Source organism: Micromonospora sp. A3M-1-15, assembly GCF_024213425.1.
Classification (GTDB): domain Bacteria; phylum Actinomycetota; class Actinomycetes; order Mycobacteriales; family Micromonosporaceae; genus Micromonospora; species Micromonospora chersina.
Genome location: NZ_JANAVK010000009.1, coordinates 1 through 57,671 on the forward strand (window position 1 = coordinate 1; position 57,671 = coordinate 57,671).

41 protein-coding genes are annotated in these 57,671 nt (G+C 75.4%); 19 read left to right on the forward strand and 22 right to left on the reverse strand.

Annotated elements, in window-relative coordinates:
• Positions 1-501 precede the first annotated feature (501 nt).
• Complete coding sequence (locus NLX85_RS31685) at positions 502-1,260, reverse strand: DedA family protein (RefSeq protein ID WP_254341425.1); 759 nt, start codon at positions 1,258-1,260, stop codon at positions 502-504.
• 63 nt (positions 1,261-1,323) lie between these two features.
• On the opposite strand from NLX85_RS31685, the gene NLX85_RS31690 reads away from it, so the two are divergent.
• From NLX85_RS31690 to NLX85_RS31695, 3 genes are all read left to right on the forward strand, one after another.
• On the forward strand, positions 1,324-2,016 hold the full coding sequence (locus tag NLX85_RS31690) for a nitrilase-related carbon-nitrogen hydrolase (RefSeq protein WP_254341426.1): 693 nt from the start codon (positions 1,324-1,326) through the stop codon (positions 2,014-2,016).
• 130 nt (positions 2,017-2,146) lie between these two features.
• Positions 2,147-2,275, forward strand: a complete 129-nt coding sequence (locus NLX85_RS33225) for a hypothetical protein (protein WP_256567854.1) — start codon at positions 2,147-2,149, stop codon at positions 2,273-2,275.
• Complete coding sequence (locus NLX85_RS31695) at positions 2,272-3,099, forward strand: MOSC domain-containing protein (RefSeq protein ID WP_254341427.1); 828 nt, start codon at positions 2,272-2,274, stop codon at positions 3,097-3,099. Before NLX85_RS33225 ends, NLX85_RS31695 begins: the two co-directional genes overlap by 4 nt.
• A 10-nt stretch (positions 3,100-3,109) precedes the next feature.
• On the opposite strand, the gene NLX85_RS31700 is transcribed toward NLX85_RS31695, so the two are convergent.
• From NLX85_RS31700 to NLX85_RS31720, 5 genes are all read right to left on the reverse strand, one after another.
• Positions 3,110-4,552 (reverse strand): serine/threonine-protein kinase, encoded by a 1,443-nt coding sequence (locus NLX85_RS31700; RefSeq protein WP_254341428.1) that lies wholly within the window; start codon positions 4,550-4,552, stop codon positions 3,110-3,112.
• A gap of 133 nt (positions 4,553-4,685) precedes the next feature.
• The gene (locus tag NLX85_RS31705) at positions 4,686-4,889 is read right to left on the reverse strand and encodes a hypothetical protein (protein WP_254341429.1); all 204 of its coding nucleotides are present in this window, start codon (positions 4,887-4,889) and stop codon (positions 4,686-4,688) included.
• Positions 4,890-4,891: 2 nt separating this feature from the next.
• On the reverse strand, positions 4,892-5,941 hold the full coding sequence (locus NLX85_RS31710) for a LacI family DNA-binding transcriptional regulator (protein WP_254341431.1): 1,050 nt from the start codon (positions 5,939-5,941) through the stop codon (positions 4,892-4,894).
• An 81-nt stretch (positions 5,942-6,022) separates the two neighbouring features.
• The gene (locus NLX85_RS31715) at positions 6,023-6,910 is read right to left on the reverse strand and encodes a helix-turn-helix transcriptional regulator (protein ID WP_254341433.1); all 888 of its coding nucleotides are present in this window, start codon (positions 6,908-6,910) and stop codon (positions 6,023-6,025) included.
• A 115-nt stretch (positions 6,911-7,025) separates the two neighbouring features.
• A complete protein-coding gene (locus NLX85_RS31720; RefSeq protein WP_254341435.1) occupies positions 7,026-7,280 on the reverse strand; it encodes a DUF397 domain-containing protein in 255 nt (84 codons plus the stop codon).
• A gap of 254 nt (positions 7,281-7,534) precedes the next feature.
• Here NLX85_RS31720 and NLX85_RS31725 point away from each other — a divergent pair, with 254 nt between their 5' ends.
• Positions 7,535-8,170: a GGDEF domain-containing protein gene (locus NLX85_RS31725; protein ID WP_254341437.1), complete on the forward strand. Its 636-nt coding sequence runs from the start codon at positions 7,535-7,537 to the stop codon at positions 8,168-8,170.
• Between the two features lie 76 nt (positions 8,171-8,246).
• On the opposite strand, the gene NLX85_RS31730 is transcribed toward NLX85_RS31725, so the two are convergent.
• Entirely contained in the window at positions 8,247-8,741 is a 495-nt protein-coding gene (locus NLX85_RS31730) for a type II toxin-antitoxin system PemK/MazF family toxin (RefSeq protein ID WP_254341439.1), read from the reverse strand.
• A 128-nt stretch (positions 8,742-8,869) separates the two neighbouring features.
• Between NLX85_RS31730 and NLX85_RS31735 the strand changes: the two genes are divergently transcribed.
• From NLX85_RS31735 to NLX85_RS31750, 4 genes are all read left to right on the forward strand, one after another.
• Positions 8,870-9,886, forward strand: coding sequence for a hypothetical protein (locus tag NLX85_RS31735; RefSeq protein WP_254341441.1), 1,017 nt, complete (start codon positions 8,870-8,872; stop codon positions 9,884-9,886).
• Between the two features lie 108 nt (positions 9,887-9,994).
• Positions 9,995-10,612, forward strand: a complete 618-nt coding sequence (locus tag NLX85_RS31740) for a carboxymuconolactone decarboxylase family protein (RefSeq protein ID WP_254341442.1) — start codon at positions 9,995-9,997, stop codon at positions 10,610-10,612.
• Between the two features lie 194 nt (positions 10,613-10,806).
• Positions 10,807-11,325, forward strand: coding sequence for an NUDIX hydrolase (locus NLX85_RS31745; RefSeq protein WP_254341445.1), 519 nt, complete (start codon positions 10,807-10,809; stop codon positions 11,323-11,325).
• A 40-nt stretch (positions 11,326-11,365) separates the two neighbouring features.
• Positions 11,366-12,601: a hypothetical protein gene (locus NLX85_RS31750; protein ID WP_254341447.1), complete on the forward strand. Its 1,236-nt coding sequence runs from the start codon at positions 11,366-11,368 to the stop codon at positions 12,599-12,601.
• A 40-nt stretch (positions 12,602-12,641) separates the two neighbouring features.
• Here NLX85_RS31750 and NLX85_RS31755 read toward each other — a convergent pair whose 3' ends face one another.
• The 11 genes from NLX85_RS31755 to NLX85_RS31805 form a co-directional block, all read right to left on the reverse strand.
• Positions 12,642-18,191, reverse strand: a complete 5,550-nt coding sequence (locus NLX85_RS31755) for a non-ribosomal peptide synthetase/MFS transporter (protein WP_254341449.1) — start codon at positions 18,189-18,191, stop codon at positions 12,642-12,644.
• Positions 18,191-21,310, reverse strand: a complete 3,120-nt coding sequence (locus NLX85_RS31760; protein WP_254341450.1) for an amino acid adenylation domain-containing protein — start codon at positions 21,308-21,310, stop codon at positions 18,191-18,193. The genes NLX85_RS31755 and NLX85_RS31760 overlap by 1 nt, the downstream gene beginning before the upstream one ends.
• A complete protein-coding gene (locus tag NLX85_RS31765; protein ID WP_254341452.1) occupies positions 21,307-21,495 on the reverse strand; it encodes an MbtH family NRPS accessory protein in 189 nt (62 codons plus the stop codon). The genes NLX85_RS31760 and NLX85_RS31765 overlap by 4 nt, the downstream gene beginning before the upstream one ends.
• Position 21,496: 1 nt before the next feature.
• Positions 21,497-22,450, reverse strand: coding sequence for a TauD/TfdA family dioxygenase (locus tag NLX85_RS31770; protein WP_254341454.1), 954 nt, complete (start codon positions 22,448-22,450; stop codon positions 21,497-21,499).
• Positions 22,451-22,476: 26 nt separating this feature from the next.
• Positions 22,477-27,936 carry a type I polyketide synthase gene (locus tag NLX85_RS31775; RefSeq protein ID WP_254341457.1) on the reverse strand — a complete coding sequence of 1,820 codons (5,460 nt, stop codon included), beginning with the start codon at positions 27,934-27,936 and terminating at the stop codon, positions 22,477-22,479.
• Positions 27,937-27,983: 47 nt separating this feature from the next.
• Positions 27,984-31,484, reverse strand: coding sequence for an amino acid adenylation domain-containing protein (locus NLX85_RS31780; RefSeq protein ID WP_254341458.1), 3,501 nt, complete (start codon positions 31,482-31,484; stop codon positions 27,984-27,986).
• Complete coding sequence (locus NLX85_RS31785) at positions 31,481-33,784, reverse strand: lantibiotic dehydratase (protein WP_254341459.1); 2,304 nt, start codon at positions 33,782-33,784, stop codon at positions 31,481-31,483. Before NLX85_RS31785 ends, NLX85_RS31780 begins: the two co-directional genes overlap by 4 nt.
• On the reverse strand, positions 33,781-36,915 hold the full coding sequence (locus NLX85_RS31790; protein WP_254341460.1) for a thioesterase domain-containing protein: 3,135 nt from the start codon (positions 36,913-36,915) through the stop codon (positions 33,781-33,783). Before NLX85_RS31790 ends, NLX85_RS31785 begins: the two co-directional genes overlap by 4 nt.
• The gene (locus NLX85_RS31795) at positions 36,912-40,367 is read right to left on the reverse strand and encodes an AMP-binding protein (RefSeq protein ID WP_254341461.1); all 3,456 of its coding nucleotides are present in this window, start codon (positions 40,365-40,367) and stop codon (positions 36,912-36,914) included. The genes NLX85_RS31790 and NLX85_RS31795 overlap by 4 nt, the downstream gene beginning before the upstream one ends.
• Before the next feature lie 337 nt (positions 40,368-40,704).
• Positions 40,705-41,100, reverse strand: a complete 396-nt coding sequence (locus tag NLX85_RS31800; RefSeq protein WP_254341462.1) for a DUF2267 domain-containing protein — start codon at positions 41,098-41,100, stop codon at positions 40,705-40,707.
• A 124-nt stretch (positions 41,101-41,224) separates the two neighbouring features.
• Positions 41,225-41,623, reverse strand: a complete 399-nt coding sequence (locus tag NLX85_RS31805; protein ID WP_254341463.1) for an NUDIX domain-containing protein — start codon at positions 41,621-41,623, stop codon at positions 41,225-41,227.
• Positions 41,624-41,773: 150 nt separating this feature from the next.
• Between NLX85_RS31805 and NLX85_RS31810 the strand changes: the two genes are divergently transcribed.
• From NLX85_RS31810 to NLX85_RS31820, 3 genes are all read left to right on the forward strand, one after another.
• Positions 41,774-42,166 (forward strand): hypothetical protein, encoded by a 393-nt coding sequence (locus tag NLX85_RS31810; protein ID WP_254341465.1) that lies wholly within the window; start codon positions 41,774-41,776, stop codon positions 42,164-42,166.
• 58 nt (positions 42,167-42,224) lie between these two features.
• The gene (locus tag NLX85_RS31815) at positions 42,225-44,366 is read left to right on the forward strand and encodes a molybdopterin-dependent oxidoreductase (RefSeq protein WP_254341467.1); all 2,142 of its coding nucleotides are present in this window, start codon (positions 42,225-42,227) and stop codon (positions 44,364-44,366) included.
• Positions 44,367-44,464: 98 nt separating this feature from the next.
• On the forward strand, positions 44,465-45,169 hold the full coding sequence (locus NLX85_RS31820) for a CBS domain-containing protein (protein ID WP_254341469.1): 705 nt from the start codon (positions 44,465-44,467) through the stop codon (positions 45,167-45,169).
• Between the two features lie 99 nt (positions 45,170-45,268).
• Here the strand turns inward: NLX85_RS31820 and NLX85_RS31825 are convergent, their stop codons facing one another.
• The 3 genes from NLX85_RS31825 to NLX85_RS31835 are packed head-to-tail and all read right to left on the reverse strand — an operon-like array spanning position 45,269 to position 48,480.
• Positions 45,269-46,627 carry a hypothetical protein gene (locus tag NLX85_RS31825; protein WP_254341471.1) on the reverse strand — a complete coding sequence of 453 codons (1,359 nt, stop codon included), beginning with the start codon at positions 46,625-46,627 and terminating at the stop codon, positions 45,269-45,271.
• On the reverse strand, positions 46,624-47,442 hold the full coding sequence (locus NLX85_RS31830; protein WP_254341472.1) for a sugar phosphate isomerase/epimerase family protein: 819 nt from the start codon (positions 47,440-47,442) through the stop codon (positions 46,624-46,626). The genes NLX85_RS31825 and NLX85_RS31830 overlap by 4 nt, the downstream gene beginning before the upstream one ends.
• Positions 47,443-48,480, reverse strand: coding sequence for a zinc-binding alcohol dehydrogenase (locus tag NLX85_RS31835; RefSeq protein WP_254341473.1), 1,038 nt, complete (start codon positions 48,478-48,480; stop codon positions 47,443-47,445).
• 119 nt (positions 48,481-48,599) lie between these two features.
• Here NLX85_RS31835 and NLX85_RS31840 point away from each other — a divergent pair, with 119 nt between their 5' ends.
• The 6 genes from NLX85_RS31840 to NLX85_RS31865 all read left to right on the forward strand — a co-directional run bounded on the left by NLX85_RS31840 (position 48,600) and on the right by NLX85_RS31865 (position 54,069).
• Complete coding sequence (locus NLX85_RS31840; RefSeq protein ID WP_254341474.1) at positions 48,600-49,991, forward strand: ABC transporter substrate-binding protein; 1,392 nt, start codon at positions 48,600-48,602, stop codon at positions 49,989-49,991.
• Positions 49,988-50,950 carry a carbohydrate ABC transporter permease gene (locus tag NLX85_RS31845; RefSeq protein ID WP_254341475.1) on the forward strand — a complete coding sequence of 321 codons (963 nt, stop codon included), beginning with the start codon at positions 49,988-49,990 and terminating at the stop codon, positions 50,948-50,950. The genes NLX85_RS31840 and NLX85_RS31845 overlap by 4 nt, the downstream gene beginning before the upstream one ends.
• Positions 50,950-51,816 carry a carbohydrate ABC transporter permease gene (locus tag NLX85_RS31850; protein WP_254341476.1) on the forward strand — a complete coding sequence of 289 codons (867 nt, stop codon included), beginning with the start codon at positions 50,950-50,952 and terminating at the stop codon, positions 51,814-51,816. Before NLX85_RS31845 ends, NLX85_RS31850 begins: the two co-directional genes overlap by 1 nt.
• 115 nt (positions 51,817-51,931) lie before the next feature.
• Positions 51,932-52,774: an alpha/beta fold hydrolase gene (locus tag NLX85_RS31855; protein WP_254341477.1), complete on the forward strand. Its 843-nt coding sequence runs from the start codon at positions 51,932-51,934 to the stop codon at positions 52,772-52,774.
• Positions 52,775-52,816: 42 nt separating this feature from the next.
• Positions 52,817-53,419, forward strand: a complete 603-nt coding sequence (locus tag NLX85_RS31860; protein WP_254341479.1) for a phosphoesterase PA-phosphatase — start codon at positions 52,817-52,819, stop codon at positions 53,417-53,419.
• Positions 53,420-53,463: 44 nt separating this feature from the next.
• Positions 53,464-54,069 carry a bifunctional 2-polyprenyl-6-hydroxyphenol methylase/3-demethylubiquinol 3-O-methyltransferase UbiG gene (locus tag NLX85_RS31865; protein WP_254341481.1) on the forward strand — a complete coding sequence of 202 codons (606 nt, stop codon included), beginning with the start codon at positions 53,464-53,466 and terminating at the stop codon, positions 54,067-54,069.
• A gap of 96 nt (positions 54,070-54,165) precedes the next feature.
• On the opposite strand, the gene eccB is transcribed toward NLX85_RS31865, so the two are convergent.
• Positions 54,166-55,548, reverse strand: coding sequence for a type VII secretion protein EccB (gene eccB / locus NLX85_RS31870; protein WP_254341483.1), 1,383 nt, complete (start codon positions 55,546-55,548; stop codon positions 54,166-54,168).
• Between the two features lie 141 nt (positions 55,549-55,689).
• Between eccB and NLX85_RS31875 the strand changes: the two genes are divergently transcribed.
• Together NLX85_RS31875 and NLX85_RS31880 are read left to right on the forward strand one after the other, a co-directional pair.
• Positions 55,690-55,959, forward strand: coding sequence for a metal-sensitive transcriptional regulator (locus tag NLX85_RS31875; RefSeq protein ID WP_254341485.1), 270 nt, complete (start codon positions 55,690-55,692; stop codon positions 55,957-55,959).
• Positions 55,960-56,046: 87 nt separating this feature from the next.
• The gene (locus tag NLX85_RS31880) at positions 56,047-57,447 is read left to right on the forward strand and encodes a rhodanese-like domain-containing protein (protein WP_254341487.1); all 1,401 of its coding nucleotides are present in this window, start codon (positions 56,047-56,049) and stop codon (positions 57,445-57,447) included.
• The last annotated feature ends 224 nt before the right edge of the window (positions 57,448-57,671 follow it).

Below are 57,671 nucleotides of genomic sequence, written 5' to 3' on the forward strand. Positions count from 1 at the left end.
CGGACCGGCGAAGATGCCACCGGTGAAGGCCAGACCAGCAATACCGAGAACGCTCTTACGCAGCATCGTGTTCATGACGAAAGCTCCTTGGGGGTTGGCGCACCACGCCGATAGGGGGTCGGCCGTGCGCAAGCACCGTCAGGGCGCTCAAAAGGGGGAAGTCTTGGGGGGATCATCCGGCGTGCGGGGCGGGGCCTCTTCGTCGCGCCGGGACCATGTACAACGACCGGCGGCCCACCAACATTCCGGGCCCGGCCACCCCGCCTGGCGGGGCGCCTTCCTCGGTGGTTCACGGGGATACAACGACGCCCGCCGGCCCGCCATTCCGCCGCCTGAGTGCTGGCTGGCCCCCCGGAAACGGACATCCGGCGCAGCTCACCTCGGTCGGTGGAACGGCATGGGTGTGTCCGGGCGTCGGAGACACCCATGACGTTCCACTCAGGCCTGAGGTGAGGGCGGAAACGGGACATTCACCCCAGGGCTCGGGTCGGGTGGGGCGGGTCAGTGGTCGTGGTCGTCGGACTCCTCGGGGACCCACCAGCCGCCGCGGTACAGGGTGCCGCGGGGCGGCTCGGCCGGGGCGGGACGTGAGCGGCGCGCGCGGCGTACGCGGCTCACCACGAACCAGCCGACCGCGCCCACGCAGACCACGATGACCACGTTCTGCAGCGCCCCGACGTACGCCTCGACGACGTGCCAGTTCTCGCCCAGCAGGTAGCCGGCGAGCACGAAGGCGCTGTTCCAGATGAGGCTGCCCAGCGAGGTGTAGAGCAGGAAGACCGGTACGGGCATCCGTTCCACGCCGGCCGGGATGGAGATGAGACTGCGGAAGATCGGAATCATCCGGCCGAAGAACACGGCCTTGACGCCGTGCCGGAGGAACCACGCCTCGGTGCGGTCGACGTCCGCCAGCTTCACCAGCGGCAGCCGGCCCGCGAGGGCGCGCATCCGGTCCCGGCCGAGCGCCGCGCCGACGTAGTAGAGGGCCAGCGCGCCGAGCACGGACCCGAGGGTGGTCCACGCGATGGCCCCGGCCAGGCTCATCCGCCCCTGGCTGGCGGTGAACCCGGCCAGCGGCAGGATCACCTCGCTGGGGATGGGCGGGAAGAGGTTCTCCAGGGCCACCGCGAGACCGGCGCCCGGGCCGCCGAGCCGTTCGACCAGGCCGGTGACCCAGCCGACGGGTCCTTCGCCGGCTGGTTCCGCGGCTCGTGGAGCCGCGACGCGGGGACCGACGAGGAGCTGTGCGTTTCCGATCATCCGACAACGTTACGAGGCGACCCGGCCGGCGACCACGGAAACCGGGCCCACTACCCTGCGGGCATGCGTACGCCCCTGCGTCTCGCGGTCGCCCAGCCGCTCTGCCGCGCGCACGACGTCGCCGGCAACGCCGAGCGGCACGCCGCCGCGGTCCGGGCCGCCGGGGCACGGGTGGTGGTCTTTCCCGAGCTGTCGCTCACCGGGTACGAACTGGACGCCGCGCCGCTGGACCCCGCCGACGCCCGGCTCGCCCCGCTGGTTGCGGCCTGCGCCGACACCGGTGCGCTGGCGCTGGCGGGCGCGCCGGTGGCCGGGCGGCACATCGCGGTCCTCGCGGTGGACGGGGACGGCGCGCGGGTCGCGTACCGGAAGATGTGGCTGGGTGGCGCGGAGCCGCGACACTTCCGGCCGGGGCCGGAGCCGGCGGTGCTCGAGGTGGACGGTTGGCGGCTGGGCCTCGCGGTGTGCAAGGACACCGGCGTCCCGGCGCACGTCGAGGCGACGGTGGCCCGGGCCGCCGACGCCTACCTGGCCGGCGTGCTGGAGTCGGACGACGACGCGGCGGTCCCCGAGGAACGCGCGCGCCGGATCGCCACGGCCCACGGGGTGTGGGTGGCGGTGGCCAGCTTCGCGGGGGCCACCGGCGGTGGCTACGCGCGGGCGGCCGGCGGTTCCGGCGTCTGGTCGCCGGCCGGGCTCGCGGTCGTCCGAGCCGGGACGGCCGTCGGGGAGGTCGTCACGGCAACCCTCCACTGAGGAGGGGCAGCCGGTGTCGGGCCGGTCGCCTACGGTGGGGCGACGGGCCACCGGCCCCGAGTCCGCCGCCGACCGCGGCGGTCACCGTGACCGGCACGGTGGTCGTACCCGGGCGGGAGGTGAGAGGTCGATGACGGGCGCCGACTCGGACCGCGGACCGCACCAGGTGGACCGCGAGGCCGTCGACGACGCCGCCCGGCTACCCGAGGCGGCCGCCCTGGTGGAGGTGGCGGCCGCGGCGGCGGGCGGCGGCTCGTGAGCGGGCGGGTGGTGGGCATCCGGCGCTATCCGGTGAAGTCGCTGCTGGGCGAGGAGCTGGAGGCGGTGGCGGTGGACGCGGCCGGGCTGGCCGGGGACCGGCGGCTCGCCCTGCTGCACCGGGAGACCGGGCGGGTGGCGAGCGCGAAGAACCCGTACCGGTGGCGGGCGCTGACCATGCTGCGGGCCACCGGCGGCGACGGCGCGGTGCGGATCGCGCTGCCCGACGGGCGCACCGTCGCGGCCGGCGACGAGGGCGTGGACGCCGTGCTCTCCGAGGTGCTCGGCGCGCCGGTGACGCTTGTCGACACGCCGCCGCCGGACGCGGTGCTCGAACGGTCCCGCCCCGAGGAGGTGCTCGCCGCGGGGGTGGCGGTGCCGGTGCCGTTCGACGAGGGGCGGCTCGGGGCGGCCGCGCCGCCCGGCGGCTTCGTCGACTTCGCCCCGGTGCACCTGGTGACCACGGCGACGCTGCGGCGGATCGGGGCGGAGCTGCCGTCGGGCGTGGTGGACCCGGTGCGGTACCGGCCGAACCTGGTGCTGGACACCGCCGGCCCGGGCTTCGAGGAGAACGACTGGCCGGGTCGCGAGCTGCGGATCGGCGCGGACGTGGTGCTGCGGGTGGTGGCCCGCACGCCCCGCTGCGCGGTGCCGACCCTGGCGCACGGTCGGCTCCCCCGCGACCCGGAGGCGCTGCGCGTGCCGGCCCGGCTGAACCGGGTGGTGCCGCTGGACGGCCTGGCGCCGCAGCCCTGCGTCGGCGCGTACGCGCAGGTGGTCCGGGCGGGCCGGGTGCGGGCGGGCGACCCGGTGCGGCTGGCCTGAGCCGGCGGGCTCAGCCCTCGTCGCGCCCGCCCCCGCGCAGCCCCGCGTACGCGTCGAGCAGGTCCCGGAGGGCGCCGGCCGTGGCCTCGTCGAGCTTGCCGTCGTCGGCCAGGTCGCCGATCCGCTCGCGCAGGTCCTCGACCCGCTTGGCACGGTCCTTCGGCTTGCCGCGGTCCAGCTCGGCGGCCTTCTCGCGCAGGTCGTTCGCGGTCTTGCGGTCGATGCGGCCGTCCGCCACGGCCTGGTCGACCACGTCGGCGAACTGCGCGGCGAGCTGGCGCAGGGTGACCGGCGCCGGCGGGGTGCTGGCCGGGCCGGAGGTGGCCGGCTCGGACGGCGTCGAGGGGACCGGTTCCTCGGCCGGCGCCGTGCCGGTGGACGGGCCGGCGACCGGCCCGGTGCCCGCCGGGGTGTCGGGGTTGTCGCCGAGCAGCAGCGTGCCGGCCAGGGCGAGCAGCAGCACCACCCCGGCGGCGACGAGCGCCCCGATGAGCCGGTTCGACCGGGTGGCCGGCCCCACGGGCGGCGGTGGGACCGGGCGGGGGGCCCGCTCGATCAGCGTCGGCGGGTGCTCGGGGCGGGACACCGTGGGCAGGATCGCGGTCGGGGGGTCGGCCGGTTGGCCGGCGCCGAGCCGGGTGGCGAGCTGGGCGGCGGTGGGCCGCCGTGCCGGGTCCACGGCCAGGCAGGCCAGGGTGAGGTCGGCGATGTCGGCGGGCAGCCCGGGAACGCGCAGCGGCGGCACCGGGGGGCGGTGGGCCCGGACGTCGAGCACGTCGTCCCAGGTCTGCACGGGCAGCGGGGCGCGCCCCGTGAGGGTGCGGTAGAGCAGGGCGCCGAGGGCGTACACGTCGCTGGCCGGGTTGGCCGGGCCGGGGGTCATCCGCTCCGGCGCGAAGTACGCCGGGGTGCCCATGAGCAGCTCGCCGGTCTGCCCCGCGAGGGGGTGGCGCGGGCCGGCCAGGGTGGCGATGCCGAAGTCGAGCACCTTCGCCCCGGTCTCGGTGAGCATCACGTTGCCGGGCTTGATGTCGCGGTGCACCACGCCGATCCGGTGCGCGGCGGCGAGGGCGGCGGCGATCTGCCCGGCCAGCCGGACGGCCTCCGGCCAGGCGAGCGGCCCGCCGGTCAGCCGGTCGGCGAGGGTGCGCCCCTCGACCAGCTCCATGACGAGGTAGGGCGCCACCGAGCCGTCGGGCATGGTGGCCTCGCCGTAGTCGTACACCTGGGTCACGTGCGGGTGGGTGAGCCGCGCCGCCGCGCGGGCCTCGCGCTGGATGGTGGCGCGCAGCTGCGGGTCGGCGGCGAGCTGCGTGGCGAGGGCCTTGACCGCGACGGGGCGGTGCAGGACCTCGTCGTCGGCGCGCCACACCTCGGACATCCCGCCGAGCCCGATGCGCTCGCGCAGGACGTACCGATCGTGCAGCCGGAGCGAGGGCGTGAACGGCGACATGGTGGTCCAGTGTGCCTGGCCGGTGGGCTGCCCGACCAACCCGGTGCCGGGTTCCGCGCCGATCGGGCGGTTCCGGCTCGAACGGGGTGCCGTCCGGGTGGCGCCGGCCACCCGGACGGGCCGTCGACCGGGGTCAGGACTGGCAGGTGGGCACCCGGGCGGGGCGCGGCTCCATCCGGTCGGCGAGGCGGCGCAGCGCCGCCGCGGCGGCCAGCCGGGTGGGTGCCAGCCGGGGCGGCCGGGGCCGGTCGGGGCGGACCGGGGCATCGGGGCGGGCGGAGTTCACGTGCCGGGTCACGGCGTCGACGGCGAGGACGAAACCGGTGGAGTGTTCCATGGTCAACTCCTGGGTGCGGGACCGGTGGAGGTCCGGACGACGAGATCGGTGGGAAGCAGGAGGTGGCCGTCGGCCGGGTCGGCCGGCGGCTCCAGCAGCAGTGCGGCGGCGAGTCGGCCCTTCTCCTCGGCCGGCTGCCGGACGGTGGTCAGCCCCGCGGCGGCGGCCTCGGCGACGTCGTCGAAGCCGGTGACCGAGAGGCCGGAATCGGGGCCGGCCGCGTCGAGCACTCCGAGCGCCAGCACGTCGGAGCAGGCCAGCACGGCCGTGGGCGGGTCGTCGCCGGCCAGCGTCGGTGCGACGGCCGTGGCGGCGGCCGCCCGGCTGTTGCCGGTGGCGTTGAGCACGGTGATGGCCGACCACGGGACGCCGACGGCGGCGAACGCGCCGGCGAAGCCGGCGAGCCGGTCGCGGGTTGTGGGGTGGGGCGCCTCACCGGGACCGTCCAGCCGCAGCGGGCCGGGCGGCGCGTCGGGCAGCATGGTGTCGGCGAGCAGGGCCACCCGCCGGTGCCCGAGGCCGGCGATGTGCGCGGCGACGGACCGGGCGGCGGCCCGCTCGTCGATGCCGACGAAGCGGTCGGCCGGGCCGGCGGCGCTGGGTGCGGTGGTGACGAGGGGCAGCCCTCGGTCGCGGATCGCGCCGAGCACGTGCTCCTCGTCGCCGACGCAGTAGACGCAGAAGCCGTCGACCGCGGCGTTGTCGACGGCGGCCCGCGCCCGGTCGCGGTCGCCGGGCAGCGGCACCAGCAGCAGGCTGGTGCCGTGCTGCTGGGCCACCTCGCCGACGCCGGCCAGGAAGCGCACGGCGAACGGGTCGGTGAACGCGTAGGACAGCTCGGAGGTGAACAGGACGCCGATCGCGCCCACGAAGCCGCGGCGCAGCGAGCGGGCGGTCGGGTCGGGTCCCGGGTAGCCGAGGCGGCGCGCGGCGTCGAGGATCTTCGCCCGCAGCGCCGCGGAGAGCTGGTCCGGCCGGCTGTAGGCGTTGGAGACGGTGCTGCGGGACACGCCCACCGCGTTCGCGACGTCCTGCAGGGTCGGCTTCGCCACCGGTCTGCCCTTCTGGATCGATTCAGTGCTGTATCGATTCAGAAGCTACTCCGCCGATCGGCGGGAGTCAACGGGAGACGGTCAGGCGGGGTAGAGCTCGTCCCGGATCCGGGCCAGCAGCTCGGGGGTGCGCTCCGGCGGCGCGGCCTCACCGCACAGCCGGTCCATGGCCCCCGCGTAGTGGTCGAGGTCGTCGCGCCGGTCGAGGTAGACCGCGCTGGTCAGCTGCTCGATGTAGACGATGTCCGGCAGGTCCTGGTCGCCGAAGCGCAGGATGCTGAAGGCGCCACCCGCGGCGGCGTGCCCGCCGGCGTCGAACGGGACGATCTGGAGCCGGACATGCGGCGCGGCGCTCGCCTCGATCAGCACGTCCAGCTGCCGGCGCATCACCTCGGGGCCACCGACGGGTCGGCGCAGCGCGGCCTCGTCGAGCACCGCCCAGAGCTGCGGCGGGTCGCTGCGGCGCAGCAGCTCCTGGCGTTCCATCCGCAGCCTCACCCGCCGCTCGACCTCCGCCGGCGGGGCGCCGCGGTGGCCCAGCAGGATCACCGCCCGGGCGTACGCGGGCGTCTGGAGCAGGCCCGGGACGAACTGCACCTCGTAAGTGCGGATCAGCGCGGCAGCGGCCTCGAGCCCCAGGTAGGACTGGAACCAGCCGGGCAGCACGTCGCCGTAGCGGTGCCACCAGCCGGGGCTGTTCGCGTCGCGGGCGAGCTTGAGCAGCGCCGCCCGGTCGTCGGACGCGGTGACGCCGTAGAGGGTGAGCAGGTCGGCGACGTCGCGTTCCTTGAACCCGACCCGGCCGAGCTCCATTCGGCTGATCTTGGATTCGGAGGAGCGGATCTCCCAGCCGGCGCTCTCCCGGCTCACCCCGGCGCCCTCCCGGAGCCGGCGCAGCTGCGCCCCGAGCAGCATGCGCAGCACGGTCGGGCCGCTGGTCGGGCCTCCCTCGACGGGCACCGTCGTCACCTGGCCGTCCTTCGCATGCCGACTGTCCTGACCGGACGCCCCAGCCCGGCCGAGGAGTAAGCATGTCATGGACCGACAGTGATGGGTACTCCTCCGGACGGGGGATAGGGTCCCGTCAGCGGGACGGCGACCGGGCGATCAGGTGGTCGAAGTCGCCGTCGCGGGCGCCGAGCACGAACGCGGCGATCTCGTCGACCGTGTAGATGAGCGCCGGGCCCTCCGGGTGCCGCGAGTTGCGTACCGCGATGCCACCGCCGTCGGGCAGCTCGGCCAGCTCGACGCAGTTGCCGCTCGGGTTGCTGCGCCGGCTCTTGAGCCACCGCACCGGCGGCAGCTCACTGGTGGGTACGCCGTTCGACGGCTGCTGCATGGGGGCGTCCTTCACGGGAAGAGCCAGCCGATGCCGCGGGGAGGGGCGGTGGGTGGCGACGGGGTGCTGTCGACTGTAGACGGAGATGCACGTGCATCTGCTATTGCATCTGCAATGGACAGCGAGCATGATAACGCACGTGCGGTGTACCCGGACGTTCACGCTCGGTTACCCGGATCCCGGTTGCGAGCAGGGCGAACACCCCCGGCCGGCGCCGTCCGGCGCGGCCCGTGGACTGCGGTGAGGGAGGGCGCGTGCCGGATCCGATGACCGTCGCCTCCGGCATCTCCGCGGTCGGCGCCCTGGTCTCCGCCTGGCAACTGCGCCGCCGGGCCGTCCGCGCCGAGGCCGAGATCGAGCTGCTCCAGGCCGAGCTGGCGGCCGAGCGGCACGCCGCCAGCCACGACCCGCTCACCGGGCTGCCCAACCGGCGGGCCTTCTTCCGGCTGGCCGCCACCCTGCTCACCGACGCCGCCGGCAAGCCGCTCGTCGCCATCGTGCTCGACCTCGACGACTTCAAGCAGGTCAACGACCGCTATGGGCACGCCGCGGGCGATCAGGTGCTGGTCAGCGTGGCGCAGCGGCTGGCCGCGTTCGCCGGGGACAACCTCGTCGCCCGGCTGGGCGGCGACGAGTTCGCCGGCCTGCTGGTCAGCCCGACGGTGGACCGGCGCTGGATCGAGCACGCCACCCGCCGGCTCTGCGAGGCGCTCGCCGCGCCGATCCCGCTGGGCGCCCGCAGCATCCGGGTGACCGCCTCGGTCGGGCTCGCCCCGGTGCACGGCCCGACCCAGCTCACCGACGCCCTGTGCCGGGCCGACGCGGCGATGTACCAGGCGAAGACGGTCGGCCCGGCCCGCGCGACCCGCCAGCTCGTCGCCGAGTGCTGAGCCGGCCGGCGGTCAGGCCGGCGGGCGACCGGGGTCGCGCCACGCGCCCGGGGGTGCGAGCAGGTGGTCGGCCCGGTCAGCGCCAGCCGTAGCCGGCCCGCAGCGCCTGGCCCACCCGGTCGAACCGGCGCCGGTCCAGCACCGCGCCCTCCCGGCGGATGCTGTCCTCGCGCATGGTGAGCACCCGGTCCAGGCGGACCCAGCTCGACCGCTGGTCGCGGTCCCACTCCCCCGGGCCCAGGGCCAGCCAGTGCCGCTGGCCGTCGCGGTCGCTCTGGCTGGACAGCATCAGCCCGAACAGCGTGCGGCTCTGCCGGCCCACCACCAGCACCGGACGGTCCTTGCCCTGGCGGGGGTCGTCCTCGTACGGCACCCAGGTCCAGACGATCTCCCCGGGGTCGGCCTGCCCGTCCAGCTCAGGCGCGTACGCCAGCTCACGCCGCTGCAACGCGGTGACCTGGCGGCGCCGGGCGACCTGGGCCGGAATCGGACCGGCGGTACGGGTGGGCGCGGCCGCGCCCCCGGCGATCCGGCCGAGCCGGGACGCCACGTTCCTCAACAGACCTGCCACGGCGGGCAGCCTATCCCGGCCCCGGTCGGGCGCACGGCGGGGAGCGCCCTGCGCCGTCACGGCGCGCAATTGGGTTGTTCGACGGTGGTACGCGGGGTGACCATGGTCGGCATGGTGGGGGATCCGGTGTGAGGACGCCGCTTCAGGGCGGGCTCCCGCCGATCGACGCGGTCGTCGGCGCCGTGGTGGAGATCGCCTGTGACGAGTCGGGATTCTCGGGCACCAATCTGCTCCATTCGGCCACCCCCGTGATCACGCACGCGAGCGTCGAACTGGGCGTGGACGAGGCGGTCGGGCTGATCACCGCGCTGCGCTCCGGGTTCCGGTTCTCACCGCACGAGTTCAAGTCCGGGCAGTTCCTCCGCGGCCCGGGCGCAACCGAGGCGCTGGAGTGGTTCCTGAGGGCGCTGAGGGGCCGCGCGTCCGTTCACCTGGTCGACAAGGAGTTCTTCCTCGTCACCCGCATCGTCGACCTGCTGCTGACCGAGCCGTCGTACGCGGCCGGCACCCGCCTGGCGCAGGATCACCGTCCGGCCGCTCTCGCCCTGTACCGGGCGGGGCGTTCGGCCGGAAGCGACTGGGTCGCCTTCCTGGCGGCCTTCGTCGACATGGTCCGGACCAAACGCCGGCATCCGGATCACCGGACCGTGCAGCGGTTCTTCGCGGCCCGGGACACGCTGGCCCGAACCGGCCTGGGCACCCCGGCCGAGGCCGTCCTCGACGGGCTCAACCCGGCCCGCGTGTGGTCCGTGGTGACCAGGCTCGACAACGACGACCGGTCGATCCCGCCACCGCTGGAACCCCTGCTGCCGGCGCTGGCGGAGACGGTCCTGTCCTGGAGCGGCGGACAGCGGCAGGTGCTGGTGACCCACGACGAGCAGAGCGCCCTCACGGCCGACCGGTTGGCCCGTCTCCAGCGGGCGCTCGCCGACCACGGCGCAGCACCGGCGGCCGGCGCGGTCGGTGCGTTGCCGGCCGGAGTGTCGCCCCTGGCCGGGCTCGTGATGGTCGACTCCCGCGACGACCCGCGCGTCCAGGTCGCCGACCTCCTGGCGGGGGTGGCCCGGAGGTCGCCGGGGATTCGGGACGACGCCCTGCTCCAGCCGCTGCTGTCCCCGACGTCACTGCACGACCCCGGAGGGTGAGGCTCGCCGACTCCGGGACGCCGGCGGGGCCAGGGGGACAACAAGGTGACTCCCGAGCTGTCGTTGATCCGTCTTGGGGCGGCCGCCGGGGGCCGCACACTGACCCCCATGAACCCTCCGGCCGCGTTCCTCGCCGACCCGCCGCTCAGCCCGGCGGTGACCGCCGCCTACGAGGGCGACCTCACCTCCGACGGTTACGTCAACAACCTCACCCGGGTCTGGTGCTGGCGCCCTGACGTGCTGGCGTCCTTCCAGGACCTGCGTGCCGATCTCCTGGCCGCCTCGGGCCTGTCGCCGCGGGAGGTGGCCGTGCTGGTCGCCGCCACCGCCGCTGCCCGCGGCGACGCCTACTGCGCGCTGGCGTGGGGCGCCCGGCTGGCCGACCTCAGTGACGAGGCGACCGCGGCACAGGTGCTGCGCGGCGCCGACGGTGACCTGTCCGAGCGGGAGATCGCGCTGGCCGCCTGGTCCCGTCAGGTCGTCGGGAATCCGAATGCCGCCACCGAGGCCCAGGTGGAGCGCCTCCGCGACGCGGGCCTCAGCGACCAGGAGATCTTCGAGGCGACCACCCTGATCGCGTTCCGGCTGGCGTTCTCCACCGTCAACGACGCGCTGGGAGCACGCCCGGATCCGCAGCTCGCCGAGAAGGCGCCCCGGCTCGTCCGCGAAGCCGTCACCTTCGGCCGCCCGGTCCAGGCAGCCACGTCCGACAGCGGCGCCGGGTGACGCGCGTGCCGGCGCCCACCTCGACCAGGGCGTCGGGCGTTCCGCCGTGGTGTGCCCGGATCGCCGCGACGATCTCGGCCGGATAGCCTGGGCGGACCTCGTGGTAGGCGCCGGCCACCCCGCCGAAGAGCTGCGACGTGACCGCGATCCTCGCCGGGCCGGCCGGTCGTCGCCGCCCCGTCGGGAGGAGTGCCGTGGAACCGGAGATACCCCGCGACCTGCCGCTGTTCGAGCGAACGGCCGTCCGGCTGGTGGTGTTGGACGCCGCCGACCGGGTGCTGCTGTTCCACACGCGCGACCCGGACCATCCGGTGCTGGGCACCTGGTGGGAGCTGCCCGGTGGCGGGCTCGACCCCGGGGAGACCTACCTGGAGGCGGCGGTGCGGGAGCTGCGCGAGGAGACCGGCATCGTGGTGGCACCGGCACAGGTGGGCGCGCCGACCTGGCGGCGCCGGGCCAGTTTCCGGCACCGGCAGCGGCGGCACCTCCAGGACGAGGTGGTGGTAACGGTGCGGCTGCCCGGCCCGGGGCCGGACGTGGACGAGGCGGACCGGCTGGACTACGAGGTGGAGGACTACTTCGGGTTCCGCTGGTGGCCGGTGGCCGACGTGGTCGCCGACCGGCCGCGCTGCTACCCGGGGCGGCTGCCGGAGCTGCTGCCGGCGTTCCTGGCCGGCGAGGAGATCGACGAGCCGTTCGAGTTGTGGTCCTGACCGGCGTGCCGGACGCGGCGCCGACCGGCACAGTGGAGCGGTGAATCCTCTCCACGCACCCCTGGCCCACTACGCCGAGCGGCTGCACCGCGCCGCCGGCGACGCCCACCACGTCGCCTCGCCGCTGGGCGCCTGGCTGCTGCTCGCGCTCACCGGCCCGGCGGCCACCGGCGAGGCCCGGGCCACCCTCACCGAGGCGCTCGGCACCGACGCGGACGACGCCGCCGCGGCGGCCCGCGCGCTGCTCGCCGAGCCGCACCCGCTCGTCGCCGCGGCCACCGCCCTGTGGGAGCGGACCCCGTTCGAGGAGCTGGCCGCCTGGCGGGCCGGCCTGCCGGACCGCACCGAGCGCGGCCCGCTGCCCGACCAGGCGGCGCTGGACGCCTGGGCCCGGGAGCGCACCGGCGGCATGATCGAGCGGTTCCCGCTCGCCGTCGCACCGGACACCCTGCTCATCCTGGCCAGCGCGCTGGCCACCCGGGTGTCGTGGGCGGACCCGTTCCAGGTGGCGCCGGCCGCCGAGCTGGGGGCCGGCAGCGCGTGGGCGGACCGGCTGCGACGGGTGCTGCGGACGCCGCCGTGGGGGCACCGCTGCTGGGTGGCGGGCACCGAACGGGCCGGCGACGTGGCGGTGCACGCCGTGCCGGCCCGGCCGGCGGACGGCGGGGCCGGCCTGCTGGTGGTGTCGGTGGCCGCCGCGCCGGACGTGCCGGCGGCCGACGTGCTGGCCGCAGCGTGGGAGGTGGCCGCGGCGGCCGCCACCGCCCCGGACGGGGTCGAGCCGGGCCGGCGGTCCCTGTTCGACCTGCCGCTGGGCGAGACGCCGCTGTGGACGCTGCGGGAGGAGCCGACGCGGACGTTCGCCGCGGACGGCCGGGTGGAGCACGCCTCGGCCGTGCTGCCCTGCTGGTCGGCGGAGAGCCGGCACGACCTGACCCCGGCCGGGTTCGGCTTCGACGGGGCGGCGCGGGCGCTGGGCGCGCTCCTCGGGCTGGCGGAGCCGCCGTTCGAGGCGGTGCAGTCGGCGGTGGCGCGGTTCGGGCGGTACGGCTTCGAGGCCGCCGCGGTGACCGCGTTCGGGATGGCGGCCGGGCTGCCGCCGGAGGGGATCGCCCGGCTCGCGGAGCTGCGGTTCGGGCACCCGTACGCGGTCGTGGCGGTGGCCACCGACGAGGCGGGCGGGCCGTGGCACGGGCTGCCGGTCTACTCGGCCTGGGTGGCCGAGCCGGCGGAGCTGCCCGAGGACGAGGTGGCGGACCCGCCGGAGCAGTGGTGAGCGTGGGGGCCTCCGGTCGCGGCCGGAGGCCCCCACCTGCCTAGGCGGCGACCTTCTCCCGCTCGGCGGCCCGGGCGGCGAGCCGCCGTTCCCGCTCCTGCGCGCCGATCAGGTCGTCGGGCAGGGAGTCCTCGACCTCCAGGTCGAAGCGGCGCAGCAGCCGGATCGCGAAGCCGCCCAGGGTGATCAGGATCAGGATCACCCCGAAGCAGACGTACGCGAAACCGATGCCGCGGCCCGGTCCGGTGCCGATCACCGCGCCCACCGACCCGGCCAGCGACCCGCCCGGGGCGAGCATCGGCTCGAACAGGGCGGTGGCGCCCGGCGCGAGCAGCGCGAACCCGATGGGCAGCGTGGACCAGGCGATGGTCTGGTTGAGGCTGAACACCCGGCCGTGGAAGCGCTGCGGCACCTTGACCTGGACGATGGTCGCGTAGATGGACTGCGCGGTGGTCATGGCCATGGCCAGCCAGCAGAAGCCCACGCAGATCATCGCCAGCGAGGCGTCCAGGCCGATGAGCACGCAGCCGACGGCGGTGCCCAGGTTGCCGATGAGCACGCCGATCATCCGCCGCTTGCGCGGGCCGCCCCAGAGCGACATGAGCACGCCGCCGGCCACCGCGCCGATCGCCTCGGCCAGTGCCACCTGGGCCACCTGGGTCGGGCTGCCGAAGGAGAGCACCAGCGGGGTGGCGAGCACCAGGGCGGGGGCGAGGAAGATGTTGCCCAGCGCGAAGTAGCCGAGCATCAACCGGAAGCCGCGGTGCTGCCAGGAGTAGCGCAGGCCGTTGGCGATGGCCACCAGCAGCCGTTCCCGGGGCCGCCAGCCGAGCAGGTCGGGGAAGCGGACCACGGCCAGGGTGAGCACCGCCACGACGTAGCTGGCCACGTCGATGAGCAGGATGCCCTTCAGCTCGATGGCGGCGAGCAGGCCGGCCGCGAAGACCGGCATGAGCAGGGTGGCCACGCCGGTGGAGAGCTGGGTGATGCCCATGGCGTGACCGAGGTAGCGCTTCGGCACGAGCTGTGGCACCGCCGACTGGAACGCGATCCGCTGGAACGAACCGGCGACCGAGCTGAGCGCCACCAGCAGGTAGATGTGCCAGAGCACCAGGTTGTCGGTCCACAGCAGGCTCGCCAGGACCAGCTGGATGGAGCCGGCGACGGAGCTGGCCAGCATCATGATCCGGCGCCGGCTGACCCGGTCCACGATGGCGCCGGCCACCGGGAGCATCAGCACGCCGCAGATCAGCGCGAGCGCCCAGAGCAGGCCGAGGTCGGCCACCGACCCGGTGCGGTTGAACAGCCAGATCGGCAGGGCGAACGCGGTAAGCGCCGACCCGGTGCTGGAGACGAGCTGCCCCACGGTGATCGCCAGGAAGCGCGCCATGCTGGGCTTGACCGCCGCGGCGGCCGGCCGCTCCCCGGCGCCGACCCGGAACCGGTCGAGCACCGCCCAGCCGGCGTCCTCGCCCCGGGCCTGCGGGCCGAGGTCCGCGATGTCCCCGGCGGTCACCGCCGGGTGCACCCGGGTGACGATCTCGGCCAGTTCCTCGGCGCGGTACTTCAGGAAGAAGTGCCCGGCCTGGTCGAGGACGACCAGCCCGAGGGTGTCGCTGAGGAACTGCCACTCGGCGTACCGCTCGCGGTAGTAGTCGGTGACCGGGTCCTCGGAGCCGACCACCGAGATGATCGGGGCACGCAGCTTCGTCGCCTGCCGGTCGAGCAGCCGGGTGAAGTACTCCTCCGAGGCGCGGGAGTCGGCCCGCATGTTGCTGATGATCCGGTCGGCCTGCTCCGGGTCCAGCTCGTCGGTGTCCACGCCCATCGACTTGAGCCAGCTGGCGTAGTGCTTGTTGCTGCGCAGCTGTTCGAGGCGGTTGCGGGCGGCCGCGAAGAAGCCCTTGGGGCGGGCGAACGGGAACATCGCGCCGATGTAGACGGCGTCGAGGTCCCGCCCGGCCGCCTCGACCTTGCGGGCCACCTCGGCGACGATGGCGCTGCCCACGCCGCAGTGGCCGTAGAGGGCCAGCGGGCCCTCGACCCGTTCCAGGATCTCGTCGGCCACCCGGGTGGTCAGCTCGTCGAAGGGCAACGCGTCCTCGCTGAGGCCGACGTCGTGACCGGGGATGGCCAGGGACCACAGCGCGTGCCCGGCCGGCAGGGCGTCGGCGAGGGGCTGGTAGACGATGGCGCTGCCGCCGCCGTACGGGACGCAGACGTAGCTGAGCACCCGCTGGGCGGCGGGGATCGGCTTGGTCAGCTCGTAGAGCAGCCGGCGGGGACCGGCCTCGGCGGCGTCGCCGGAGATGTACGCGGCCAGCTCGCGGATGGTCCGCTGCTGGAACAGGTCCATGACGCCGACTGCCCGGCCGCCCAGCTCCGCCTTGCGGATCTTCGCGACCACCTGGGTGGCGAGCATGGAGTGCCCGCCGAGGTCGAAGAAGTCGTCGTCGATGCCGAGCGTGTCGACGCCGAGCACCTCGGACCAGATGGCCGCCAGGGTCCGCTCGGTGTCGTCGCGGGGCTCGACAAGCGCCACCGACGCCTCGCGGGTGACCACCGGCGCGGGCAGCGCCCGGCGGTCGAGCTTGCCGTTCGGGGTGAGCGGCAGCGCGTCGAGGGTGACGAACGCGGCCGGCACCATGTATTCCGGCAGGGTCTCCTTGAGCGCCGCCTTCAGCGCCGCGTGCTCGGCCGGCCCGACCAGATACGCGGTGAGCCGCTTGTCGCCGGGGCTGTCCTCGCGCACGATCACCGCGGTCTCGGTGACCCCGGGCTGCTCGCGCAGCGCGCTCTCGATCTCGCCCAGCTCGATGCGCAGGCCGCGCAGCTTGACCTGGTGGTCGATCCGGCCGAGGAACTCGATGACCCCGGTCCCGTCCGGCCCGACGACCCAGCAGGCCAGGTCGCCGGTGCGGTAGAGCCGGGCGCCCGGCTCGCCGGAGAAGGCGTCCGGCACGAACTTCTCGGCGGTCAGCGCCGGGCGGCGGTGGTAGCCGCGGGCCAGCCCGGCGCCGCCGATGTGCAGCTCCCCGGCCACGCCGACGGGGCATTCGACGCCGGCCGGGTCGAGCACGTGCAGCCGCAGGTTCGCGATGGGCGCGCCGATCGGCACGCCGGTCACCTCGGCCAGCCGGGCCGGGTCGCAGTGCCAGGCCGTGACGTCGATGGCCGCCTCGGTCGGGCCGTACAGGTTGTGCAGGCCGCACCAGGGCAGCCGGGCCGTGAAGTCGACCGCGGACGCCAGCGGCAGCTCCTCGCCGGAGCAGATCACCCGGCGCAGCGCGGTGGCCGCCTCGACGCCCTCCTCGGCGAGGAAGACGGTCAGCATGGACGGCACGAAGTGGGCCGTGGTGATCCGCTCGGCGACCAGCAGGTCGCGCAGGTAGCCGGCGTCCTTGTGGCCGCCGGGCTTCGCGAGCACCAGCCGGGCGCCGGTGCGCAGCGGCCAGAAGAACTCCCAGACCGAGACGTCGAAGCTGGCCGGGGTCTTCTGGAGCACCGCGTCGTCGGCGCCGAGGCCGTACGTCTTCTGCATCCAGTCGAGCCGGTTGACGATGCCCCGGTGGGTGTTCGGCACGCCCTTGGGCCGGCCCGTCGAGCCGGAGGTGTAGATGACGTACGCCAGGTGTTCCGGGCCGGCGGTGGGCGCCGGGTCGGTCGCCGGCTGGTCGGCCCAGACCATGGCGTCGTCGAGGGCGAGCACGGTGGCGGCGGTGGCCGGCAGCACGTCCCGCAGGTGCTCCTGGACCAGCACCACGGGCGCGTCCGCGTCGGTGACCATGAAGGCGAGCCGGTCCGCCGGGTACTCCGGGTCCAGCGGCAGGTAGGCGCCGCCGGCCTTGAGCACGCCGAGCAGGCCGGCGACCAGCTCGACGGAGCGTTCCGCGCAGACACCGACCAGGGTCTCCGGGCCGACGCCGGCGGCGCGCAGCCGGTGCGCGATCCGGTTGGCCGCGACGTTCAGCTCGGCGTACGTGATGCTGCGTCCCTCGATGGTGACGGCGACCGCGTCCGGGGTGGCGGCGGCGCGCTCCTCGATCGGGCCGTGCAGCGTCTGGTGGCGCGGGAAGTCCGCGGCCGTGTCGTTCCACCCGCCCAGCAGCGCCCGCTCGTCGGCGGGCAGCAGCTCCAGCCGGGAGACCGGGGTGTCCGGTGCGGCCACGATGGCGGCCAGCAGGGTGGTCCACCGCCGGGCCATCCGCTCGACGCTCTCCCGGGTGAACAGGTCGGTGTTGAAGACCAGCTTGCCCCAGAGCCCGTCGACGGTCTCCACGGCGTGCAGCTCGAAGTCGAACCGGGTGGCCCGCAGCTCCATGGGGGTCCACTCGAAGCTGACCTCGTCGCTGCGGGACACCCCGCGGAAGCGGCCCATCTCGTAGTTCTGCAACACGAACATGGTCTGGAACACCGGCGAGCGGCTCACGTCGCGGGGCAGCCCCAGCTCGTGCACCACCTTGGCGAACGGCACCTCGGCGTGCTCGAAGCCGTCCAGCACGCTGCGCCGGGTGCGCTCCAGCAGCTCGGCGAAGGTGGGGTCGCCGGCCAGCTCGGCGCGCAGCGGCAGCATGTTGATGAACATGCCGACGACGTTCTCCAGCTCCGGCGCGGACCGGCCGGCCACCGAGGCGCCGACGGCGAAGTCGTCCTGGCCGGCGTGCCGGGCCAGCAGCACCTGGTACGCGGCGAGCAGCGTCATGAACAGCGTGCCGCCGGTGGCCCGGGTGAGCGCGTTGAGCGCCTCGGTCTCCGCCGGGTCGAGCTGGAACTCGACGAAGTCGCCCCGGTAGGTCTGGGTGGCCGGGCGGGGCCGGTCCAGCGGGAGTTCGAGGGGGGTGATCCCGGCGAGGCGCTGCTTCCAGTAGTCGACGTGCGCCCGGGCCTGCGGGCCGTCCAGCTCCCCGGCCTCCCAGACGGCGAAGTCGCCGTACTGGATCGGCAGGGCGGGCGGCTCGCCACCCCGGTAGAGGGTGATGAGGTCGCGCAGCAGCACGTCGACCGACCAGCCGTCGCCGACGATGTGGTGCTGGCCGAGGAAGAGGATGTGGTCGTCGACGTTCATCCGGTCCGGAGTGCCGTCTTGCGGCGCGGAGGCCGGATTATCGTCGCAGGCGGCCAGCCGGATGAGCAGGGCCCGCAGCAGCGGCCCGTGTGCCAGGTCGAACGGTTCCGCGGCGGCCGCGTCCACGAGCGCCTGCGCGCTCGCCTCGTCCGGCGCGTCCACGATGGTCAGCGGCACCTCGACGGACTCCTCCACCACCACCGTGGGGCGGCCGTCGGAGTCGGCCGGGAAACGGGTGCGCTGCGACTCGTGCCGGGCGCCGAGCGCGGCCAGGGCCGCGCGCAGCGCCTCGACGTCGAGCGGGCCGCGCACCCGCAGCGGCACCGCGATGTGGTACGCCGCCTCGCCCGGGGCGAGCTGGTCCATGAACCAGACCCGCTCCTGGGCGTACGACAGCGGCACCTCGGTGCCGGCGGGCCGGGGGGTGATCCGGGCCGCCGCGGGGGCGGCCTGGCGGGCGCGCAACCGCTTGGCGATCAGCGCCTGCCGGGCCGCCTCGCGGGCCGGATCCTTCAGGTCGGTCATCAGCTGCTTTCCTCTTCCGCCGCGAGCAGCGCGGCGACCTCGCTGTCGGAGAGCCCGTCGAGTTCCGCGGCGATCCGCTGCTCGATCTGGGCGGCCAGGTCCGCCACGACGGGGCTGCTGAACAGCGCCCGCATGGGCAGGTCGACGTCCACCTCGGCACGGATCCGGGCCATGGCCCGCATGCCGCGCAGCGAGTTGCCGCCGAGGGTGAAGAAGTCGTCCAGGGCGCCGACCTTCTCCACCTGGAGGATCTCGGCGTACACCTCGGCGACCAGGGCCTCGGCCTCGGTGCGCGGCGCCACGTAGGCGTCCTCGGCCGGCGCGGCGGCGGCCGGCGCGGGCAGCGCGGCCCGGTCCAGCTTGCCGTTCGGGGTGAGCGGCAGCGCGTCGAGCCGGACCAGGGCCGCCGGCACCAGGTGCGCGGGCAGTTCCCGGGCCAGCTCGGCGCGGACCGAGTCCTCGTGCGCGGGGCCGACCAGGTAGCCGACCAGGGTCGGCTCGCCGCCGTCGGTGCGCACCGCCGCGGCGGCCGCCCGGACGTCCGGGTGGGCCAGCAGGGCGGCCTCGACCTCGCCCAGCTCGATCCGCATGCCGCGCACCTTGACCTGGTCGTCCCGGCGGCCCAGGTAGTCCAGGCTGCCGTCGGGCCGCCAGCGGGCCAGGTCGCCGGTGGCGTACATCCGCGCGCCGGGCGGGCCGTACGGGCAGGGCAGGAAGCGCTCGGCGGTGAGGCCGGGACGGCGGTGGTAGCCGCGGGCGAGCTGCGCGCCGGTGACGTACAGCTCGCCGACCACGCCCGGCGGCACCGGCTGGAGGGCGGCGTCGAGCAGCAGCGCCCGGGTGTTCCAGGTGGGCGTGCCGATCGGCACCGGCCCCGGCGGGACGGGCTCGCCCGGGGCGATCCGGGCGGCCACGCAGCCCACGGTGGCCTCGGTCGGGCCGTACTCGTTGACCACCGCCACGTGCGGGTGGGCGGCCCGCCAGCCGGCGAGCTGCTCGCCGGTCAGCGCCTCGCCGCCGATCACCAGGTCGGCGGTGGGCGACAGGTCGCCGTCGAGCAGGGGCAGGTGGCTCGGGGTGACCTTGAGGAAGGCCGGCCGGCCACCGGCTCGGGCGGCCGGTTCGTCGACGGCGGCGAGCCGGACCGTGCCACCGGCCGTGAGGGTGCCGAGCAGGCCGGTGACGGTGAGGTCGAAGGAGACCGGCGAGTGCAGCAGCGCGACGCCGGCCAGCCCCGGGTAGGTGTGCCGGGCCCAGGCCAGGTAGGCGGCCACCGCCCGGTGCTCCACCACCACGCCCTTGGGCCGGCCCGTGGAGCCGGAGGTGTAGAGCACGTACGTCGGGTGCTCGGGCCGCAGCGGGCCCCGCCGGTCGGCGTCGGTCAGGTCGCCGTCCGGCTGGTCCGCGCCGAGTTCCCCGTCGAGCACCAGCGCCCCGGCGGGCACCATTGCCGCGGTGTCCGGGGTGGCCACCACGAGGGCCGGCGCGGCATCCTCCAGCAGGTAGGCGATCCGCCCGGCCGGGTAGCCGGTGTCCACCGGCACGTACGCGGCGCCGGACTTCAGCACGGCGAGCATCGCCACCACCAGCTCGCAGGAGCGGGGCAGCGCGAGCGCGACCCGGGTCTCCGGGCCGGCGCCGCGGGACACCAGCAGCCGGGCCAGCCGGTTCGCGGCGGTGTTCAGCTCGGCGTACGTGAGCGGCACGCCGTCGCAGACCAGCGCCGTGGCGTCCGGGGTGGCCGCGGCCTGCCGCTGCACCTCGTCGACCACGGTGGCCGCGGGCACCTCGTGCGCGGTGTCGTTCCAGGCGCCCAGCACGAGGTCCCGCTCGGCGTCGGTGAGCAGCGGCAGCGCGGCGACGGTGCGCTCCGGGTCGGCCACGGCGGCGGTGAGCAGCGCGACGTACCGCCGCACCACCGTCCCGGCGGTGGCCCGGTCGAACAGCGCGGTCCGGTAGACCAGCCGGCACTCCCCGGCCGTGATGTCGAAGGCCAGGTCGTCCTTCGTGGTGCCCAGCTCGACCGGGTCGAGGCCGGAGTCCGGGATGTAGTTCAGCACGGTCTGGAAGATCGGCTGCACCGACGGGTCGCGCTGCGGGTCGACCGCCTCGACGATCTTCTGGAACGGGGTCTGCCCGTGTTCCATGGCGTCGACCAGGCCGTCCCGGACCCGGCCGAGCAGCGCGGCGAAGGACGGGTCGCCGGAGACGTCGCAGCGCAACGCCACCGGGTTGACGAACATGCCGATGAGCGGGGCCAGCTCGGGGGTGTCGCGGCCCGCGGTGGAGACGCCGACCACCACGTCGGTGTCGCCGGAGATCCGGGACAGCAGCGCCGCGAAGCCGGCCAGCAGCACCATGTACGGCGTGGCCGCGGCGCCGGCGGCCAGCCGGCCGACCCGGTCCAGCAGCCCGTCGGGCAGGTCGAAGCGCACCTCGTCGCCGGCGAAGCCGAGCTGCGCGGGGCGGGGCCGGTCCAGCGGCAGGTTCGTCACCGGCGGCGCGCCGGCCAGGTGGCCGGTCCAGAAGGCGAGCTGACGGTCCAGTTCCGCCCCGGCGAGCTGGTCGCGCTGCCAGACCGCGAAGTCGGCGTACTGGATGGGCAGTTCGGGCACGGCGGGCTCGGCGCCGCTCTGCGCGGCCGCGCAGAACGCGGCGAGCTCGGCGTGGAACAGCACCGCCGAGTGGCTGTCGAAGACGGCGTGGTGCACCACGAAGACCAGCGCCCAGGCGTCGCCGATGCGGACCAGCCGGGCCCGCCACAGCGGCGGCGTGTCCAGCGGGATCGGGGTGCGGGCCAGCTCGGCCCGGATCTCCTCGAACGCGGCCAGCCGCTCGGGCTCGGGCAGGTGGCGCAGGTCGGTGGTGGGCAGCGGGACCGGCTCGTGGGCGCGGACCACCTGCACCAGCGCGCCGTCGTCCTCCCGCAGGTGGGTGCGGAGCGCCTCGTGCCGGGCCACCACCCGGTTGACCACGTCGGTGGCCAGGTCGGCGTCGACGCCGGCCGGGAAGCGCCACGGGATGGACACGTTGAACACCGGCGAGCCCGCGTCGAGCTGGTTGGCCATCCACACCCGCTCCTGGGCGAAGGAGGCCGGGAAGGTCCACTCCTGACTCATGAGTGGGCCTCGCGTACGGAGCGGGGACGCATGTCGGTCCAGACCGTGTCGATGTGGGCCAGGCACTCCTCGCGGCTGCCGGCGAAGCCGGTGTCGTGCCAGCCCGCGGGGAGGTCCCGGTCGGCCGACCAGATCGAGTACTGCTCCTCGTCGTTGCGGACGACCAGGAATCGAGGTTCGGCCATGTCAGTTCGCTCCAGGGGTGTCGGGGGTGTGCGGCTCGGCCATCGCCACGGCGATCTTGCGGGGGCCGGTGAACGGCTCCCGGCCGTGCGCGGCGGTCATGTTGTCCACCACCAGCACGTCGTCACGCTGGTAGTCGAAGCGGACCGTGGCCGCCCGGTAGGCGGCGCGCAGGTGGTCCATGACGTCGGCGGGGATCTCGCCGCCGTCGCCGTAGTAGGTGTTCGACGGCAGCCCGTCGGCGCCGAACATGGCCAGCAGCCCTTCCTGGTAGTCCGCCGGCAGGGTGCTCACGTGGAAGAAGGTGGCGTGGTTGAACCAGCGCGGGGTGTCCGAGCCGGGCCGGTGGTGCACCACGTCCCGCACCGCCCGGGTGCGCAGGCCGTCCTTGCCGACCCACTCCACGGTGATCCCGTTGGCCGCCGCGTACGCCTCGACCTCGGCCCGGTTCTCGGTGTTGAACACCTCCTGCCAGCGGGTGCCGAAGTCGCCGTGGAAGTTGCGGACCAGCATCCAGCGCCGCCGGACGAACTCCTCGCGCACCGCCGGGTCGATCAGCTCGTACACCCGGCGGACGTCGGCGAGCGGGGTGGCGCCCCGGGTCTCCGGCGCCGTGATGCAGTAGAAGAACAGGGTCAGCGGCCAGCGCGCCTGGTACGAGTTCTCGTTGTGCAGGAAGATCTCCTCGTCCGGCGGGTAGTCGGTCGAGGTGTACACCCGGCCCTTGATGGAGTGCCGGGGCGAGGAGCGCTCGGTGTAGGTCAGCGGTTCGCCGGACAGGGCGCGGACCACCCCGTCGAAGCCGTCCACCCCGCCGACGTCGAAGCCGCGGAACAGCAGCCCGCCGTGCTCGACGAGGGTGGCGCGCAGCTCGGCGCGCCGGGCCCCGATGAGGTCGGTGAGCGCCCGGCCGTCGTTCTCGACGACCACCGGAAGCGTGGCGATCGTGTCGCTCATGATGCGGTGTCTCCTGTTCTTCGTGGTCAGGCGCGGGGCAGCCGCGGGATGGCCGGGATCGCCACCGGCGCGGCCGGTGCGTCGGTGGGCTGGTCGGCGCGCAGCTCCTCGATCCGGGCGGCCAGCCCGGCGACCGTGGGGGTCTCGAAGAGGCTGCGCATGGGCAGCCGCACCCCGGTGGCCTTGCGCATCGCGGCGATCAGCTGCACCGCGACCAGCGAGTTGCCGCCGAGGGCGAAGAAGTCGTCGTCCACGCCGACCTCGGTCACGCCGAGGCCGTCCCGCCACACCTGGGCGATGGTCTTCTCCAGCTCGGTGGAGGGCGCGGCCGAGCCGCCGCCCCCGCCGGTCGCCGCGGCGGCCGGGGCGTCGGTCTCCGCCTCGAGGCTGTCCGTGGTCACCCGGGCCGAGCGCCGCCGGATGTCGGCGACGGTGCGGGTGGTGATGACCACCTGCGCGCCCAGGCCGGCGGTGAGGCTGCGGCGGAACGCCTCCGCCCCGTCGACCGGCCGGATGTCCTCGGTGACCGGCGCCGGCGCGGCCTCGGCGGCGGCCGGGGTGTCGGCCAGGCCGCCGGTGACCGCGCCCTGGTCCACCTTGCGCAGCACGAAGTCGCTGATCGCGACCAGTTCCCGGCCCTCGGTGTCGCGCAGCGACAGGTCGGCCGCCACGACCTCCTCGGTGGCGCTGGGCCGGTGCCGCAGGTGGCTGTGGAAGGTCGCCGGCAGCGACCCCCGCACCACGATCCGGCCGTACGACAGCGGCAGGTAGGTGCCGGAGCCCTGGCCGCGGCCGAACGCGGTGGCCACGTCCAGCAGCGCCGGGTGCAGCCCCCACGAGGGCAGGTCGCCCAGCGCGGCGGCGGGCGCCTCGACCCGGGCCAGCTCCTCCCCCTCGGCCAGGTGGTGCTCGGCCAGCGCGGCCCAGCGCGGCCCGAAGGTGAGCATGCTGGTGCGGCCCCGGCCGAACGAGGCGTCGTCGTCGACCCGGCGCCCGGCGACGGCGGGCGTGCCGGCCGGCGGGGCGGGCTCGGTGGTCCAGCCGGCGGCGCCGCGCACGTGCGTGCGGAGCTGGCCGGCGGCCAGGCTGGCCACGGTGAAGTCCACCCCGTCCTCGGCCGGGGTCAGCTCGACCCGGTACTGGGCGACCGTGCCGTCCGGCACCGAGAACGGCTCCAGGAAGACGACGTCCCGCAGTTCCACGGCGGCGTCCGGCCCGGGTGCGGGCAGCGCGGCGGTCACCGCGGCCCGCACCGACTCCAGGTGGGCGGTGCCCGGCACCACGGGCACCCCGCCGATCCGGTGCTCGTCGAGCAGCCAGTGGGTGGCGGCGGAGACCAGGCCGTGCAGCACGGTGCCCTCCGGGCCGGCCACCCGGGTGGTGAGCACCGGGTGGTCCACCGGGCTGGTGACGGTGTCCCGCCCGGCGGCCCGGAAGGCGGCCGGCGCGTTCGTCTCCACGGCCATGCCGACCTCGGCCCAGCCGCCCCAGTTCTGCGACACCACGGGTGCGCGGAAGCCGGCGCCGGAGCGCGCCCAGGCGTCCAGGAAGCTGTTGGCCGCGCAGTAGTCGACCTGGCCGAAGCCGCCGATCACCGCGGTGATCGAGGAGCAGAGGGCCACGAAGTCCAGCGGCAGGTCGCCGAAGACCTGGGCCAGGGCGAGGGTGCCGGCGAGCTTCGGGGCCAGCACCCGCTCGGCCTCGGCCCGCTCCTTGATCTCCGCCATGCCGCCGCCGGGCAGGCCGGCGGCGTGCACGATGCCGTCCAGCCCGCCGAACCGGGAGATCGCCGCCTCGCGTACGCGGCGGAGGTCGTCCGGGTCGGTGACGTCGGCGGCGAGCACCAGCACCTCGGCGCCGGCCGCCTCCATCCGGCGGATCGCCGCGATGGCCCGGCCGGCCCGGTCCGCGCCGCCGTGCACCGCCAGGTGCTCGTCCCAGCCGTCCCGCTCGGGCAGGCCGGAGCGGGCCAGCAGGACCAGCTTGGCGCGGGCCCGGCGGGCGAAGTCCTCGGCCAGGGTGACGCCGATGCCACCGAGACCGCCGGTGATCAGGTAGCGGCCCGCCTCGCGCAGCACCCCCGGCTCGCCCTCGGCGTCGACGGTGACCTGCTCGTAGCCGGCCACCCAGCGCCGGTCGCGGCGCAGCGCCACCTCCGGGTGCTCCGGGTCGACCGGGGCGCGCAGCTCGGCCACGAGCGCGGCGACCCCGCGCGCCGCGGAGTCCGCGTCGACCAGCCGGACGGTGAGCCCGGGCAGCTCGACCGGGAGCACCCGGGCCAGGCCGGCCAGGGTGGCGTGCTCCGGCCGGACCAGGTCGTCGCCGCGGACGTCGCCGGTGCCGGCGGTGACCAGGTCGAGGCGGATGCCCTCCTCGTCGGCGGTCAGCCCGGCGCCGGCGAGCGCCTGCACCAGGTGCAGCGCGCTGAAGAAGCCCCGGTCCTGGGCGGCCCAGGCCGCGGCGATGTCCGTGCCGGCCGGCTCCCCGTCGAGGGCGTACGCGTGCACGATCCGGCGGGGCAGGTCGGCGCCGAGCGCGGCGACCAGCGCCTCGTGGTCCTCGCGGACACCGGGGCGCAGCCGGAAGCCGGCGCCGGTGGCCGCGAAGGAGTCGCCGGCGCGTACCTCGACCGGGTCGTCGCCGGCGGCCCGCAGCGCGGCGACGAGCGCCTCGCCGCGCGGGCCGTCGGCCAGCACCAGGCACCGGCCCAGCGGGACGACGGTCCGCGCCGGGGCGGCCTGCCGCCACACCGGCACCGCGAACCACTCCGGCAGCGGCCGGGGCCCGGTCTCGACCGGCGCCGCCGCCTGCTCCACCGGGTCCGGCTCGACCCAGTAGCGGCGCCGCTCGAAGGGGTACGTGGGCAGCGGCACCCGCCGGGCGTCGGGGTCGACGGCCAGGGTGACCGGCACCCCGGCACACCAGAGCGCCCCGGCGCTGCCGAGCAGGCTGGCCAGGTCGCCGACCGGTTCACCCGGCCCGGGCAGGCTGCCCAGCGGGGTCAGCTTCCGCTGCGCCTCGGACGCCTTGGCGACCTGCATTCGGGCCAGGTTGGCGAGCTGGCGGCCCGGGCCGCACTCGACAAGCGCCCAGGTGCCCTCGGCGAGCAGCGTGGCCACGCAGGCGCCGAAGCGGACCGGCCGGCGCAGGTGCGCCGCCCAGTACGCCGGGTCGGTGGCCTCCGCCTCGGTGATCCAGGTGCCGGTCACGTTGGACAGGAACGGCACGGCCGGCGGGCGCAGCGGCACGCTCGCCATCAGCGCGGTGAACTCGTCGAGGATCGGGTCCATCATCGGCGAGTGGAAGGCGTGCGAGGTGCGCAGCAGCTTGGACTTGTTCTTGCCGCCGAGGCTCGCGGCGAACTCCTCGACCAGCGCGGTCTCGCCGGCCACCACGCAGGTGCCCGGGCCGTTGACGGTGGCCACCGAGAGCCCGGCGGGCAGGCGGTCGGCGACCGCCGACTCGTCCAGCGTCACGGCGAGCATCGAGCCGGCCGGCAGCGAGTGCATGAGCCGGCCCCGGGCGGCGACCACCCGCAGCGCGTCGGGGAGCGTGAGCACGCCGGCCACGGTGGCGGCGACGTACTCGCCGATGGAGTGGCCGAGCATCGCGGCCGGGGCGACCCCGGCGCGCTGCCAGGCGGTGGCGAGGGCGTACTCGACGGTGAACAGGGCGGGCTGGGTCCAGCGGGTCTGGGTGAGCTTCTCCCCCGCCTCCGGGTCGCGGCCGAGGATCAGGTCGCGGATGTCCAGGCCCAGCTCGGGGCGGAGCAGTTCGGCGCACTCGTCCACGGTGGCCGCGAAGGCCGGGTCCTCGGCGTACAGCTCGGCGCCCATGCCGGCGTACTGGGAGCCCTGGCCGCTGAACAGGAAGGCCACCCGCGGGGCGGGGCCGTCGAGGGCGCCCCGGTGCCCCTTGCGCCTGTCGCGCAGGGCGGCCGCGGCCGTCGGCAGGTCGGCGGCGACCACGGCGGCGCGGTGCGCGTACTGCTGGCGGCCGACCCGCAGGGTGTGCGCCACGTCGGCGAGCAGTTCCGGGCCACCCGCGGTGCCGCTCTCCAGGTGGTCGGCGAGGCGCTTGACCGCCGTGTCCAGCGCGGTCGGGGTCTTCGCCGAGACCTGGAGCAGGTGCGCCGGGCGGACCCGCCGCTCGGTCCGGTGCGCGGCCGGCCCCTCCTCCAGCACCACGTGCGCGTTGGTGCCGCCGATGCCGAACGAGCTGACGCCGGCCCGCCGCGGCCCGCCGTCGGTGTCCCACTTGGTCAGCGTGTTCGCCACGTAGAACGGGGTGTCGGCGAAGTCGATGGCCGGGTTCGCGGTCTCGTAATTGATGGTCGGCGGGATGAGGCCGTGCTCCATGGCGAGCACCGTCTTGATCACGCTGACGATGCCGGAGGGCTGGCTGAGGTGGCCGATGTTGGACTTCACCGAGCCGATGCCGCACCAGCCCCGGTCGTCGGTGTCCTTCGTGTAGACGGCGGAGAGGGCGGCGACCTCGATGGGGTCGCCCAGCGCCGTGCCGGTGCCGTGCGCCTCGACGTAGCTGATGGTGCGCGGGTCGATGCCGGCCAGGCCGACCGCCTGGGCGACCGCCTCCATCTGCCCGTCGATGCTGGGGGCGGTGAAGCCGACCTTGCCGGCGCCGTCGTTGTTGATGGCGTTGCCGAGCACCACGGCGCGGATGGCGTCGCCGTCGGCGATCGCGTCGGAGAGGCGCTTGAGCAGGGTCACCCCGACGCCGCTGCCCCAGACCGTGCCGTTGGCGCCGGCGTCGAACGGGCGGCACCGGCCGTCCGGCGAGGTGAAGCCGTCCATGCCGAGGTAGCCGACGTGCGGCAGCTCGATGTTCACGCCGCCGGCCAGCGCCATGTCGCACTCGCCGTTGCGCAGCGCCTCGCAGGCCAGGTGGAACGCCACCAGCGAGGTGGAGCAGGCGGTGTGCACGGTGAGGCTGGGGCCGCGCAGGTCGAGCCGGTAGGAGACGTTGGTGGCCACGTAGTTCGGCGAGTTGCCGGTGGCCAGGGAGACCGCGCCGTGCGGGCTGCCGCCGACCCGCTTGTTGCGCAGCACGTTGCGGTGCAGGTAGGTGTTGCCGCCGGTGCCGGCGTAGACGCCGACCGCGCCGTCGTAGCGGGCCGGGTCGTAGCCGGCGTCCTGGAGCGCGGTGTAGCAGCTCTCCAGGAAGAGGCGGTGCTGCGGGTCGGTGATCTCGGCCTCGCGGGCGGTCATCCCGAACAGGCCGGCGTCGAACTCGTCGTAGCCGTCGACCAGCGGGGCCCGGCTCACCCAGCCGGGGTCGTCGACCTCCTCGGGGGTGGCGCCACGGGCCAGCTGCTCCTCGCGGGTCAGCTCGGTGACCGACTCGACGCCGTCGATCAGGTTCTGCCAGAACTCGTCGACGTCGGCCGCGCCGGGCAGGCGGGCGGCGAGCCCGACGATCGCGATGGGTTCGATGCCGTCGTCGGTGGAGGGAAAGTCGTTCTGCATCGGGGTTGTCCTTAGCTCACGCGGTACGTCGGGGAGGGGTTGCGGCGTCATGGCTGGTTCGGTCGTCGGGGTGGGGTACGGCGGGCGCGGCCCCGCCGGGCGGCGGCGCGCAGCGCGGCGCGGGCGAGTTCCGGCCGGTCGGCGGCGCCGTCGAGGCTGGCGGCGAGGGCCCGCACGGTCGGGTGGCGGAACAGGTCGAGCATGGTGAGGGAGCGGCCGGTGGCCTCGGTGAGCCGGGCGTGCACCGCGGCGAGCGCCATCGAGTGGCCGCCGATGTCGAAGAAGTTGTCGCCGACACCGACCCGGTCCCGGCCGAGCACCTCCCGCCAGATGCCGGCGATCAGCTCCTCGGTGGCGGTGAGCGCGTCCGGCCCGCTGGGCAGCGGGGCCCGCGCCGGCTCGGCGGCGGCCACGGTCATGGCGCCGAGCGCCGGGACCCGTACCGCCGGTCGGGGCAGCTCGGACGCGACCCGCTCGGCGGGCGCGTCCGGGTCGGCCGCGAGGGCGCCGACCAGGGCGGCCAGGTCGGCCAGGAGCGCCTCGATCCGGGCCGCGTCGAACAGGTCCGGGTTGTGCACCACCTCGACGCCGGCCCGGCCGTCCCGTTCCACCACGTAGACGGTGATGTCGAAGGGCGAGCCGGGCTTCGGCACGGGCACCGGCTCGACGGCCAGGCCGGCCAGCGCGAGCCGGGGCGGGACGAAGTTGAGCACGTTGAACAGCACCTGCACGAGCGGGGCGCGGGAGGTGTCCCGGCCGACGCCGAGCGCCTCGACGATCCGTTCCAGCGGGGCGCCGGGGTGCTCGGTGACCGCGTGCAGTTCGGCGGCGCACCGGTCGACCAGCCCGGCGAAGGTCGCCCCGCCGGTGCGGACCCGCACCGGCACGGTGTCGATGAAGAAGCCGATGACGTCGTCGAAGGCGGCCAGCCGCCGGTCGGCGACGATCGCGCCGAGCACGTGGTCGTCGCCGCCGGTGAGCCGGCGCAGCAGCTCGCCGAAGCCGGCCAGCAGCACGGCCGCCGCGGTGGTGCCGCGCCGGGCGGCCAGCTCGCGCACCGCCCGGTCGGCCGCCTCGGTGAGCCGCACCGCGGCCTCGACGCCGGCGTAGGTCTGCACCGCCGGGCGGGGCCGGTCCCGGGGCAGGTCCAGCACGGTCGGCGCGCCGGCCAGGTGCTCGGTCCACCAGGCCAGGTCGGCCGCGCCCCGGCGGCGGTCCCGCTCCGCCCGCCAGACCGCGTAGTCGGCGTAGCCCGCGGCGAGCGGCGGCCGGGCCGGCGGGGCCCCGGCGAGCGCCCGGGCGTACGCGCCGGACAGCTCGTCGTAGAGCAGCGCCTCGGACCAGCCGTCGAAGACCGCGTGGTGCACGGTGACGGCGAGCACGTGGGTGTCGGCGGCCAGCCGGTAGACGGTGACCTGCCACGGCGGCCCGGTGGCCAGGTCGAAGGAGTGCCCCGAACCGGCCGCGAGCATGCCGGCCAGCTCTGCCTCGGCGTCGGCGGCGCCGGTCAGGTCGACCACCGGCACGGCCACGTCGGTCGGTTCCTCGCGGACCGCGTACGGCACCCCGCCGGTCTGCGGGATCCGCCAGCGCAGCACGTCGTGCCGCTCGGCCACGGCGCGCAGCGCGGCGCCGAGCGCGGCGGTGTCCAACGGCCCGTGGAGCCGGTGCGCCACGGCGATGTTGTAGGGCGCGCTGGACGGGGCGAGCTGGTCCATGAACCAGAGCCGCCGCTGCGGCGGGGAGAGCGTGGGCGGGTTGCCGGTGGTCAGCCCGTCGCCGTCGGCGGGGGCGGCGGCCCGCACCCGGTCGACAAGCGCGGCGAACGTGCGGTCGGTGAACAGCACCCGGGTGTCGACCCGCCGGCCCAGCTCGGCGCGGAGCGCGGCGACCAGCCGCATGGCGGCGATGGAGTTGCCGCCGGCGGCCAGGAAGTCGCTGTCCGGGCCGGGAACGGCGCCGAGCAGCCGGGTCCAGAGCCGCCGGACCGCGGCCTCGACCGGGTCGCCCCCGTCGACGTCGTCGGCCGCTTCCGGGGCGGGCGCGGCGAGGGCGCGCAGCGCCGGCCGGTCCAGCTTGCCGCTGGTCGGGCTGACGGGCAGCGCGGCCAGCCGCATCGTGCGGGCCGGCAGCATCGCGGTGGTCAGCCGGGGACCGGCGTACGCCCGCAGCGTCTCGTCGTCGGGCGCGTCGGCGGGGGTGAGGAAGGCGACCAGCTCGGTGCCGGCCGGCCCGGGCACGGCCTCGACGGCGACCCGGTCGACGCCGGGATGGCCGGCCAGCACGGCCTCGACCTCGCCCAGCTCGATGCGCTGGCCGCGCACCTTGACCTGCCGGTCGGCCCGGCCCAGGTAGACGATCCGGCCGTCGGGCGCCTGGCGGACCAGGTCGCCGGTGCGGTAGAGCCGCTCGCCGGGGCGGTCGCCGATCGGGTCGGGGACGAACCGTTCGGCGGTCAGCCCGGGCCGGTTGAGGTAGCCGTCGGCCAGCCCGGGGCCGCCGACGAGCAGCTCACCGGTCTCCCCCGGCGGCACCGGGCGCAGCTCGGCGTCCACCACGTACGCGCGGTGGTTGGGCAGGGGACGGCCGATCGGCACCGGGTCGGTGTCGGCGGCGGTGAGGTCGCCGCTGACCGCCAGCACGGTGGTCTCGGTGGGGCCGTAGCCGTTGAGGAAGCGCCGGCCGGGGGCCCAGCGGGCGACCAGCTCGGCGGGGACCGCCTCGCCGCCGCAGAGCAGCACCCGCCAGGACGGCAGCTCCGCCGGGTCGAGCAGGGCGAGCACGGTCGGGGTGATGAAGCCCCAGGTCACCTCGTGCGCGGCGACGAACCGGGCCAGCCGGACCGGGTCGGCCCGGTCGTCGGCGCCGAGCAGCTGCACCGCGCCGCCCAGCAGCAGCGGCACGAACAGGTCCATGGTGGCCGCGTCGAAGCCGAGCGAGGCGATGCCGAGGCTGCGTACCGAGGCGTCGGCGCCGGTCAGCGCGGTGACGCCGGTGACGAACTCGACGGCGTTGCGGTGGGTGGTGAGCACCCCCTTGGGCCGGCCCGTGGAGCCGGAGGTGAACAGCACGTACGCCGGGTCGCCCGGGCGGGCCGGGCAGGGGACGAGGGGGGCCGGGCCGGTCAGCCCGACCGTCTCGACGCCCGGCTCGTCGCCGAACTCGGCCGCCGCGGCGTCGCCGGCCACCACCCGGATCCCGGCGTCGCGGGCGATCTCGCGCAGCCGCTCGCGGGGGCCGCCCGGCTCCAGCGGCACGTACGCGGCCCCGGCCAGCAGCACGCCGAGCACGGTGACCACCAGGTCGGGGGTGCGCGCCCCGCAGACCCCGACCCGGTCGCCGGGGCCGGTCCCGCGCTCGCGCAGCGCGGCGGCCAGCCCGGCGGCCCGGTCGACGAGCTGCCGGTAGGTCAGCCGGGTGTCCCACTGGCGTACCGCCACCGCATCGGGGGTGCGGGCGGCCTGCGCGGCGATCAGGTCGGCCAGGGTCGCGTCCGGCCAGGGCAGGTCCGCCCCGTACGCGGCGCTGGCGGTCAGGATGTCGGTCACCCGTGGTCTCCCCGGTGCTCGGTCGGGTCGGTGATCTGGAGGCGCAGTTCGCTGACGTAGCCGCGGCCCTGCGCGTCGGTGACCCAGGACCGGTCGGGCGCGGGCAGCAGCTCGGAGACCACGATGGGGACGTCCGGGCTGGTGCGGTGGGCGGCGTCCACCATGGCGCAGAGCGACTGCGCGTAGAGCGGGCCGGTCAGGTCGACGTAGCAGGGCTTGATCTCGGTGCCCACCTTCACGAACACCCGCTCGGGCAGCCCGGCGGCCGCCCGCCAGCGGCGTACGGCGAGGTAGCGGGCCGTCTCGTCGGTGTGCCCGGCGAGGCCGCACCCACCGGCCGTGCTCCGCCAGGTGCGGCGGGCCACCACCAGCCGGTCGATGGTGATCCGGGGCGTGTGCGGGGCCGGGTCGAGCAGCTTGAAGGCGTCGATCAGCAGCGAGTCGAGCAGGCTGGCGAAGACCTCCATGAGTGACCAGCGCCCGCCGTCGGGGAAGACCGCGACGAGCTGGCCGGCGGCGACCTCCACGGTGACCGCGGTGGCCGGCACCAGCTGGTCCGGGTCCGCGCCGTGCGCGCTGTCGATGCCGAGCTGGCGGTCGGCGGGCCCGGTCAGCCCGTACGTGGTGCGGGTGGTCCGGCGGGGGTAGCTGTCCGGCCACAGCAGCCGCAGCCGGGCGGGGCCGAGGTCGGCGTCGCCGGCCGCCCGCAGCGCGGCCGGGTCGTGGTGGAACGGGCCGAACACGGCGCTGTCGTAGGCGACGTGGGCCGGGTGCAGCTCGCCGAGCACGAGCAGGAAATCGCCCCGCCGGATCGCCTCCGGCGACGCCGCGCTGAGCTGGACATCCGGGTTGTGCAGCCGGGCCGACGGCCAGCCGGGGCGCTCGGCGGGGAAGAGCTGCCGCACCCGCTCGGCCAGGTCCTCGGCGCGCAGCAGCAGCTCCGCCTGGTCGGCGGGCAGGTCGCGCAGGCCGAACAGCTCCGCCCACCGCTCGGTGAGGGCGGCGCCGGCCCGGCCGATGGGGCCGTCCGGCGCGACGAGGGTCCCCTGGGCCAGCGACCAGAGGTCGGCCAGCCGCACCGGGCCGTCGGCGGCCAACTCGTCGTGCAGCTCGGCGAAGAGCTCGGCGCACCGGGCGGCGACCTCCCCGGTGAACCACCGGGCGGTCTGCAGCACCAGCGCCAGCGGGCCGGCCAGCGCGTCCAGGACGGCCGAGCCGACCGTGAACTCCAGGTCCCGGGCGGTCTCCTCGTAGCAGACGGTGCGGCCCACGTACATCTGGCCGCTCTGGCGGGTGGCCGGCCGGCCGGTCACCGCCGTGAACTCGGTGTTCAGGGCGGCCAGGGCGGCGCCGAGCCGGTCGGGGTCGCCGGCGGCGGCGGCCACCGCGTCCCGGGCCGCGCGGAGCCGGTCGAAGCCGGCCGCGACCTCGGTCCGGACGCCCTCGTCACCGATGAGCCCGATCCGCTCGACGAGCACCCGCTCGGCGTCGGGGCTGACCGGCAGGTTGGCGCCCCAGATGAGCTGGCCGCGGTCGACCCACCGGTCGAGCAGCAGGTAGACGTCGTCGGCGCCGTGCACCTCACCGTCGGCGTGCATCCGCTCCGCCAACTCGATCGCGGGCGTCCGCCCGTCGCAGGCGGCGAGCAGCCGGGCCTCGGTCGGGGTCAGTGCGATCGGCGGGTGCAGCGGCCAGCGCAGCTGGCGCCCCTCGACGGTCAGGTGCGGTTGCAGCGCGGGCGCCCACCAGCGGCGCACCGCCAGGTCGTCACCCAGCCGGTCGGCGTACGCGATCAGCGCCCACGCCTCGAAGAACACGTGCCGCCGGTGGACCAGCGACGGGCCGGGCGACAACCGGACACCCGGCTCCGCCGGATCGAAGGTCCCCCAGCAGACCGGCCCGAAGAAGCCGATGGTCTCCGCCTTGCCGCAGTAGCGCTGCCAGTAGCGCAGCAGGCTCAGCTCGCGCTTGCGCCGGCGTACGTTGCGCACCTCGGGATCGGTGCGCAGCAGGCCGTCGAGCGCCACGAGCATGTCCGGGTTCTGCCAGGTGACCGCCTCGCGCAGCAGCGGGTCGGCGGCGAGCTCGTTCACCACGGCGGACGACTCGGCGAACGCCTCGCGCAGCACCTTGTCGAGCAGTTCCGGGCCGCTCGCGCCGGTCAGCGCCGCGTCGGCGACGGCGGCGGCCTCCGGCGCGGCGAACCGGTCGAGCCCCGCCGCCGGGAACCCGGCGGTGCGCAACACCACGTCCCGCCAGACCGACCAGCCGGTCTCCCCGAGTGGCAGCAGGTGGCTCATCGGTGCTCCGTTCCCTGGGTGTCCACGAGGTGCAGGCGCAGCTCGCTGAAGTAGCGGCGGCCCGCGCCGTCGGGCACCCACGCCTGGTCGGTGGTGGGCAGCATCTCGCTGACGGTGAGCGAGACGTCGTCGCCGCCGTCGACCCGGGCGGCCCGGACCATGGCGCAGAACATGTTGGCGAAGGCCGGGCTGGCCAGGTCCACGAAGCAGGGCTTGGTCTCGGTGCCGAGCTTCACGTAGACCTGCTCGGGCAGGCCGAGCCGGCGCCGCCAGTCGCGGACGGCCAGGAAGCGCTGCCGCTCGCCGGTGGCCGTCGCCAGGCCGCTCTCCCCCACCGTGGTCCGCCAGGTCTGCCGCGCCACCACCAGCCGATCGAGGGTGATCCGGGGCGTGTACGGCGCGGCGGCGACCAGCTTGAAGCCGTCCACCGCGTGGGCGCTGAGCAGCTCCGCGAAGACCTCGGTGAGGGGCCAGCGCTGCCCGTCGGAGGCGGTGGCCACGAGCCGCCCGTCGACCTCGGTGACGGTGAGGTCCACGGTGGGCAGCACCCGGGCCGGCTCCGCGCCCGGCGCGTCCTGGAAGGCCAGGTGCCGGTCGGTGGGCCCGGTCAGCGACTCGGCGGTACGGCTGGTCCGGCGCGGCCAGTCGGCCGGGAAGAGCAGCCGGACCCGCCGCTCGCCCAGGTCCTCGGCCAGCGCGGCGCGCAGCCGCTCCACCTCGGGGTGGGAGGGGGTGAAGACCGCGCAGTCGAACGAGGACCAGGCGGCGTGCAGCTCGCCGAGCACGACGGTGTACTCGCCCCGGGCCAGCGCCGCCGCGTCGGTGGCGCAGATCTGCAGGTCGGGGCTGTGCATGACGGCGTTGGACCAGGTCGGCCGGGCGCCGGGGAAGGCCGCGTCGACCCGGTCGGCCAGGTCGGCCGCCCCCAGCCGCACGTCGGTGGTGCCGGGCGGCAGCGCGTCCAGCCCGAACAGCCCGGCCCAGCGGGCGGCGAAGTCGGCGGCGACCGCGTCGACCGGCCGCTCGCCCCCGCCCCAGAACAGGCCCTGGGCCAGGAACCACAGGTCCGCCAGGGCCACCGGGCCGGTGCCGGCCTCGGCGCGCAGCTCCTCGTAGAGCCCGCGGAACACCTCGTCGTACGCCTCGGCCAGGGCGTTGCCCAGCCACCGGGCGGCACGCAGCAGCACGTCGAGCGGGGCGGCCAGCTCGGCCAGCAGCGGCGCGCCGAAGACCACGTCCAGGTCGCGGGCGCTGTCCTCGTAGCAGATGGTGCGGCCGGCGTACATCTGGCCGGCGCGGCGCACGGCGGGGACGCCGGTCAGCTCGGTGAAGGTGGCGTCGAGGGTGTCCAGGGCGGCTCGCAGCCGCACCGGATCGCCGGCCGACTCGGCCACCGCGTCGCGGGCGGCACGCAGCCGGTCGAACCCGGCCCGGGCGGCGCTCCGGGCGGCCTCGTCGCCGATCCCCTCGATCCGGTCGGCCAGCACCGCCTCGGCGTCGGGGCTGACCGGCAGCGCGGCGTCCCAGCTGATCAGTTCCCGCTCCACCAGCCGGTCGAGCAGGGCGTACCCGTCCTCGGGACGGCGCAGTCCGATGGCCGGGTCGGCCACCAGGTCGGCGGCGCAGCGGCGGCCGTCGGCGGCGGCGAGCAGCGCCGCCTCCACCGGGTTCAGCGCGAGCGGGGGCCGGCCGGGGCGCAGCACGGTCCGGTCCCGGACCGCGAGGTGCGGGCGCAGCACCGGCGGCCACCACCGGCGGACGGCCAGGTCGGCGCCGATCCGCTGGGCGTACGCCGAGAGCGCCCAGGACTCGAACCAGACCCAGCGCCGGCGGGTGAGCCGCGCGCCGGGCCGGATCCGGACGGTCTCCGGTTGGTCGGGGTCGACGGTCACCCAGCAGCTCGGGCCGAAGAAGCCGACCGTCTCGTTCTTGCCGCAGTAGCGCTGCCAGTACTTGAGCAGCGCCCGCTCCCGGTCCCGCCGCCGCACGTTGCGGGCCGCGTCGGCGCCGCCGCGGGCCAGCCCGTCGAACGCGACCAGGGCGCCCCGGTTCTGCCAGGTGACCGCCTCGCGCAGCAGCGGGTCGGCGGCCAGCTCGCTGATCCGCTCGGCGGCGCCGCGGACCGCCTCGTCGAACTCCTTGTCGTACCGGTCCTCGCCGGCGCCGGTGGCGAGCAGCTCGTCGGCCGCCGCGGCGGCCCGGGGCGCGGTGAACAGGTCCAGGCCGTCGGCCGGGAAACCGGTGGTCCGCAGGATGGCGTCGCGCCACACCGACCAGGCGGTGTCGCCGAGCGGCACCCGGTGCGCGCCGCCGGCGGTCCCGCGACCGGCGGCGCGCACCGGGAGACTGTGCGCGACCGGGCCGCCGACGCCGGGGGTCTCGGCGCCGGCGCTTTCCGCGCCGAGCGCCCCGGTCAGGTCGGCGCGGACGAGGGCCAGCAGCTCGGGCAGCTGGTCGTGCAGGAAGAAGTGGCCGCCGGCCAGCTCGTGCAGGGTGAACCCGGCGGCGGTGTGTTCGGCCCAGGCGGCGTTCTGCTCGCGGGTGACCGCCCGGTCGTCCCGGCCGCTGAACGCGACGATCGGCACCGGCAGCGGCTCGCCGGGCACGTACCGGTAGCCGTCCACCCGGCCGAAGTCGGCCCGCAGCAGCGGCAGCAGCAGCTCCACCAGCTCCGGGTGCGCGAACAGCTCGGCGGGGAGGCCGCCGCCGTCGGCGAGGCGGCGCAGCAGCTCCTCGTCGTCGGCGCGGGACAGCCCGTCGAACAGGCCGGGCGCGGTGACGTGCGGGGCGCGGGCGCCGCCGACGTAGAGCCGCAGCGGCAGCGGGCGGCCGGTCCGGCGCAGCTCGCGGACCACCTCGAACCCGAGCCGGCCGCCCATCGAGTGGCCGTAGAGGGCGTACGGGCGGTCGGCCCGGGCGGCGATCGCCTCGGCCACCTCGGCGACGTCGAAGCGCGGATCCTCGTTGATCCGGTTCTCCCGGCCGGGCAGCTGCACCGGGAGCACCTCGACGTACGGGCCGATCCCCTCCTGCCAGCGCCGGAACGCGCTCGCGCCGGCGCCGGCGTAGGGCAGGCAGAACAACCGCACCGGAGCCTGGGGTCGGCTTCCGGCGGAGACGAACCAGTTCACCGCGGACCTTTCTGCACGGGGTCGATCCAGTACCGCTGGCGCTGGAACGGGTAGGTGGGCAGGCCGGTGCGCCGGACCGTGCCCTCGGGGTGCAGGGCGTCCCAGTCGACGTCCCGCCCGGCGACCCAGTCGGCCGCCAGCTCGCGCAGCGGGCCACCGTCGCCCGCGACCCGGGCGTCGGTGTCGAGCAGCGCGTCCAGGCCGGCCAGCGCGCCGGGCAGGTCGGCGGCGACCACCGCTGCCCGGTGGGCGAAGGCCCGCCGGCCGAGCGCCAGGGTGGCGGCCACCTCGGGCAGCGCCGGCGCGTCGCCGCCGAGGTGGGCCCGCAGCCGGGCCAGCGCGGCCCGCAGCGCCGCCGGGGTACGCGCCGACACCGGCAGCAGCCACGGCCCGTCGCCGGGCGGGTCGGCCGGGTCGGCCGGCGGCGGCTGCTCCACCACGACGTGCGCGTTGGTGCCGCCGAGGCCGAAGGCGCTGACCCCGGCCACCCGGCGCGGCCCCTCGGGCCAGTCCCGCGCCTTGGTGGGCACGTAGAACGGGCCGGCGGCCAGGTCGATCTCCGGGTGCGGGCGGGTGAAGTGCAGGTTCGGCGGGATCACCCCGTGCCGCACGGCGAGCACCGCCTTGATCAGCCCGGCGATCCCGGCGGCGGCGTCGAGGTGACCGATGTTGGTCTTGACCGAGCCGAGCGCGCAGGTCTCGGCGGGGGCGGCGCCGGCGTACACCTCCTGCAGCGCGGCGACCTCGATGGCGTCGCCGAGCGGCGTGCCGCTGCCGTGCCCCTCGACCAGGCCGACCTCGCCGGGGGCGATCTCGGCGTTGGCCAGCGCGCTGGCCACGGCGGCGGCCTGGCCGGCCGGCCCGGGCACGGCGAAGCCGGCCCGGTCGGCGCCGTCGTTGGTGACCGCCCAGCCGGGCAGGACGGCGTAGATCCGGTCACCGTCGGCCTGCGCGTCGGCGAGCCGGCGCAGCGCGACCACCCCGACGCCGGAGCCGAAGCCGGAGCCGTTGGCGCCCTCGTCGAAGGCGCGGCACCGGCCGTCCGGGGAGGCCAGCCCGCCGGGGGTGTGCCGGTGCCGGGGCCAGGTGACGGTCACTCCGCCGGCCAGCGCGAGGTCGCACTGGTAGTCGGCGAGGCTCTGCGCGGCGAGGCAGACCGCGACCAGCGAGCTGGAGCAGGCGGACTGCACGGCCAGGGCCGGCCCGGTGAGCCCGAGCCGGTAGGCGACCTGACCGGGCAGGTGGTCGGTGAACTGCCGGCCGATCAGCCGGGCCTCCCAGTCGTCCGGGTCGACGTCGCCGACCACGGCCGGGTTGTCCATGAGGTGGAACAGGAAGTACCGGTTGGCGGAGGTGGCCGAGTAGACGCCGACCAGGCCGGGGAAGCGGTCCGGGTCGTGCCCGGCGTCCTCCAGGGCCTCCCAGGCGGTCTCCAGGAAGAGCCGGTGCTGCGGGTCGGTCCGGGCGGCCTCGTCGGCGCCGAACGAGAAGAAGCCGGCGTCGAAGTCGGCCACCCCGTCGAGCCGGCCGACGGCCCGCACGTGCCGGGGGTCCGCGCGCAGCCCCGGCCCGACGCCGAGGGCGGCCAGCTCCTCGTCGGTGTGCTCGTGGATGGAGTCCACGCCGGTGCACAGGTTCCACCAGAAGGTGGCCATGTCCGGCGCGCCGGGGAAGCGGCCGGCGAGGCCCACCACGGCGATCTCGTCGCCGGTGTACTCGCGGGCCGCGGCGGCCGGCGCGGCAGGCGCGGGCAGCACCGGTGCGCGGACCGCGTCGGGCGGGGCGTCGAGCAGCGCCGCCTGGGCGGCCAGCGTGGGGTGGTCGAAGAGGCGCAGCAGGGGCAGGCGTACGCCGAACCGCTCGGCGAGCCGCTGCTGCACCTGGCCCAGCAGCAGGGACTGCCCGCCGGCGTCGAAGAAGCTGTCGGCGCGGCCGACCGTCGAGCGGCCGAGCACGGCGCACCAGATGTCGTGCACGGCCCGCTCGGTGTCGGTGGCGGGCGCCTCCCCGGCCGGCGCCCCGGCCGCTGGGTCGGGCAGCGCCCGCTCGTCGACCTTGCCGGTGACGGTGAGCGGGAACTCGTCGAGCACCACGACCGCGCGGGGCAGCGCGTACCCGGGCAGCGCGGCGGCGAGCGCGGCGCGCAGCGCGGCCGGGTCGGGCCGGTCGCCGGCCGGTCGGGCGTACGCCAGCAGCTCGCCGTCGCGGGCGATGGCGCGCACGCCGGCCACGCCGGGCTGGGCCGCGAGCACGGCCTCGATCTCGGTCAGCTCGACCCGGTGCCCGCGCACCTTGACCTGCCGGTCGAGCCGGCCGAGGCAGACCAGCTCGCCGCCGGGCAGCCGCCGGCCGAGGTCGCCGGTGCGGTACGTCCGCACCCCGTCGGCGTCCACGGTGAACCGGTCGCTGTCCTGGTTGAGGTAGCCGGGGGCGAGGTGCCGGCTGCGGACGACCAGCTCGCCGGTGTCCGGGGCGAGGTCGACCCGGTAGCCGGGGAACGCGGTGCCGATCGGCAGCGGGCCGGCGGCGGCCGGGTCCACCGTGGACAGCGGCAGCGCGTGCCGGGCCACGAAGGTCATCTCGGTGGCGCCGTAGCCGTTGACCAGCACGCAGTCCGGGGCGAACCGGTCCCGGCCGCAGGCCGCGTCGGCGTAGGTGGCCTGCTCGCCGCCGAGCAGCACCGCCCGGACCGCGTCGAGCCGTCGTTCGCCGAGGGTGTCCAGCAGGTGGCGGTAGACGGTGGGCGTGCAGTGCAGCACGGTGGCCCGGTGCCGGTCGAGCTGCTCGACGGCGTGGGCGAGCCCCTGCCGGCGCAGGTCGACCGGGACCACGGCGGCGCCGGTGAGCAGCGCCGGGTAGAGGTCGGGGATGGCGGCGTCGAAGCTGAACGAGGCGAGCAGGCTGAGCCGGTCGGCCGGGCCGATCGCCAGCGCGTCGATCTGGTTGTCGACGACGTGGGCCAGGTTGCGGTGGGTCTGCCCGACCGCCTTGGGCATGCCGGTGGAGCCCGAGGTGAACAGCACGTACGCCAGCGCGTCGGGGTCGACCGGGACGGGCCGCAGCGGGGCGGGCGGCACCCGGTCGAGCGGCACCACGGTCCGCCCGTCGGCGAGTGCCCGGGCCAGCTCGCGGTGCTCGGCGGCGCAGGCGACGGCGGTCACCCCGGCGGCGGCCAGCATGTGGCGCAGCCGGTCGACCGGGAAGCCCGGGTCCAGCGGCACGTACGCGCACCCGGCGGCGAGGGCGCCGAGCAGCGCCGCGACGGTGGGTGCGCCGTGCGCGGTGAGCAGGGCGACGCGGTCTCCGGGTCGCACGCCGGCGGCGGCGAGCGCGGCCGCGTGCCCCCCGGCCGCCCCGGCCAACTCGGCGTAACCGACCTCGTGGGTCTCGCCGAACAGTGCCGGACGTTCACCGTGATGCGCCGCGACCTCGCCGAAACGATTGATGATCATCGGCTGTGCCATGTCAGCGGGCTGATGTTTCCCCGTGGACGGCAGGCGCGCAGCGTTCGGTGACTGTGATCATGATCCCCCCCAGGACTTCACACTGGAGGCAGAATAAAGCTCAATCTCTCGATGGACAGCGCATCGATACAGGTCAAGCCAAAGGGATGACGGCACGTGGAACCTCGGACGAAGGAATTCGTCCGATCATCCCCCTAGCGCGTAGACGATTTACCGCGTAAGTGTCTACTCGCGAGTTATTTTACGGTGAAAATACTTCCTGGCCGTGGAATTTCCACCGCACGGCCCCTTTGCCGCAGCTCAACCCGGGTCTCGGGGAGCCTGCCTACACATCGTACGGTGGGCGCGGGATCGGGTCGACCATCGCGTCGAATCCCTTGGGAAGTTGTGCCACGAGATCCTGGAACTCGCCGACCGTGACCGTCTCGCGCAGCGTGACGAGGACCGCCCGGGCCCCGACCTCGGCGACCGCCGGGTCCACGCCGGCCCGCTCCGCGACCCGGTACAGGAAGGCCACCGCGCCGCCGGTCGTGCCGCCCTCGCCGGGCGCGGCCAGGTAGCTGCCCACCTCGTCCGGCAGCTGCGCCGCCAGGTCCGCCGACTCGGTGGCGGTGATCCGCTCGGCGAGGGTCTGCAGCACCGCCCGGGAGATCGTGGCGGCCTGCTCGGTGGGTAGTTCGGCACGGCGGGACACCGCCTCGACGAATCGGGGAAACCGCACAGCCGCACTCCTGTCGTCGCCGGCCGCCGCCGGGTGTCCGACCCGTCCGCGCCTCGCGGCCCGGAACGTCGCGCCCGCGGTTACCCGCGCCCGACGGCGGCAAACAGCGAATCGGCCGCGGCGGTCAGCGGAGCGCGCCGAGGGCCCGGAAGTGGTCGAAGATGACCTGATCCACCGGGGAGACCCGGTCCCGGTCGGCGTAGCCGAGCCAGGCCAGCTCCGCGATCTCGCTCGCCGGCCGCAGCGTGCCCCGGTAGTCGGCGGCGTAACAGGTCATCCGGACCAGCGTCCCGGCGTCGTGGCCGTGGGCCTGCGCGGTGAAGACCCCGACCGGCACGGCGGACTCCGGCACGACCGCCACGGCCAGCTCCTCGGCGATCTCCCGGACCAGCGTCGCCAGGTCGCTCTCGCCGGTCTCCCGCTTGCCGCCGGGCAGGTACCAGACGTCCCGGCCCCGCGACCGGGTGCTCAGCACCCGGCCGTCCTCGATCCGGATCCAGGCGACCTTGTCGATCTCGGGCACGGCGCTCCTCAGGCTGCTGTTCCTGGTGATCTCGTGAATCCAACCACCGCGCCGGTTCCCGCGGCCGCCGGGTTTGCCGCCGCCGCGCGACCGGGCACTTCCGCCCTGACGCCCGGGACGCCGGGCGCCGGCGCGGGACGGAGTTGTCGGATGGGATGGCTGGACAGACTGCTGGGTAGGCCTGAGTCCGCGCGGCAGGACGTCGCGGAGCGGCTGACCACGTACGGCCCGTTCCGGACCACGACCGAGACGGTCGAGCTGGACGACCGCGAGACCGTCCGGCGATGGCTTCGGGAACTCGACCCGGATCTCCAGCAGCAGGTGCACGTCCGCCGGCCGTGGGGCGTGATCGCCGCGGTGAGCGACCACCGGGATCCGGTCGGCGTGGTCATGCAGGAGCCGGGCGGCCGGGCCTGGGGCGCCTACGTACCGGGCGCCGACCGGCGGGAACACCTGACGCCCGAGCAGGTCGAAGCCGTGATGCTCGCCGCGCTGACCTCGACCGGACGACCCGACGGGCCGGACTGGCGACCGATCGCCTGATCCGCCCGGCCGCCGCGGCGGGAACCGGGCCGGCGCCGCCGCTCGGTAGGCTCGCCGCATGGCCCGCACCACCCACCCCGGCGCCTGCCCGCTGGACTGCCCGGACACCTGCGTCTGGCAGCTCACCGTGTCCGACGGCCGGGCCGTCGCGCTGCGCGGCGACCGCGACCACCCGTTCACCCGGGGCGCGCTCTGCGGCAAGGTCAACCGCTACCTCGACGCCGTCAACGGCCCCGACCGGCTGACCACGCCCTACGTGCGCACCGGCCCGAAGGGCGCCGGGCGGGTCGCGTACCGGCCGGCGAGCTGGGCGGAGGCGGTCGACCGGGTGGCCGCCGGGCTGCGCGCCAGCATCGAGCGGGACGGCCCCGAGTCGGTGCTGCCCTACTACTTCGCCGGCACCATGGGGCACGTGCAGGGCTGGACGATGGGCCAGCGGCTCTTCGCCCACCTGGGGGCGTCCCGCCTGGACACCACCATCTGCACCGGCGCGGCCCGGGCGGCGCTGCGCTCGATCTACGGCAGCTCGATCGGCTTCGAGCCGGAGTCGATCGTGGCGGCGAAGCTCATCGTGCTCTGGGGCGCCAACCCGCTCGCCACCAACCTGCACCTGTGGCCGTTCGTGCAGCAGGCCCGGGAGCGCGGCGCGTACCTGGTCACCATCGACCCGCTGCGCACCGACACGGCGGCCCGCAGCGACGAGCACCTGGCCCCGCTGCCCGGCACCGACGCGGCGCTCGCCCTCGGCCTCATGCGGCACGTGCGCGACGCCGGGGCGGCCGACGAGGAGTGGCTGGCCGCGCACACCGTCGGCTGGCCCGAGCTGAGCGCCCGGCTCGACGAGTGGCCGGTGGAGCGGGCCGCCGCCGAGTGCGGGCTGCCCGTCGAGGTGCTCCGCCGGCTCGGCGACCGGATCGCCACCACCCGGCCCACCGCCGTCCGGGTCGGCCTGGGCCTGCAACGGCACCACGGCGCCGGTCAGGCGATCCGGGCGATCTGCGCGCTGCCGCTGGTCACCGGCGACTTCCGGTACCCGGGCGGCGGCGCCCTGGTGTCGACCAGCGGGCACCACCCGATCGAGGAGGACCCGGTGGTCCGGCCGCCCGGCATGCCGGCCCCGCCGGCCCGGTCGGTGAACATGAGCCGGCTGGCGACCGTGCTCACCGGGGAGGCCGACCCGCCGGTGACCTCGCTGGTCGTGTTCAACGCCAACCCGGCCGCCACAGCCCCGGACCAGAACCGGCTCTTCGCCGGCCTGCGCCGCACCGACCTGTTCACCGTGGTGCTGGAACAGCGCTGGACCGACACCTGCGACTACGCCGACGTGGTGCTGCCGGCCACCATGCAGCCCGAGCACCTCGACCTGCACTCCTCCTACGGCCACCACTACACGACGCTGAACCTGCCGGTCACCCGGGCGCCCGGGGAGGCGCTGCCGAACACCGAGATCTTCCGGCGGATCGCCGCCGCGCTCGGCATCGACCATCCCCGGTTCTCCGACAGCGACGAGGACCTGGCCCGCCAGTTGCTGGCCGGCACGCCGGTCACCTTCGAGGAGCTGCGCGAGCGGACGTACGCCCGGACCACCGGCGTGCCGGTCGGCGCCGCCCCGTTCGCCGCGGGCGGCTTCCGCACCCCGGACGGCCGGGCCCGGCTGCACGACCCGGCGCTGGCCCGGCTCGGGGTGGACCCGCTGCCCGGGCACACCCCGCCGGTGGAGGCCACCGACCCCGAGCTGGCCCGCCGGTTCCCGCTGGTGCTGCTCGCACCGGCCGGGCGGTTCCTCATGAACTCCACCTTCGCCTCGCTGCCCTGGCACGCCCGGCGGACCGGGCCGCCCCGGGTGCACCTGCACCCGGACGACGCGGCGGCGCGCGGCCTCGCCGACGGCGACGCCGTGCGGGTGCACAACGACCGGGGCGCGTTCCTCGCGGCGGTCGCGGTGGACGAGGCGACCCGGCCGGGGCTGGCCTTCACCTACAAGGCGTACTGGGCGCGGCTGAGCCCGGGGCGGTCCACCGTCAACGCGGTCACCGCCGTACGCGACACCGACCTGGGCGAGGCGCCGACGTTCCACGACTGCCGCGTCGAGGTCGCGCCGGTGCCGGCCGAGCTGCTGACCCCCGAACCGCCCGCCGACGCGGCCGCCGTGCTGGCACCGGCCGCACCCACCGACGCCGCGGCCGTACCGGCCGGCTGAGCCGGGACTTCCGGCCCACCGGCGGGGTCCGTGCGCCCCTGCTTCCCGCCACCGCCTCTCCGTAGCGTCGGAGGCGGAAGTGGAAGAGGGAGGTCGCCATGCGTACGTGGCAGGTGCAGGACGTGATGACCACCGACGTCGCGACGGTACGGGAGGGCACCGCGTACCGGGAGATCGTCGACGTGCTGACCGGCCGGCACGTCACGGCGGCGCCGGTGGTGGACGGCGCGGGGCAGGTCCTCGGGGTGGTCTCCGAGGCGGACCTCATGTACAAGGTGGAGCTGCAGGGGCAGCCGCAGCCGCGGCGGATCCTGCCCGACCGGCACCGGCGGGAGGCCCGGGCGAAGGCCGCCGCGACCCTGGCCGCGGACCTGATGACCGCTCCCCCGGTGACCGTCGCGCCGGACGCGTCGCTGGTGGAGGCGGCCCGGACCATGGACGTCCGGGGGGTGAAGCGGCTGCCGGTGGTCGACGACCTGGGCCGGCTGGTCGGCATCGTGACCCGCGGTGACCTGCTCAAGGTGCACCTGCGGCCGGACGCCGACATCCAACGGGACGTCTGCGACGAGGTGCTGCGCCGCACCCTCGGCGTGCCCGACGGCGTGGTGGACGTGACCGTGCACGGCGGCGTCGTCACCCTCACGGGGCAGCTCGACCGCTGGTCCACGGTGCGTTTGGCGCTGCGGCTGGCCCGGCAGGTCAGCGGCGTGGTGGAGGTGGTCAACGCGCTCGGCTACGCGATCGACGATGCCCCGATGGCCGCGCTGCGGGCCGGCGGCGCGACCCCCGCCGGCATCGCCTGAGCCCCGCCCGGCCGGGCCGCCGGCGTCGCCGCCCCCGGCGACGCCGGCGGCTCAGCCCTCGGCGACGCCGGCGGCTCAGCCCTCGGCGACGCCGGCGGCTCAGCCCTCGGCGAGGGCGTCCAGCACCAGCGCGGCCGTCCAACTGAACGCCGGCGAGCCGAGCCCCGCCCCGGTGTCCGGGTGGAAGTACTCGTGGCACCCGGCCCCGTCGACGAGGTCCAGCATGGACTCGCGGAGCCCGGCGGCCAGGTCGGCGCGGCGGTGGGTACGCAGCCCCTGCCACAGGATCCAGTTGGTGTTCAGCCAGCTCGGGCCGCGCCAGTAGCGCAGCGGCTCGAAGTCCGGCGCGGTGCGGTCGTGGGTGGGCAGCGGGCGGTCCATCCGGGCGGCCAGGCCGAAGCGGGGCGAGCACGCCTCGGCGAGCACCGCCCGCACGTGGTGGGCCGGCAGGTCGGGCAGCATCAGCGGCATCAGCCCGAGCACCGTCCGGGCCGGGACGAGCCGGTCGGCCCGCACGTCGCGCGGGCGGAAGGTCCCGGTGACCGGGTCGAAGAGCCGGTCGACCAGGGCCTCGGTGATTCGCAGCGCGCGGTCCCGGTGCGGCCCCGGGTCGGCGCCGACCACGGTGGCGATCCGCGCGAGGGCCTGCTCGGAGACCCCGAGCGCCGCGTTGACCAGCGGGCACTCCACCAGGAACGGCTGCCGGCCGAGCAGCCCGTCGTCCCGGTAGCGGCCCGCCCGGTAGGCGGCCACGAGCGCGACGTAGCGCGCGTAGTCGAGGTCGGTGGGGCGGTGCGCCGCGTCGGCGTGCGCGGTGTCGTGCCGGCGGTACGCGCGCATCACCGCCTCGTCGGCGGGCACCGCGGCCATGGGGGCGTCCCAGGCGGGGCTGTTGTCCAGGCCGGACTCCCACGGGTGCACGATGGCGGCCAGCCCGCCCCCGCCGATATCCCGCCGGCCGGTCAGGTAGCGCTGCTGGGCGACCAGCCGCGGGTAGAGCCAGCGCAGCGCCGCCACCGACGCCTCGGAGGGGGCGCGGCGGTGCACCAGCCAGGCGGCCGGGGCGTGCACCGGCGGCTGGACGATCCCCGAGGTGGCCGCCGCCGGGGCGCCGTCGGCCCGGGCCGACTCCCAGAACTCGGGCCCGGGGAAGTACGCGCCGGCCCGCAGCGCCGGGTTGAAGACGATGTGCGGCACCCGCCCGTCGGCCCACTGCGCGGCGAACAGGCTGCGCAGCTCCCGCCAGGCCCGGTCGGGGCGGGCGTGCACCAGCCCGACGGCGATGAACGCCGAGTCCCAGCTCCACTGGTGCGGGTAGAGGGTGCGGGAGGGGACGGTGTGGTCGTGCTCCCAGTTGGCGTCCAGTGTGGTGAGCGCGAGCCGGCGCAGCCGGGCGGCCCGCTCGGGGTCGGTGCGGCCGGGGCCGCCGGCCCGCACCCCGGCCCTGCCCGCGTTCACGCCGCTGCCCGCCGCGGCCGTGCCTGGGCGAGGACGGTGGCGGCCTGGCGCAGGGCGGCGACCGGTTCGCCGCGCAGGCGGCACTCCAGCGCCAGCCAGCCGGGGTAGCCGATCCCGTCCAGGGTGGCCAGCAGCGCCGGCCAGTCCAGGTGCCCGGCGCCCGGCTGGTAGCGGTTGGAGTCGCTGACCTGCACGTGCCCCAGGTACGGCGCGGCCGCGCGGAGCGCCGCGCAGGCGTCGTCCTCCTCGATGTTCATGTGGTAGGTGTCGGCGACCACCCGGACCGAGGGCAGGCCGACGGCGCGGCACAGGGCGACCGCCTCGTCGAGCCGGTTGACCATGTGGTCCTCGTACCGGTTCAGGGGTTCCAGGAAGAGGGTGACCCCCTCGGCGCGGGCGTGCTCGCCCAGCTCGCCCAGGGCGTCGACGAGCACCTGCCGGTCGCCCTCGGGCGGGCGGGGCGGCTCGAACGGCGGCAGCCGGCGGGAGAACATCCCCCAGGCGGCCGGGGTCATGGCGCCGATGCCGCCGATTTCGGCGATCACCGAGAGCTGGGAGCGCAGGTTGCGCACCGCGTCCCGGGACCGGGCGGGGTCGAAGTCGCCGATGAAGTGGTCCATCTCGACGCAGACGGTCGGCATGACCACGCCCTCGGCGCGGGCCCGGCGCAGCTCGGGCAGCCGCCGGGCGAGGGCCAGGTCGCCCCGGCCGCGCAGCTCGATGCCCTGGTAGCCGAGGGAGACGGCGAGGGCGTACTTCTCGGACAGGCCGGCGCCGGGGAGCAACTGCTCCTGGCAGGCGAGTGGGATGGTCATTCAGAACCTCAGCACGACTTGGAGGACGTCACCGGCACCGTGGTCGAGCAACGCCAGCGCGTCGGCCACCGCGCCCGCGTCGACGACGTGGCTCACCAGGGGCAGCGGGTCGACGCTGCCCTCGGCCACCAGGTCCATGAAGGTGTGCGCGATCCGCGCCCCGGTCCACCGGCCGGCCGTGCCGGGCGCCGGGGCGGGCCCGGAGACCTGGGCCGCCACCAGCTGGATCCGGTTGTGGTGGAACTCCTCGCCGAGTCCCAGCCCGTGGGCGTACCCCTGGTAGAAGCCGGCGGCCACGACGCGGCCGGCGTGGGCGGTGGCGCGGATGGCCTCGTGCAGCGCCGGGTACGACCCGGACAGCTCCAGGCAGACGTCCGCGCCGCGGCCGCCGGTGGCCGCGTGCAGCGCGGCGGCGGCGGAGTCGACGGCGGCGTCGACGACCCGGCGGGCGCCGAGCCGGGTGGCGTGCGCGAGCCGGTCCGGCACCCGGTCGACGGCCACCACCCGGGCTCCGGAGAGGACGGCGAGGCGGGTGCCGAGCAGCCCGATCACCCCCTGCCCGAAGACACCGACCCAGTCGCCGAGGTGCAGGTCGCCGGCGAGCACGGCGGTCAGCGCGATGGCGCCCGGGCGGGCGAACACGGCGACCAGGGGGTCGAGCCCGGGGGCGAGCGGGGTGACGGCGTCGGCCGCCAGCACGGCCTCCGCGCGGTGCCCCCAGATGCCCCAGACGACCTGGCCGGGTCGGCGGTCGGCGACGTCGTGTGCGACCTCGACGACTTCGCCGACCTCCTCGTAGCCGAAGCCCACCACCGGGTACGCGGGCGCGGCCTGCCGGGGCACGAACATCCGGGTGGCGTCGTCCCAGTCCTTGCTGAGCCGGGGGTTGCTGCCCCGGTAGAGGGTCAGCTCGGTGCCGGCGGAGATCCCGGAGTAGCAGGTGCGGACGCGGACCTGACCCGGGCCGAGCCGGTCCGGGGGGCAGGGCTCCAGGCTCACGCGCCGGGGCCCGGCCAGAGAGACAACCCAGTTGCCCATGGCGTCGCTCCGAGGGAAGTGCCGGACCCGATCCTACCCCGAAATATCGATAAATGTCTTGTAAATGATCAATCGAGGGCGTTGAATCCCTGATGTACCCTTCGAGAGGAGTGCCACCGATGCCATCGCCCTCGATGCGGATCCTCGCCCCCACCCTGATCATGGCACTTGCCGGGACAACCCTGCTGGCCTGCGGTGACGACGAGCCGAAATCCGACAGTTCCCAGATAACCGTGTGGAGCCTGGAAGACGTGGCGGACCGGGTGAACGCCACGAAGGCGATCATCGCGGACTACACCGCCAAGACCGGCGTCAAGGTCAACCTGGTCACCGTCAACGAGGACCAGTTCCCCTCCCTCATCGCCTCCAGCGCCGCCGCCGGCGACCTGCCCGACGTGGTCGGCTCGGTCTCCCTGGCCGGGGTGCGCACGCTGTCCGGCAACGACCTGCTGGAGCCGGACGCCAACAAGAAGGTCGTCGAGAAGCTCGGCCGGGACACGTTCTCCCCGCGCGCCCTCGAACTGACCAGCGAGGACGGCAGGCAGCTCGCCGTGCCCAGCGACGGGTGGGGCCAGCTGCTGGTCTACCGCAAGGACCTGTTCGCCGCGGCGGGCCTGGCCGCCCCCGACACGTACGAGAAGATCGCCGCCGCGGCGGCCAAACTGAACACCGGCGGCGTCGCCGGCATCACGGCGGCGACCGCGCCCGGCGACGTCTTCACCCAGCAGACCTTCGAACACCTCGCGCTGGCCAACAACTGCCAGCTCACCGACGACGCCGGCAAGGTCACGCTCGACTCCGCCGAGTGCGTCGAGGCGTTCCGCTTCTACGGCGACCTGATGCGCAACAACTCGGTCAAGGGCGCGCAGGACGTGGACACCACCCGGGCCACCTACTTCGCCGGCAAGGCGGCCATGCTGATTTGGTCGCCGTTCATCCTCGACGAGCTGGCCGGGCTGCGCAACGACGCCAAGCCGACCTGCCCGCAGTGCCAGTCCGACCCGGCCTGGCTGGCGAAGAACAGCGGCTTCGTCACCGCGATCAAGGGCCCGAACGGCGCCGAGCCGGCCCAATATGGCGAGATCAGCTCGTGGGCGGTGCTCGACGGCGCGAGCGACTCCGCGTCGTCCTTCGTGGAGTACATGCTCTCCGACGGCTACCCGCGCTGGTTCGGCATGTCCCCCGAGGGGCGCTTCCCGGTGCGCACCGGAACCGCGGAGGACAAGCAGAAGTTCCTCACCGCCTGGAACACCAGCCAGGCCGGTGTGGACCGCAAGCAGCCGCTGTCGGCGGTCTACGGGGAGGACGTGCTCGCCACCCTGCGGAAGAGCCCCGACACCTTCCAGCGCTGGGGCCTGACCCAGGGCCAGGGGAAGCTGGTCGGGGCGATCCTCGGTGAGCTGCCGGTGCCCCGGGCGCTCGCCGACGTGGTCGGCGGGAAGTCCGACGCCCGCGCCGCCGCCGAGCGGGCGAAGAAGGACGTCGACGCGATCGCCAAGGGCGTGAATTGACCACCACCGCGCCGGAGGCCGGCCGCTCCCCCACCGGGGAGCGGCCCCGCCGGCCCGGCCGACGCCCGCTCACCCTGCGCCGCCGCGAGTCCCGCGCCGGGCTCGCGCTGGTCACCCCCACCCTGCTCGTCGTGGTCGCGGTGATCGGCATCCCCATCGTCTGGACCGTGGTGCTGGCCTTCCAACGGGTACGCCTCGCGACCCTGCGCCGGACCGGCCTCTTCGGCGAGCTGACCCTGGACAACGTCGACCGGGTGCTGCACACCCCCGGCTTCGCCGACACGCTGTGGACCACCGTCGTCTACAGCGCCGGCGGGACGGTCGGCTCCATCCTGGTCGGCCTGGTGGCGGCGCTCGTCGTCCGCCGGCCGTTCCGGGGCCGCACCATCGTCCGCGCGTCCATGCTGCTGCCGTACGTGGCGCCCGTGGTCGCCATGACGTTCGTCTGGCAGGTGATGCTCGACCCGCAGATCGGCTTCGTCAACGACTGGGGCCGGCGGTTCCTCGGCTGGGACGCCCCCGTGCCGTTCCTGTCCCAGGAGTCCACCGCGCTCTGGACGGTCATCGCGTTCGAGGCGTGGCGCTACTTCCCGTTCGCCTTCCTGTTCCTGCTGGCCCGGCTCCAGGCCGTGCCCGGTGAGCTGGAGGAGGCCGCCCGGGTCGACGGGGCCACCCCGACCCAGCGCTTCCGGCACATCCTGCTCCCCCAGCTCATGCCGGTGATCGCGCTGATCGGCGTGCTCCGGTTCATCATGACCTTCAACAAGTTCGACGACGTCTACCTGCTCACCGGCGGCTCGGCCGGCACCGAGGTGGTCAGCGTGCGGGTCTACCAGTTCCTCACCGCGCGGACCGACATCGGCGCGGCGGCGGCGCAGGCGGTCGTGCTGGCCGTCGTGCTGATCGTCTTCGTCGCGATCTACCTGCGCTTCTTCAGTGGCCGGCGGGAGGAGACGTGATGGACCGGGACCGGATCGAGACGGTGAGCCTGCGCTGGCTGCGCCGGCTGGTGATCGCCGGCTTCCTGCTCGTCACCCTGTTGCCGTTCTGGTACATGCTGGTGCTCTCGGTACGCCCCATCGAGCGGCTGCTGCTCGACCCCGGCTCGCTGCTCGTGCCGTTCGGCGAGCTGACCGTCGCCACCTACGCCGAGGTGCTGAAGTCCGTGGAGGACGGCGGGCAGGGCTTCCTCGCCTTCATCCGCAACAGCGGCATCGTGGCCCTGTCCGCCACCGCGCTCACCCTGGTGATCGCGATCCCCGGCGCGTACGCGGTGTCCCGGCTGCGGTTCTTCGGCCGGCGGCAGGTCAGCGCGCTGTTCCTGGCGGTCTACCTGTTCCCGTCGATCGTCATCGCGATCCCGCTGTTCGTGGTCTTCACCCGGGCCGGGCTGCGCGGGTCGCTGGTCGGGCTTGTGCTGGTCTACATCTCGCAGACCCTGCCGGTCTCGGTCTACATGCTGAAGAACTACTTCGAGACGATCCCGGTAAGCCTGGAGGAGTCCGCGGCGATCGACGGGGCCGGTCGGCTCGGCATCATCCGCCGGGTCAGCCTGCCGCTCGCCGCGCCATCGGTGATGGCCGTCGCCCTCTACGACTTCATGATCGCCTGGAACGAGTTCCTCTTCGCGCTGCTCTTCCTGGTCGACCGGCCCAACCGGTGGACCGTCTCGCTGGGCCTGTCGCTGCTCTCCGACGGCGTCGAGGTGCCGAAGACGGTGCTGATGGCCGGCTCGGTGATCCTCACCCTGCCGATCGTGATCCTCTTCTTCGCCAGCGAGCGGCTGCTCACCGAGGGTCTCACCAGCGGCGCGGAGAAGGGCTGATCCGCCGCTGCCAGGTGCCGGGAGTGCCCACCCGGCGCCTGGCAGCGCCGCATCTCGGCCCGTGATGCCCGATTCGTGGGCTATCGTCGCTTCGGTCATCGGCGATCGGGGTGGGATGCCAGACGTACGCGAGACACTCACGGTTCCCCGCGCCGGACACCTGCTGCATGTCGAGGTGGCCGGCAGCGAGGGGGTGCCGCTGGTGCTGATGCACGGCTTCCCCGACAACCTGCACCTCTACGACGAGCTGATGCCGCACCTCGGCGATCGGCGGGTCGTCCGCTTCGACTTCCTGGGCTGGGGCCGCTCCGACAAGCCCGCGGGCTACCCGTACACCGCGGACAACATGACCGGAGACCTCGCGGCGGTGATCGACCACCTCGGACTGCGGCGGGTCGTGCTGGTGGCCCACGACGCGTCCGGGCCGCCGGCGATCGACTGGGCCCTGCTCTACCCGCACCGGGTTGCCGCGCTGGTGCTGCTCAACACCTACTACCACCAGACGGCGTCGCTGCGCCGACCACCGGTCATCGCCCTCTACTCGACGCCGCTGCTGCGCGCCGCGGCCCGCAAGCTGGCGGGCCGCGGGTCGGAGCTCGCTCGGCGCCTCTACATCTGGCAGGTGGGCCGGTTCATCCGCGACGACCGCCGTCGCGGCCCGGTGGTGGAGCGCCTGTGCGACAACTTCGTCGCGGCCCAGCCGGCGTTCTGGCGGCTCAACGACGACCTGCTGGGCACCGTCCTGACGCGCCGGCGCCGGATACCCGACCTGCGCCGGTTCGGCGCGCCGGTGCGGGTGATCTTCGGTGTCGAGGACCGCTCCCTCAACCCCCGGGTCGCGCGCCGCTTCGCGCAGCTCTTCCCCCGCGCGGACCTGCACCTGCTGCCGAACGCGGGGCACTTCGTGCAGGTCGACCAGCCGGAGCGGACCGCCCAACTCGTCCTCACCGCCGGTTGACCGCAGTTGACCTTGGCCGGCGGCGGGGACCAGGATGACCCGGTGCGGGCGGCTGCGGAACGGACGGCCAGCGGGCGGCTGGCCCGGCTGATCACCGAGGTGCTCGCGCCGGGCGTCCTGGTGACCGCCCTGCCGCTGGTGGCGGCCGCCCGGGTCAGCCGCCTCCCGCAGCAGTTCCTGCTCTGGGGCGGCACGGCGCTGCTGTTCTGCGCGGTGGTCCCGGTCGGCGTGATCGTGCACGGGGTACGCCGCGGCCGGCTCACCGACCGGCACGTCGGCGACCGTACCCAGCGGGCCCGTCCCCTGCTGACCGGCCTGGCCTCGGTGGCGGTCGGGACGGCCCTGCTGGCCGCGCTGCGCGCCCCCGCCGAGCTGTTCGCCGTGATCGTGGTGATCTTCGTGGTCGGCGCGGCCTGCACCCTGGTCAACCACTGGTGGAAGCTGAGCATCCATGCCGCGGTCGCGGCCGCCACCACGGCCGTCCTGGTGCTGCTGTTCGGCCCGGCGCTGCACGTCGGCTGGCTGCTGGTGGCCGCGGTCGGCTGGTCCCGGGTGGTGCTGCGCGACCACACCTGGCCGCAGGTGGTGGCCGGCGCGGCGACCGGCGGCCCGCTCGCCGCCGCCGCCTTCCTCGCCCTCGGCTGAGGTTCCCCCGACCCGGCCACACAAGATCAGCTACCGTTGACGGTATGGGCAAGCCGACCCGCTGGGTGACCGAGACCAAGCCGGGACACTCGCAGTGGTACGTCGACCGGTTCCGCCAGCTCGCCGCCGAAGGGGCCGACCTGGCCGGTGAGGCGCGGATGCTGGACACGCTCGTCCCGCCGGGCGCCCGGATCCTGGACGCCGGTTGCGGCACCGGCCGGGTGGCCGCCGCGCTGGCCGACCGGGGCCACACCGTGGTGGGCGTGGACGCCGACCCCGTGCTCATCGACGCCGCGCGCGCCGACCACCCCGGCCCGCGCTTCCTGGTCGCCGACCTGGCCGAACTGGACCTGGCCGCGCAGGGCGAGCCCGAGCCGTTCGACGCGGCCGTGGTGGCCGGCAACGTGATGGCGTTCGTCGCCCCCGGCACCGAGCGCGCCGTGCTGACCCGGATCGCGGACCACATCCGGCCGGACGGCGCGGTGGTGGTCGGCTTCGGCACCGACCGCGGCTACCCGGTCACCGACCTGGACGCCGACGCGGTGGCCGCCGGGCTCCGCCCCGAACACCGCTTCGCCACCTGGGACCTGCGTCCCTGGCACGACGACGCGGAATTCGCGGTGACCGTGCTCCGCAAGCCGGCCTCCTGAGCCTTCGGGCGCGCTTGCGGCGGCGGGGCGGGCGTCGCATTCCGGGCCGGCGTCGGCCGAGCCGCGACCCCGCGGAGTGACGGCCCGAGGTCGGGGTCAGGCCGGGGCGGCGACCGTGCGGGCAGCAGCCGGGTCGAGCGGGCTGCCGGCCGGCACCAGGCTGACCAGGCCCGCCGGCAGTCGGACCGGGCGCACCCCGGCGTAGCCGAGCATGCCCGGCACCTCGGCGCCGGCCAGCACGTACCGCCGGCCGAGGTCGGTGACCAGGCAGACCGCGCCGCCGCCGGCACCGGGGGCGGCGACCGACTCGACAAGCGCCCCCCGCCCCGGCTCCACCAGCACCTGGTCGGCGAACCCGCCCCGGCCGGTCGTCGTCCGGGCGGCGGCGGAGAGGTCCGGCGGGGTGGCACCGAGCCGGACCTCCCGCACGCCCGTGTCGTCGCCGGCCCGGGCGCAGAGCGCTCCGCCCTCGGCGCTGGCCAGCCGGGGTGGGACGGCGGGCGGGGCGGTCGGGCCGGTGGGCACCAGGTCGGGGAGCTTCGGCAGGGCGGCGAACCGGCCGAGGGTGATCGGTTCCGGGTCGCCCTGACCGGTGCGGGCGAGCAGCAGGGCGGCCTGCAACTCGGTGATGCCGGCGAGCCCGGCCCGCCCGGCCACCGCGTACTGGCGGCCGCCACCGGAGTTCCGGACCAGGTAGACGTCGCCGACGGTGGCGCCGGTGACCCGCTCGGACGGGGCGCCGAGGTCGCGCAGCGGGGGCGGCGCCAGATCGGCGCCGGCCGGCACGGTGTTGAGCAGCGCCGGAGCCACCGGCACCGCCCGTTCCCGGGTGGCGGCCAGCGCGGCGAGCACCCGGTCGGTGTCGCGGAGCAGGTAGCGCCGCTCGTGCCAGAGCAGGTGCAGGCTGCCGTCCGGGTGGCGCAGCAGCACGCCCTCGTCGCCGAGGGGCCGGCCGCCCGTCGCGCCCCGCCCGATCAGCAGCGCCGACCGGGCCTGCGTCCGGCCCGCCTCGGCGGCCGTGACCGAGCAGACCGTCCACGCCCCGCCGGCGAGCCGCCCCGGCGCGGGCAGCGAGTCGGGAGCGTCGGCGATGCCGAGCGGCAGGCCGCGCGGCACCCCCTCGACGGAACGGCGGGAGACCAGCACGGTCTTCGGCCGCTCCGCCCCGATGACCAGCAGCGCCGAGGCGTAGTTGAGCACCGGGTGCAGCTTCTCCTCCCGGTAGACGAACCGCGCCCCGGACTCCTTCTCCACGATCACCGCGCCCGGGTCACGCCAGGCGCTGCCACCACCGGCGAACAGGCCGTAGAGGGCGACCCCGCCGAGCGCGATCACCGCGACCAGCACGCTGGCCAGGCCCGCGCCGGCCAGCCGGCGGAACGGCGACTGTGCGGGGTCGGTCTCCCGCATCACCAGCGCGGCGACCGCCCGCTGGACGGTGAACTGGTAGGAGTGGAGCTGGTCCTGCCGGGACGGCATCGGGTCCCTTCCGAGAACGATCGTCGGCGCACAGGATATGCGCTCCGTCGATCTCCCGGGGACCCTCCGTGTCGGCGGACGCGTTCCCGGGCGACGGAACCGCTATCCCCTGGGGGGTATGTTGGACGCAGGAGGTGCACGGTGAAACTTCGACCCGAGATGACCAGCGACGCCCTGACCCGGCTCAAGCGTGCCCGCGGCCAGCTCAACGCCGTCATCGAGATGATCGAGAACGGCGAGGACTGCCGCGCCACGCTGACCCAGCTCGCGGCCGTCTCCAAGGCGATCGACCGGGCCGGTTTCAAGATCATTGCCTCCGGCATGCGGCACTGCGGCACCGCCCGCGACCGGGGCGAGCAGCCGGAGATGACCGAGGAGGAGTTGGAGAAGCTCTTCCTGGCCCTGGCCTGACCGGGCGGATTACCGCCCGCGCGCCTGATCCCGGCGCGGGCGGGTACCTCCCGCCCTGGGTACGCGGGGACGGAAGGGAGCACCGCCATGGCAGTCGAGGTTTCGGTGATCGCGACATCGTCGCTGGGTGACCGCAGCTATCTGGCCTCGGACGGGCGGGTGGCGATCGTGGTCGACCCCCAGCGCGACATCGACCGGGTGTTGTACCTCGCCGGGGAGAAGGGTGTCCGCATCACGCACGTGGTGGAGACGCACGTCCACAACGACTACGTCTCCGGCGGGCTGGAACTGGCCCGGATCACCGGCGCCCGCTATCTGGTGGCGGCCGCGGACGAGGTGGGCTTCGACCGCACGCCGGTCTCCGACGGCGACCAGGTGCCCGTCTCCGACTCCCTGCGGCTGCGGGTGATCGCCACGCCCGGTCACACCTTTCACCACCTGTCCTACGTCCTCGACGAGGCCACCGACGGCGGCTGGCAGCCGGTCGGGGTGTTCACCGGTGGGTCGCTGCTGTTCGGCACCACCGGCCGCACCGACCTGCTCGGCGGCCGGCACGCCCACGAGCTGGCCCACGACCAGCACGCCTCCGCGCGGCGGCTGGCGGATCTGCTGCCCGACGGGGCGCAGGTGTGGCCGACGCACGGGTTCGGCAGCTTCTGCTCGGCCAGCCAGGCCGACGCCTCCGACTCGACCATCGGCCGGGAAAAGGCCAAGAACCCCGTGCTGCGGCTGGCCGCGGACCAGTTCGTCACCGAAACCCTCGCCGGCCTGGACGCCTACCCTGCCTACTACGCCCACATGGGCGTGGCGAACACCACCGGCCCGGCCCCCGTGGACCTGACCCCCGTCACCCGCGCCGACCCCACCGAACTGCGCCAGCGCATCACCGCCGGGCAGTGGGTGGTCGACCTGCGACACCGCACCGCCTACGCCACCTCACACCTCGCCGACACGGTCAGCCTCGGCCTCGACGGGCCGATGTCGACCTGGCTCGGGTGGCTCATCGACTGGGGCACCCCCATCACCCTGCTCGCCGACACCCCCGAACAGGTCGCCGACGCCCAACGCGAACTGGTCCGCATCGGCATCGACCGCCCCGCCGCCCACGCCACCGGCGGGGTTGAGCAGTGGACGACCGAACCGGGACAGCTCCGCGAACTGCCCATGGCCGACTTCCCCGCCCTCGCCGCCGCCCACGCGGGCGACACCCCCGCCGGCCTGCCCGCCCCGGACGTGGTCCTCGACGTGCGCATGACCAACGAATGGAACACCGGCCACATCGAGGGCGCGGTGCACATCCCCCTGCCCGACCTACCCGCACGGCTCGCCGACGTGCCCGCCGGCGCCATCTGGGTCCACTGCGGCTCCGGCTACCGCGCCACCGCCGCGGCATCACTGCTGGCGAACGCCGGCCGCCGGGTCGTCGTCATCAACGACACGTTCGACCAGGCCGAAAGCGCCGGCGTCGCCATGGCCGACCAGACCTGACCCCCGCGAGCCATTCGACTCCGGCGCTCTGCGCGGCCGCTCGACGTGCGCCCCTGCCGGGTTCGAGTCTTCCTGGTCGGGCTGACCCGGATCGCGCCGGTGCGACCGAATGGACGGCCCGGGACCGAGCGCTGCTCGCGGCGCGGCGCGACCCGGGCCGCCGCACTGGCGGTGCTGCTGCTCGGGAACATCCGGTGGGCTGCCGTCGCCCCCCGTTCGCGGGA

Bases quoted from the DNA above. Each gene is read 5' to 3' on its own strand.
- NLX85_RS31785 (WP_254341459.1), bottom strand. From the start codon at position 33,784: ATGAGCCACCTGCTGCCACTCGGGGAGACCGGCTGGTCGGTCTGGCGG.
- NLX85_RS31820 (WP_254341469.1), top strand. From the start codon at position 44,465: ATGCGTACGTGGCAGGTGCAGGACGTGATGACCACCGACGTCGCGACG.
- NLX85_RS31840 (WP_254341474.1), top strand. From the start codon at position 48,600: ATGCCATCGCCCTCGATGCGGATCCTCGCCCCCACCCTGATCATGGCA.
- NLX85_RS31810 (WP_254341465.1), top strand. From the start codon at position 41,774: ATGGGATGGCTGGACAGACTGCTGGGTAGGCCTGAGTCCGCGCGGCAG.
- NLX85_RS33225 (WP_256567854.1), top strand. From the start codon at position 2,147: ATGACGGGCGCCGACTCGGACCGCGGACCGCACCAGGTGGACCGCGAG.
- NLX85_RS31705 (WP_254341429.1), bottom strand. From the start codon at position 4,889: ATGGAACACTCCACCGGTTTCGTCCTCGCCGTCGACGCCGTGACCCGG.
- NLX85_RS31855 (WP_254341477.1), top strand. From the start codon at position 51,932: ATGCCAGACGTACGCGAGACACTCACGGTTCCCCGCGCCGGACACCTG.
- NLX85_RS31775 (WP_254341457.1), bottom strand. From the start codon at position 27,936: ATGCAGAACGACTTTCCCTCCACCGACGACGGCATCGAACCCATCGCG.
- NLX85_RS31760 (WP_254341450.1), bottom strand. From the start codon at position 21,310: ATGAGTCAGGAGTGGACCTTCCCGGCCTCCTTCGCCCAGGAGCGGGTG.
- NLX85_RS31740 (WP_254341442.1), top strand. From the start codon at position 9,995: ATGAACCCTCCGGCCGCGTTCCTCGCCGACCCGCCGCTCAGCCCGGCG.
- NLX85_RS31700 (WP_254341428.1), bottom strand. From the start codon at position 4,552: ATGTCGCCGTTCACGCCCTCGCTCCGGCTGCACGATCGGTACGTCCTG.
- NLX85_RS31770 (WP_254341454.1), bottom strand. From the start codon at position 22,450: ATGAGCGACACGATCGCCACGCTTCCGGTGGTCGTCGAGAACGACGGC.
- eccB (WP_254341483.1), bottom strand. From the start codon at position 55,548: ATGCCGTCCCGGCAGGACCAGCTCCACTCCTACCAGTTCACCGTCCAG.
- NLX85_RS31815 (WP_254341467.1), top strand. From the start codon at position 42,225: ATGGCCCGCACCACCCACCCCGGCGCCTGCCCGCTGGACTGCCCGGAC.
- NLX85_RS31690 (WP_254341426.1), top strand. From the start codon at position 1,324: ATGCGTACGCCCCTGCGTCTCGCGGTCGCCCAGCCGCTCTGCCGCGCG.
- NLX85_RS31865 (WP_254341481.1), top strand. From the start codon at position 53,464: ATGGGCAAGCCGACCCGCTGGGTGACCGAGACCAAGCCGGGACACTCG.
- NLX85_RS31720 (WP_254341435.1), bottom strand. From the start codon at position 7,280: ATGCAGCAGCCGTCGAACGGCGTACCCACCAGTGAGCTGCCGCCGGTG.
- NLX85_RS31835 (WP_254341473.1), bottom strand. From the start codon at position 48,480: ATGGGCAACTGGGTTGTCTCTCTGGCCGGGCCCCGGCGCGTGAGCCTG.
- NLX85_RS31880 (WP_254341487.1), top strand. From the start codon at position 56,047: ATGGCAGTCGAGGTTTCGGTGATCGCGACATCGTCGCTGGGTGACCGC.
- NLX85_RS31850 (WP_254341476.1), top strand. From the start codon at position 50,950: ATGGACCGGGACCGGATCGAGACGGTGAGCCTGCGCTGGCTGCGCCGG.
- NLX85_RS31755 (WP_254341449.1), bottom strand. From the start codon at position 18,191: ATGACCGACCTGAAGGATCCGGCCCGCGAGGCGGCCCGGCAGGCGCTG.
- NLX85_RS31830 (WP_254341472.1), bottom strand. From the start codon at position 47,442: ATGACCATCCCACTCGCCTGCCAGGAGCAGTTGCTCCCCGGCGCCGGC.
- NLX85_RS31685 (WP_254341425.1), bottom strand. From the start codon at position 1,260: ATGATCGGAAACGCACAGCTCCTCGTCGGTCCCCGCGTCGCGGCTCCA.
- NLX85_RS31765 (WP_254341452.1), bottom strand. From the start codon at position 21,495: ATGGCCGAACCTCGATTCCTGGTCGTCCGCAACGACGAGGAGCAGTAC.
- NLX85_RS31795 (WP_254341461.1), bottom strand. From the start codon at position 40,367: ATGATCATCAATCGTTTCGGCGAGGTCGCGGCGCATCACGGTGAACGT.